Here is a 55635-nt window from a genome sequence, read left to right as displayed (position 1 = left end):
GTACGGCTCGGGCTCGTCGCGCGACTGGGCGGCCAAGGGCACCATGCTGCTGGGCGTGAAGGCGGTCATCGCCGAGTCGTACGAGCGGATCCACCGCTCGAACCTGATCGGCATGGGCGTGCTGCCGCTGCAGTTCCCGGTGGACACCACCGCGGAGTCGCTGGGCCTGACCGGCACCGAGACGTTCTCGTTCAGCGGCGTCACCGCGCTGAACGACGGCGACACCCCGCGCACGGTGAAGGTCACCACCGACACCGGCGTGGAGTTCGACGCCGTGGTCCGCATCGACACCCCGGGTGAGGCGGACTACTACCGGCACGGCGGCATCCTGCAGTACGTGCTGCGCCGGATGATCGCGAGCTGAGCTCGGGTGCAAGGAGGGGCCCCTTGTTGACAGACGTCTGTTGACAAGGGGCCCCTCCTTGCATGCGGTCAGCGGAGGCGGAGGGCGACGGCGCGCGCCTCGGCGTCGGTGAGCGGCAGGAACCACAGGAAGCGCCGCACGATGGCGACCGGGTCCGGACCGTCGGGCTGCCCGCGCAGGTCGCGGATGGCCCGGCGGGTGATCCGGGAGAACTCGGAGATCAGCGTGGCGCGGCGGGCCGCGTCGGTGGGCGTGGCCCGCAGCGTCGGGCACGGCCAGGGCTCGCCGCAGCGGTCGCAGCGCCAGGCCGGACCGCACGCGCGGTGCGCGGGCAGCGGCAGCGCCACCCGGGGGTACGCGGAAGTCGGTGTCGGGTCGGTCATGACTCCACCCTGCCGAGGGTGTCCGTACAATCACACAGCGTTGTGTAATCTCCTTCGGACGCTTCTTTTGCTCCGGGAGGAACGGGCATGAACCATGCCTTCGTCACCGCGTTGGCCGGCTCGGGCCACACCGCCGAGAGTCTGGCGGAACGGCTCGGCCTGCACCCGAAGACGGTGGCTCGCTGGGCGAACCCCGGGCACATTCCGCAGAGCCGGCACCGGGCCACCGTCGCGAACCTGCTCGGCCTGCCGATGGACGCGCTCTGGCCGGACGTGGGCCGCCGCCGTGAGCCGGTGTGGTTCCGCCCGTGGGTGGACATCGAACGCGAGGCGGTCGCGCTACGCGCGTTCCAACTCGCCTGGGTGCCGGGCCTGTTGCAGACCGAGGCGTACGCCCGGGCCACGTTCCTCGGCCAGCCGCTCACCGCCGACGAGGTCACCGATCTGGTCGCCGCGCGGCTGGACCGGCAGGGCATCCTGGACCGCCCGCGCGGGCCACTCTATGTCGTGGTGCTCGACGAGCAGGTGCTGCGCCGCGCCGCCGCCGGCGACCGGGCGCTGATGGCCGCGCAGGTGACCCACCTCGCGGCCTGCGCCGAGCTGCCGAACGTGCAGCTCCATGTGGTGCCCGGGGAGACGCCGACCTATCCCGGCCTGGACGGGCCGTTCATCATCGCCGAGCTGCGCGACGGCGTCCGGGTGGCGCATGTGGACAGTCAGGCGCAGGCGCAGATCCTCGAGCAGCCCTCGGAGATTGCTACCCTGGAGCGTCGGTGGGAACGCATCCGGGGCGAGGCACTGCCCCGCGCGCGGACCCTGGAACTCCTGAGGGAAGTTGCGGCGGCATGGACCTGAGCGGCGCCCGGTGGCGTAAGAGCACCCGCAGCGGCGGCAACGGCGGCGACTGCGTCGAGGTCGCCGGCAATCTGCCCGGCGTGGTCGGCGTCCGCGACTCGAAGGACCCGGCCGGGCCGGTGCTCACCTTCACCCCGACCGCGTGGACCCGGTTCGTGACGCTTACCCGCCGCTGACTACCGCCCCGGTGTCCTCGCACCTCGGGCTAGTGCCGTGACCGCGAACGTTCACGGTGTTGAATGACACGCCGCCGGGCCTGACGGCCGGGCGACGTGATGCCGTTCAGGCTGTGACGGTGGTAGATCCCGTACGCGTGCGGCGGCTCAGTGACCAGGAAGGTCAGCAGCTGCTGCGCATCACCCGTCGAGGCACGGGTTCACCGATTCGATTACGGCGGGCGATGGTCGTGCTCGCCTCGGCCGGCGGCAACACCGGGCCGGCCATCGCCCGGCTGGTCCAGGCCAACGAGGACACGATCCGGCAGGTCAGCACCCTGGCCGCGCTGAATCGCCGGCTCGAACCACCCCAACCACCCTGCGCTGATCCGCCACCTGCACCTTTACCTGCGCTGGGCAACGCCGACGCCCGCCACCCGGGCAGCCTGACCCCAACACCTCAAACGTTCATGGTCACGGCACCAGCCGCGTGAAGTTGCTAGACCGGTGACGTTGGCGTGGTGGAAGGCATCCGCCCTGACGAACGGCTCGGTGTCAGCGGCTTTCACCGATCAGAATTCTTCCGCCACGTCGTCGATTCTGGTAGCTCTCTCGAACCGGTGAAAGGATTAATGAGCATGACCGACGCTAGACGGCTGGGCGCCGACGAGGCCGCGTTCATCGCGGCGGTACGCGCGGAGGATTCCGGGCGGTTCGCGCTCCTGACCGAGCGCCACCGGCGTGAGCTGCAGGTGCACTGCTACCGGATGCTCGCGAACTACGCGGACGCTCAGGACATGACGCAGGAGACGTTTCTGCGAGCATGGAACAAGCGGGAGTCGTTCGAGGGTCGCGCTGCCCTGCGGACCTGGCTGTACCGGATCGCGACGAACGCCTGCCTTGATTTCCTGGAGAAGCGCAACGACCGCACACCCGTACCGTCCGGGCTGCCCGACCCCGGCTCCGAGGTGCTGTACCTGCAGCCGTACCCCGACCGGATGCTCCCCGAGGACCCGCAGGAATCGGTGGTGGCGCGGGAGACGATCGAGCTGGCGTTCATCGTCGCCGTCCAGCACCTGCCGCCGCGGCAGCGGGCGGTGTTCATCTTGCGCGACGTCCTCGGCTGGCCGGCGTCGAAGGCCGCCGACGCTCTCGAGCTGACCGTCGCATCGGTGACAAGCGCACTGCAGCGGGCCCGGGTGACGATGCGCGAGCAGCTGCCCGACCGCCGCCTCGACTGGCGGAGCCCCGCCACGCACGAGCTGTCCGATGACGAGCGCGGCGTGGTCAAGTCGTATATCGACGCCCACCAGCGCAACGACCTCGACGCGCTGATGTCCCTGCTGCGCGACGACCTGCGCTTCGCGATGCCGGCCGAGCCGGGCACCTCGGTCATGACGGCCAAGGACGCGGTGGACGGCTGGGTCTCCAATGGGCTCTTCAAGCCCGGCTACGACGACTGGCGCTGTATCACCACGACGGTCAACCGCATGCCAGCCGCCGCGCTGTACCTCCGCTCCCCCGACGACCCGCAGTACCGGCTGTTTACCGTCGCGGTCCTGCACATCGTCGACGGGAAGATCGCCGAGCTCACCGGATTCGACGCCACCGACAAACCGTGGCTGGGCCTGCCTCCGGCGCTGCCATAAGACAAAGGCCCCATCGTCGACGAGTTCAGCGCACGGGCCGCCGTCACCGTCGAATGAGCACTCCGACCAGCTGAACACCAACGCGAGAACGCGAACACCGCCCCGCCGACGGGGCGGCGTTATGCCCGAACTACGCCGTCACAATCAACGACGCCGCCGTCCCTCATCTCCAGCAAGTCGGTCGACAGCTCACTCGGAACGCAAGGAAGGGCCAGGGGAAGGTTTCCTCATAGCCGAGGGTCACGGTGGCCTCACGAGCCGAGCATCTGGCCCGTACTCATCGCCTCGTCTCGTACCGGGTCAGCACCACGCCGCCGGGAAACGTCCGCGTCTCCACCAGGTTCAGGCTCACCCAGCTGTGCAGGGCCGTGAAGAACGGCGTGCCGCCGCCCACCAGAACCGGGTAAGTGACCAGCACGTACTCGTCGATCAGCCCGGCCCGCATGGCCGCTGCGGCAAGTGTGGCGCCGACGATGTCCATCGGGCCGCCGGTCTCTGCCTTGAGCCGGGTGATCTCGGCGACCGCGTCGCCGGTGACCAGGCGGGTGTTCCAGTCAACCTTGTCGATCGTCGAGGAGAACACCACCTTCGGCATGTCCCGCCAGCGGCGGGCGAACTCGATCACCGCCGGGGTGGCGCCGGGCTGCTGGTCGGCGGTCGGCCAGGGGGAACTCATCGCCTCCCACAGCTTGCGCCCATACAGCGCCAGGCCTGTCGTCCCCACCCGGTCGGACCACCACTGGAACAGCTCGTCGCTCGACGACGAGTCCGGTCCCTCACCCCCACTCCAGCCGAGGTCGTCGCCGGGCGCGGCGATGTAGCCGTCCAGGGTCACGTTCATGGCGAAGATCAGTTTCCGCATCGTGCCAGCCTCCTGTGAGTCGATCTCACACGTACAGACGGGCGCGGCGCGAAAATCTAATCGGTGCGCGATCTGCGTCCGCAGGTAGTCCTCGCGTTTCGGACTGGAGCACCGCAGGCCAACGGCGTGTCAGCCAACACCGTGAACGTTCGTGGTCAGGGCACTAGGCGGATTCGAGGACGAAGAACAGGAAGCACATGAAGGACCCGGAGGGCAGGTTCGGCGGGAGCAGCTCCGTCGGGGTGTCCGGCGACGGCGGCGGCTCGCTGATCGTCACGATGCGGAACCCGGCGGCGGCGAAAGCATCCGTGACGGCGTGCAGCGGTCGGTGCCAGTAGGTCAGCCACACCGTCCGGCCGTCCATGACATAGTCCTCGGAATACCTCGTCACCGCGAAGTAGTCGGCCTCGGGATATGCGATGGCATAGATGGCGGGATGGATGATCGAGAGAATCAGGCGACCACCGGGCTTCAGCACGCGACGCAGCTCGGTGAGCGGACCGGACCAGTCCTCCAGGTAGTGCAGGACCAGGGACGCGACGACGTCGTCGAACTCGGCGTCCGGGAACGGCAGCGGCGCGGCCAGGTCCGCCACGCTCAGGTCGGCGTCCTCCCCCAGCCGCCGGCGGGCCAGGTCGACCATGGCCGGGCTCACATCGAAGCTGGTAACCACGGCCCCCCGGTCGCGCAGCGCCGCCGACAACGGGCCGGAACCACACCCCGCGTCGAGGATTCGGCGGCCCGAGACGTCGCCGGCCAGGCGCAGCATCGCGGGTCGCTCGTAGTAGGCGTTGAAGAGGCCGTTCTCGTTCTCGGCCGCATAGGCGTCCGCGAAGCTGTCGTAGTCGGCGATGGTCACCATCCCCCCTCGTCGATCACCATCTCCCGGATTTCCAAGATGGCCGCGCTCCAGCCGGAGCATCGCCTGCATCATGAACGGCGGCTTGTTCTTCCTGCCCATCGACGCCTCTTCAGTCCGCCGATTCGAGCACGGCCCTGAGCCGGGCCAGGTCGCTCTCGACCAGTGCGGTGTCGCGCTCGAACTCCGCGTCGCTCATGCCGGGGCCCCGACGCAGGCTGAACACCACCTCGGTGCCGTCGCCGTCGGCGATGGCGCGCAGCGGCACGTACACCGTCTCGCCGGACGGCGTGCGCACCTCGTGGTCGAGCACGCCGTAGTCGTTGGCCGGCGCGAACGTCAACCGCGCCCGCCCCTCGGGCGTCTCGACGAACCAGTGGCCGTCCTCGCGCGTCACCGAGCCGCCCAGGCCGGGCGCCCAGCGGGGCAGGTTGGCCGGGTCGGACGCGAACGCGTAGACCGCCGCCACCGGGCGGTCGATGTGCACGCTGAGGTGCCGGGAATTCGTACCCACGCCGCCGATGATGGCATGCCCGTCGTACCGCCGCGTGCCCGCGGAGGTGGCCCGCACCATTCAGCCGCGGGCGCGCCGGCGGCGTGTCCGGGCGATCAGGCCGGCGCCCATGAGCAGGAGCCCGAGCACGATCAGGGCCGTGCCGGCACGGTCGAGGATCGACGCGCTGCCCGGCCAGATCGCGACCATCGCCGCCACGGCGGCGAACACCGCCAGCACGATCAGGCCACTTCTGATCTGCCGACGCCGGGTCCGGGCACCTCCTGGCTCCACGGTGAACACCCCCCTGATCGCGCTGCCGGGGAGGTCGTACCCACCGGCCGCCGAACCTACGCTCGGTCCGAGCCGGTCCACCGGTAGGGTCGGTCGGCGTGGGACTGGACGCGTACGTGTCCTGCCGGTGCTGGCAGGACGGCCTCGCCACGCCGTGCCCGGTCGGCCCGATCGGCCACGACGAGGACGGCCGCCCGACCTTGATCCAGACCGGCGAGTACGACGCGACGGCCGAGAACGCCTTCTACGCCTGGATGTCCGGGGACGCCTGCCCGCACCCGCACATGGAGCTGGTGAGCGAGGGCGTGGCCAACTGGACCGGCGTACGGATGTTCCAGCAGGCGCTGCGCGCGGCCGGCGTGGACCGGTTCCCGACGCTGGCCGCCGCCCTGCCCGACCGCAACGACGGTGGGCTGCCGGCCGCGCGGGCGGCCGACGCGCTGGCCGAGCTGGACGCGTTCGCGGCGAGCCGACTCGCGGACGAGGTCGTGCTGGTCGACGAGGCGACCGGCCGGAGCGTGATGCCGTACGTCGAGGCATACCGTGGCGTGCTAATGCTCGGGCCGGCCTACCGGGCCGGGGTGGACCCGGGCGGCTTCTTCGTGCTCGACACCGGCGCGGAGCCGCCGGCGACGCTGTTCCGGGCCACCCGGTTCACCCAGCGCCCGTTGCCCGGCGGCGACGTGGAGTTCGCCGCCGGCGCCACGCGGGTCCGGGTGGCGATGTCGCCGGTCGGCGAGCGCGGGATGCCCCCGCCCGAGCGGCTCGCGGTGCGCACCCGGGCCCGCGCCGCCGACGACTACGCCTACGTCGTCGAGCCGCTGCGCCGGCTCTGCGCCGCGTCGCTGGCCACCGGCAACCCGGTCAGGTGGTGCTGACCGGGAGCGGTCACCACGGGACCACGCCGGCGTCGTCGAAGAACCCGCCGCTCGGCCCGTCGTCGGGCAGCGTCGCCAGCCGGATCGCGATCGCCGCGCCCTGCTGCGGCGTCCGCACCCCGCGGAAGCCGTTCAGGTCGGTCGCGGTGAAGCCGGGGCAGGCGGCGTTGATCAGGATGTTCGTGTCACCCAGCGCCCGGGCGTACTGGATGGTCACCGCGTTGAGCATCGACTTCGACGGCGCGTACGCCACCGACAGCGGCCCGGTCTGATGCTCGCCGGCGGAGGCGCTCTGCCGGGCGAGGGAGCCGACCCCGCTGGACATGTTGACGATCCGGGGCGACGCCGAGCGGCGCAGCAGCGGCAGCATCGCGTCGGTGACCCGGACGACGCCGACCACGTTGACCTCGACGGCCGCCCGCACGGTCGCCACGTCCGCGTCGCCGGGCTGCTGCGGCATCCCGCCGGTGATGCCGGCATTGTTCACCAGCACGTCGAGGCCGCCGGCCCGCTCCTGGAGCAGGCGGGCGGCGGCGGTCACGCTCGCGTCGTCGGTCACGTCCAGCGGTACGCCGAACGCGTCCACGCCGTCCGCGCGCAGCTTCGCCACGGCCGCCTCCCGGCGCTGTTCGTCCCGGGCGCCGACGCCCACCTGCCAGCCGAGCGCGCCCAGGCCGGCCGCGATCTCGTACCCGATTCCCTTGTTCGCGCCGGTCACCAGCGCGGTCGTACGTTCGCTCATGCGGTCGATCCTGTTCGCGCCGCCACCGGCCGGCCAACACCGTCTCGGTTCCGGCCGATACCCGCCGGGTATCGGCCGGGTAGGGTGCTCGGATGGAGACCCGGGAGCTGCGCTACTTCGTCGCGGTCGCCGAGGAACTGCACTTCGGGCGCGCCGCGCGACGCCTCGGCATCGCCCAGCCGCCGCTGTCCCGGGCGATCCGGCAGCTCGAACGGCGGCTCGGCGCGACGCTGCTGGAACGCGACAGCCGGGCCGTCACGCTGACCCCGGCCGGCGCGGTGCTGCTGCGCGAGGGCCGGGCCGCGCTGGACGCGGTGGCCGCCGCCGACCGCCGCACCCGCCGTGCCGCGTCCGCCGTGGGCGACGACCCGGGCCTGGTGTTGGCCACGAAGGCCGGCGCGTCCAGCGAGTTGCTGCCGAAACTGCTCGACGCGTACGCCGCGGAGCCCGGCGCGGTCGCCGTGGAGGTGCTGCTGTGCGGCATCGGGGAGCAGGAACGGCTGCTGCGCGACGGGCGGGCCGACGTGGCGCTGCTGCACCTGCCGTTCGACTCGACGGCCGGGCTCGACACCGAGGAACTGGTGACCGAGCAGCAGGTCGTGGTGCTGCCGGCCACGCATCCGCTGGCCGCCCGGGCACACCTGCGGACCGCCGACGTCGAGTCGCTGCCCGACCTGCCGCTGCCGCGCTGGCCGCTCCCGGACGGCAGGTATCCGGACGGGCCGGGCCCCGAGGTCCGCGACCACGCCCAACTGCTCCAGCTGATCGCGCTCGGCCGGACGGCGGCGGTGCTGCCCGAGTCGTGCCGGACGCTCCTGCGCCCCGACCTGGCCGCCGTGCCGGTGCCGGACGCGCCGGCGGTGACCACGGTGATCGCGTGGCCGCCGCACAGCCGGTCCCGGGCCCTGGCCGGCCTGGTCCGCACCGCCACCCGCCTCTAGCCACGCCGCGCGTGCCTGCCGACGAGCCTGCCGGACGCACCGCCCCGCCCGGCCACGCCGGCCGGTTTCCGGGCGTGTCCGGGCCAGCAGCAGAAGTGGCTTCGTAGCGGTATACCGCTCAAGAGTCGACATTCCTTCCCGACGGTCACGCACGGTCACCGGCGGGAGGCACACGGACGTGGGCCTAGTCGAGCAGGTCCTTGCGCATCTGCTGCGTGACCACCCGGTAGCCGGCCGTCCGGTAGAGCGTCGCCGCCGTCTCGTTGGCACCGAAGACGTTGAGTTCCAGGGCCCGGGCGCCCCGCTCCCGGGCCGCCCGCTCCCCCGCCGCGAGCAGCGCCCGCCCCAGACCCCGGCCGCGGTGCTCGGCGCCCACCTCGATGTCCTGAAGGAAGGCGCAGTCGGGCAGGCCACGCGGATGGGTCAGGCTGATCCAGAGGCGACCGATCGGCGTCCCGTCGGCCAGCACGCCGACCAGGAGAAGCTCGCCGGGGGTGGCCATGCCGTCCGGCAGTTGGGCGGCGATGGCCTGCCGCGCCCGGTCGAGGCCCTCCTCGGCGGTCCAGTTGCCGGCCGTGACGTGCTCCCGCGCGTACTCGACCGCCAGCTCGTGCTGCCAGCCGTCGAACTCCTCCGGGGACATCGCGCGGAGGGTCAGCTCACTCACCGGCGGCCCGCCTACGCGCCTCGCGCAGCTTCATGGCGTGCTCCAGCAGCGTGATGAGCACTTCCTTGGCGGACTCGCGCTGCCGCGCGTCGCAGAGCACCACCGGCACACCCGGATCCAGGTCGAGCGCCGACTGCACCTCGTCGAGCCGGAACTCCCGGGCACCCTCGAAGCAGTTCACCGCCACCACGAACGGCGTGCCCCGGCCCTCGAAGTAGTCGATCGACGGGAAGCAGTCGGCCAGCCGGCGCGTGTCGGCGAGCACCACCGCGCCGAGCGCGCCGAGCGCCAGCTCGTCCCAGACGAACCAGAACCGGTCCTGCCCGGGTGTGCCGAACAGGTAGAGCACCAGATCGTCGCTGATGGTGATCCGACCGAAGTCCATCGCCACGGTGGTGGTGGACTTCTCCTCCACACCGGACAGGTCGTCGATGCCGATCCCGGTCTCGGTCAGCACCTCTTCCGTGCGCAGCGGCCGGGTCTCGCTGACCGCGCCGACCATGGTGGTCTTGCCCACGCCGAAACCGCCGGCGATCAGGATCTTGATCGCGGTGGGCAGCGGCGCCGCTCCCGCCGGCCGCTCAGAGCGCCCGTAGTCCATTGATTACCGCCTCGAAAACGTGCTCGTCGGGAAGGCCGGCGGGGGTGGCGCGCGGCTCGCGTACCTGCACCAGGCTGCGGGCGGCCAGGTCTCCGAGGAGAACCCGGACGGTGCCCACCGGCAGGTCGAGATGGGCAGCGATCTCGGCCACGGACTGGATCCGCTGGCAGAGGCCGACGATCGCCACGTGCTCCGGGCCGAGCCCGGACTCCGACCCCACCTCGTTCCGCGTCGCGGTCACCAGTGAGATCAGGTCGAACGTGCCGGTCACCGGGCGCGCCCGGCCGCCGGTCACCGCGTAGGGGCGAACCACCGGGCCCGCGTGGTCGTCCACCCACTCCTGCTCCGTGGGCTCCCCCGGGCCGGTCATCGCGCCGCGTTCTCGCCGAAGGGCTGTTCCCGGGTCGGTGACGCGACGAACCGGCCGACCCGGGTGACGAGCATGGCCATCTCGTAGGCGATCAGGCCGACGTCCGCCTCCTCCGACGCCAGCACCGCGAGGCAGGCGTTGCGGCCGGCAGCGGTGACGAAGAGGAACGAGGACTGCATCTCGATGATGGTCTGCTGCACCTGACCACCGCCGAACCGCTTGCCGGCGCCGCGGGCGAGGCTCTGGATGCCCGCCGCCATCGCCGCCAGGTGCTCGCCGTCGTCCCGGCTCAATCCGCGGGACGAGGCCATCAGCAGTCCGTCGGTGGAGAGCGCCACGGCGTGTTCCGCCTGCTTGACCCGGCCGACCAGGTCATCCAGCAGCCACGCAAGATCCGCGCTCGAAGCCGTCTTCTGCGCCACTCGTCGTCCTCTTCTCCCCGGCTGGTGTGCCGTTCTCGTCCCGGAACCGTCCGCGTCGACGTCCGGTCAGGTGGCCTGCTCGTTCTCGTCGGCCGGCCCGCCGCCGGCCCCGTGCGCCCCGCCGAGCAGCCGCGCCGCGTCGGTGCGGCCGCGTCGGGTTCCGCTCTGGTAGGAGCTCATCATCCGGCGCACCTGCTCCGGCGCGCGCGCCGTGTCCTCCGCCCCGTCGTCCGTACCGGACTGCTCGTGCCGCAGCTCCGGGTTCAGACTGGCCTGGCGTACCCGGACCGGCAACCCCGAGTCGGTCAGCGGTACCGCGTCGGCCGCCTCCGGTGCGGCGCGGGTCTCGACCACCGCCAGCTCCGTCGTCGGCCCGGCCACCGCCGGCTGCCGTTTCCGGGTACGCGCCGGAAGCCCGGACGGGGTCAGGCGGGGTTCCGCGGGTTCCGGCTCGGCCTTCGGCGTACCGGAGTCGGCCGGGGTGGCCGCGTCGGCGTCGCCGTCCTCGACCGGCCCGACCGCGACGGTCTCGTCACCGGACCCGGCCGGCGTCTCCGCCGGCTCGACGGTTGGCGACGGTGCCGGCGCGGCGGTCACCTCGCGGGTGCCGTCGAACCCACCGCCGTCCCCGGCGATCAGCTCGCGCGGAATCAGCACCACCGCCGTGGTGCCGCCGTACGCGGACTCCCTGAGCTGCACCCGCACGCCGTGCCGCTCGGTGAGCCGGCTGACCACGAACAGGCCGAGCCGGGCCGCGTCGGCCAGGTTCAGCTCGGACCGGTCGACGATGCGCGCGTTCGCGGCGGCCAGCTCGTCGCCGCTCATGCCGAGGCCCCGATCCTCGATCTCGATGGCGAAGCCGTTGGCGACCAGCTGACCGCGGACCTCGACGGTGGTCTGCGGCGGCGAGAAGGACAGGCCGTTCTCGATCAGCTCGGCCAGCAGGTGGATCACGTCACCGACCGCGCGGCCGGTCAACGACACCGCCCCCAGCGGCCGGACGGTCACCCGGGTGTAGTCCTCGACCTCGGCGACGGCGCCGCGCACCACGTCGACCATCGGCACGCTGCGTCGCCACGCGCGGCCGGGGGTCGAGCCGGAGAGCACGATCAGGTTCTCCGCGTTGCGCCGCATCCGGGTGGCCAGGTGGTCGACGCGGAACAGGTCCTCCAGCTCCTCGGCGTCGTGTTCCCGGCGTTCCATGGCGTCGAGCAGGGTCAGCTGGCGGTGCACCAGCGCCTGAGTGCGCCGGGCCAGGCTGAGGAACACGTCGCGGACGCTGCGGCGCAGCTCGGCCTGCTCGACGGCGGTGCGGACGGCGGTCTCCTGCACCACGTTGAAGGCCTTGCCGACCTGGCCGATTTCGTCGTCGCCGAACTGCAGCGGTGGCGCCTCCCGTCCGACGTCCACCTCCTCGCCTCGACCGAGCCGCTCCACCACGCTGGGCAGTCGCTCGTTGGCCAGCTGAAACGCCGCCTCGCGCAGCCGTTCCAGCTGCCGGACCAGCGCCCGGGCCGTGGTGATCGAGACGATCACGGACGCGACGACGGCGATCAGGCCGAGACCGGCGGCGAGCACCAGCCGGACGATGACACCGACGGCGACCGGGGTGGCCCGGGACACGATGTCCTCACCGCCGGCCAGGATCACCCCGCGCAGGCCGGCCATCGCCCGGTCGGCGGCGGCCCGCCAGGCGTCGGCGGTGACCGGCGGTCGCACGTCCTCGCCCTTGGCCGCGAGCACCCGGTCCTGCAGGGTGCGCAGTTGCCCGAACGCCTCCCCGTCGACCATCTGCTGGTAGCGGGCCCGGTCGGTCGGGGCCAACTCCCGGGCGGTGCGGTCGGCGAGGAACCACTGCGCGCCGACCAGCCGGGCGAACGCGGTCTGCTCGGCGACGGTCAGCCGGTTGGCCGCGACCGCGCCGGTGAGCAGGGCGTCCTGTTGGGACAGCAGCTCACGGGAACGGTTCAGGTCGATCAGCGCGGCGGTGTCCCGGGCGATCTGGTCGTCGTCGAGGCCACCGAGCGCGTCGAAGACGGCGAAGATCCCGTCGACCGCCTCGTCGTACGCGTCCAACGTGCCGGTCCGGTCGATGGCCTTACGGCCGACCTCGTCGCGGACCTGGGTGAGCTGCCCGAGTTCGGTCTTCAGCTCGGCGAGCCGCTGCTCCAGCTCGTCGCTCGCCGGGACCTCGGTGCGCCAGTCCTGCACCGAGGTCCACAGTGTGCTGGCCGCCTCGTCGGTGCGGGTGCGCTGGGCCTGCAACTCCTGCAACTGCGCGGGGTCGGACTCGCCCAGGTAGCGCACCGAGAGCCGGCGCTCCTTCTGCAGCTCCAGCAGCAGTGGGTCGCTCGGCTCGAAGACCCGCGCGTTGAGCGCCTGCACACCGAGCAGGTTGAATCCGTCGCGCACGGTCACCCAGGCCGCGAAGCCCCAGAGCGCGATCAGCGACGCCAGTAGGGCGATGATCTTCGTACGGAGATTCGTACTGCGGGAACCCATCACACCGTCCTGGCCCGGTCTTCGTTCGGCTCGAAATCCGATCGACTCCGGCGCACGCTAGCAGCCGTCGTGAACTCGATTCAAGCGATCCTGATCATGGTGGGTGCCGGGTACGTCGATGCCCGGCCGGCGCGGCCCGAGGCGGCCAGCACCGCCGCGCGCACGATCAGCGTCGGTCGGTACAGGTCCTTGTCGTGCCAGAGCGCCGGGCCGCCGACGCTTCCGTCCAGCTCGGACAGGCGACCGCGACCCCGGGTCAGCGCCGCGGCGATCCGCGCGTCCCCCGCGCGGCCCGCGCCGGCCAGGGCGAGCACCGCGTACGCGGTCTCCTCGGCGGTGCCGTGCCAGCGCCCCCAGGAGCCGTCCGGCCGCTGCGTGTCCAGCAGCCAGCCGACGCCCCGCTCCACGGCGGTCCGGGCCGCGCCGTCGGGCGCGTGGTCGGCCAGGGCGAGCAGCACCGCGAACGTCGCGTAGTAGGCCGAGGCGTGCCAGCGGTCGTCCCACCGCCCGTCCGGCTCCTGCCGCGCGACCAGCCACTCGGTCACCCGACGCCGGGCGGCCGTGACGCCGGGCCGGCTCGGGTGCTCGCCGAGCGCGTCGAGCACGTGCGCGTTGGTGGTCAGCGACGCCCCGTCCTCCCCCGGCCAGGTGCAGAAGTGCCGCCCGGTGTCGTACCCGGCGAGCGGGCCGACGCCGAGCGGCCGGCCCAGCCGGGCCAGCACGTAGAGCACGACCGAGGTGGTGTCGGCGTCGGCCGGCAGCCCGGGCGCGGTGGCCGCGCCGGACGCGCCGACGGCGGCGCGCAGCTCGGTCAGCACCGGCTCGGGCACCCGCACCGGGACGCCGGCCCGGATCAGGACGGCGAGCACCCAGGCCCGTTCGAAGACGGTGATCGGGCTGGCGCAGGGCACCGGGCCGGACCGGGCGACGGCGCGCAGGTAGTCCAGGGCGGCGCCGGGTTCGGGCCGGCCGAGCCAGGCGGCCGTGGCGGCCGGTGAGGCGCCCACCGCCCCGCTCGCCGAGGGCGACACGCCCGCCGCCCGGCAGGCCAGCTCGCCGGTCACCTCAAGCGCGTGCGCCAGCTTCTCCGGGACCGGCCGGCCGGCGGCCAGCATTCCGCGTACCCGGGTGAGCCGGGCCGGGTCGAGACCGGCCGGCAGCGGCAGGCGGGGCCGGTCCGCCCACCCGGCCAGCCCGGGCGGCGGACCCGCCGGCCCGGTGAGACGCCGGTCGACGGCGGCGAGCAGCGCCGGCACGATCAGGTCGGTGGCCGGGAGGTCGGGCGGGGTGTCGCCGCGCAGCGCGCCGGCCAGGAACGCCAGCCCTCGGTGCGCGGCGGCGGCCGACGACGACGCGGCCGTCCCGTCCCGGTGCAGCGCGGCCAGCAGGGCCTCGACGGCGCTCAACGTCGGCACCAGCGCGTAGCCGTCGGGGCCGCCCCAGCCGCCGTCCGGGCGCTGCCGGTCGAGCAGCCAGGCCAGGCGCGCGTCGTGGCCGGGGAGCCACGGCGCCGACGCGACCAACCGGCCGGTCTCGTAGACCGACGGCGAGGTCTGCCCGGCCGGGTCCCGGGCGAGCGCGTCGACCAGCTCGCGCGCGGGTCCGGTACGGGTCGCGGGCTGGGCGGTGAGGCTCACCGCACACCCCAGAAATCGGTGTGCCGGTAGAAGCCGGTGGTGTAGCCGAGTTGCCGGGACAGGAAGTCGGCCTCCCGGGGCACCTCGCCGGCCAGGTCCGTCAGCAGGACGCGGCAGTGGTCGACCTGCTCGGCGAACCGCCGCTCGATCTCCGCCGGGTCGTCCACCAGCAGCAACGCGTTGAGGTCGCCCGACTCCACGTCGCGGCGGTGGGTGCCCAGGTCGTTGACCAGCCGCAGGGCCCGCTGCACCTCGTCGCCGACCGCCACCAGCCGGTCCAGCGTGCCGGCGTCGGTCACCGATCCGGTGTGGATCCAGTGGGCCACGTTGACCACGGTGGCGGCGAGGTTGTCCGCGTTGGCCAGGTATTCGGCGAGCGTCGGGCGCCCGGTGCCCCGCCACGTCCACTCGCGGGCCATCGCGTCCAGCGTGCGTTCCATCGTGGCGCGCCAACGCCCGCGCAACGCGTGGTAGCCGGGCGCGGCCGCCACGTCGTCGCGCAGCTCGACGAGGAACCGGCCCAGCGGGTCGTCGGCGCCGGCGCCGTCGAGCACGTCCAGGCAGGTGCCGGCGATCCGGTCGACCTCGGCCCGGCTGGTCGCCTGGTGGTCGACCAGCCAGTCGACCGCGAAGCCCCACAGCACCGCCCGGTCGGTGACCGCCAGCTCCGCCGCCGTGTGCCAGGGGGCGCTGAACGCCATGGCCGAGGCGATGCTGCTGAACAGCGTCGCGTCGAACGGCTCGCCGGGGAACAGCTCCGGATGAGCCGCGGCGGCCTTCCGCAGGGCGCGCTGACCGTGTGCGGCGAGCGCGCAGATCCGGCCCTGTTCCGCCGCGGCGGCGATCGGGTCCGACACCGGTCCGCCGGTCACGCCGACTCCGCCCGGCCGGCGGCGAGCAGCGTCAGTTCGACCCGTTCGCGCGGCCGCAGCGCCGCGGCCAGGCGCAGCCCGGGTACGTCGGTGCGGCGCAGCCGGAAGCGGTAGCGGCCGAGCATCGTGGCGAGGATCAGCTGGGCCTCCAGGTAGAACAGGTACATGCCGAGGCACTGGTGCGGGCCGCCGCCGAACGGGAAGTGGGCGTACCGGTGGCGGGTCCGGATCCGCTCGGGCCGGAAGCGCTCCGGGTCGAACTCGTCCGGGCGGTCCCAGAACTGCCGCATCCGCTGGGTGATCAGCGGGCTGACCGCCATGGTGGCCCCGGCCTCGATCGGCACCCCGTCGATGACGTCCTCGGCGACCGCGCGGCGCGGGATGATCCAGCCGATCGGGTAGAGCCGCAGCAGCTCGTCGAGCACCATCCGGGTGTAGGTGAGCCGGCCCAGGTGCTCACGGCGTACCGGCCCGCCGCCCACCACCTCGTCGATCTCGGCCTGGAGCCGCTCGGCCACCTCGGGGTGCTGGTGCAGGTGGGGCCAGGCCCAGGTGAGCACGTTGATGGTGGTCTCGGTGGTGGCGGCGAACATGGCCACCGTGTCGTTGCGCACCTGCCGCTCGTCGAGCTGCCGGCCGTCGTCGGTGCGGGCCCGCCAGAGCGTGGAGATGATGTCGTCGCCCCGGTCGGCGTCGTCGCGGGTCTGCCGGACGATCGGCACCAGCACGTCGTCGACCACGCGCACCGCGCGGCGGAACGTGCGGTCGCCCGGCATGGGCAGCGACAGCGGCGCGAACGGCACCACGATCCGGGGGATGACCGCGGTGGCGATGCGGTCCTGGGCGTCGATCACGCGCATCGCGTCCGGCACCGAGATCCGGTCGGCGAAGAGCACCTTCATGATCGCCCGGCTGACGATGCGGGCCTGCTCGACGCCGATGTCGACCGGCCGGCCGGCGCGGCACGGCTCGTCCAGCTCGTCGACGGCGTCGGAGATGGCGTCGGCCATGCCGTCGATGAGCGCCTCGACCCGCTTGGCGGTGAACATCGGCTGGAGCATCCGGCGGCTGGCCGACCAGATCTGGCCCTCGCCGAGGATGCCCTCGCCGAACAGCCGCTTGACCGGGCGCCAGAACAACCCGTCGCCGGCCCGCTCGTAGTTGTCCGCCCGGTCGCGCAGCACGTGCTGCACGTGCCGGGGATGGGTGACCAGGTACGGGCGGAACGAGCCGAGGTTCAGCCGGACGAGGTCGCCGCCGGTGCGGTTGCCGATGTCGATCAGCGCGCGGGCCGGGTCCCGCAGGACGGCGGGCAGGATATGTCGCAACGGCACGGTGCGCGGCCGCCCGGTAGGTCGGGACGGACCGGACGAATCAACCACCTGAACGCTCCCTCGGGTTGACTGAGGGTCGTTACCCCGTCTCGACCCGTGAACGTTGCTCGCGAGCATGCCATCTTGAGCGGCGAATCAAAAGGCAGCCCGGAGGATATTTCACTTAACAACAATCTCTTTGTCGAGAATGGAGCCCGTGGGATATGCGTCACGCCGCAAGCTTTCCGGCGCAAGGCGGGGCCCCTTCTTAACGCTTCCGGCATAGGCGGGGCCCCCTGTCAACACGTGCCTCGCGGGCGCGGGAACGCGGGCGCGAGGGCGTCCGCTGTGCCAAGCTTCGGGCATGGACGACAAGACCATCCTGAGCCGGATCTCGGAACTCGTCGACGAGGAGCACCGGCTGCGCGCCGGCGCGCAGGAGCACGAGGCCGGCACCGACGACGAGGCGCGCGAGCGGCTGCGGCACCTGGAGGAGTCCCTGGACCAGTGCTGGGACCTGCTCCGCCGCCGGCGGGCGGCGCGGCAGGCGCACGGCGACCCGGACGCGCAGGGCGAGCGCCCGCTGCCGGAGGTCGAGCGCTACCTCCAGTGACCCGGCGGCCGGGCGCGCGGCCCGGACCCGCCTCCCGGCCGGCCCGGCACGACGCCGCCCCGCGCCCCGGGTGGGATCGGCCCGCCCGGAACGCGGAACACGGTCAGCGGATCCCCGCCTCCCGCAACAGCGTCTCGGTCAGCGCCAGCGGATCGGTGGCGGAGGCCGGCAGCCCTCGGGCGGTGAACCAGGCGGCCACCACCCGCACGTCGCGGGCCAGGAACTCGCCCCCCTGCGGGTTGGCCACCACGTCCACCACCTGCGGCAGGTCGATCATGACCAGCCGGCCGGCGTGCACGAGGAGGTTGTACGGGGACAGGTCGCCGTGGGCGTACCCGGCCCGGGCCAGCACCACCAGCGCATCGACCATCTGCTCCCACAGGTCGCGCAGCTCGGCGTCGGTGGGCCGGACCTGGGCCAGCCGGGGCGCGGCCTCTCCCGCCTCGGCGTCGCCCACGAACTCGAGCATCAGCTCGGTGCCGAGCAGCTGCACCGGGTAGGGCACGGCGATCCGCCCGGAGGCGGCGCCGATCTCCCAGAGCCGGGACAGCGCGGCGAACTCGGCCGCCGCCCACTGCCCGGCGATCATCTGCCGGCCGAACGCGGTGCGGCCGGTCATCGCCCGCATCTCCCGCGAGCGGCGGACCCGGCGGCCCTCCAGGTAACCGGCGTCGCGGTGGAAGAGCCGGTGCTGGGCGTCCCGGTAACGCTTGGCCGCCAGCAGGCAGCCCCGGTCGGTGTCCGGCACGGCGCGGCGGACCAGGTGGACGTCCGCCTCCTTGCCGGTCTTGAGCACCCCCAACTCGGTGTCCCGGGCGGCCAGCTCGGTGACCAGCCAGACCGGGTGCGGCTCGGGGCCGTGGACGGCCTGGTCCCAGGAGGACCAGTGGTCCTCCGTGTCGGGTTCCGCGTCCGGGTCGGCGAGGGTCGGCTGGGGCCGACCCCGCTTCAGGAAGTGGGATTCGTCGTCGTCGAAGCGGCTCTTGCCGCGGCCACGGCGCTGCGGCGCCGGGAGGTCGTGATCGCGCACGGGTGGATCTGTCCTTCGATCGAGGCTGGTGGAGGCAGGCGGAACGACCCTGCAAAGACGGCCATGACCGACCTCCTCTCCTCGACCGGGCGACACCCGGCTGCGCCCTCGCGCGACACCATGTTCGTGGGCCGCGCCGGGCAGGTCAAACGATTTTCCGCTCAGCCCGCCAGCACGGCGGCCACGGCCGGAATCACCCCGTCCTCGACCCGGGTCGGCGCGAACCGGGGGTCCGACCAGCGGCGTCCGCGGTGCAGCCAGACGCTGGGCAGGCCCACCGCGGTCGCGCCGCCGATGTCCGCCTCCGGGCTGTCGCCGACCACCCACGCGCCGCGCAGCGGCATCCGGGCCCGCTGGGCGGCGAGCGCGAAGATCCGCGGGTTGGGCTTGCTGACCCCGGCCTCCTCGGAGATCACCCAGTCGGCGACGTACCGGTCCAGGCCGGTTTTGCGGATCTTGGTGTCCTGCTGGCGCGCCGCGCCGTTGGTGACCACGACCGGCACCCAGCCGGCGTCGGCGGCGATCCGCAGGGCGCACGCCACCAGCGGGTCGAGCCGCATGTGCTCCACCACGCCGTCGCGCAGCTCGTCGACCAGGTCGATCGAGGGGATGCGCAGGCCGTAGCGATCACGGATGGCGTCGGCCACGTCCCAGCGGTCGGTCAACCCGTCGGCGTCGACGGAGACCAGCCAGTCGAGGTCGACGGTGGGCGCGCCGACGCTGGCCAGGAAGCGTGCTCCCCAGGCGCGGAACGACCCGTCGCGGTCCAGGAGGGTGTTGTCCAGATCGAGCAGGAGCAACGGCACCTGAGCACCCTACGGGAACGGCCGAGGCACCGGCAGGGCCGAGGGGCCCCCGTCGCGCTCAGGCGACGAACGTGGCGCGGGCGGCGCCGGCGTCCGGCAGCCGGTCGAGCAGCATGGTGTGCGCCGCGCGGGTGTCCGCCAGGACGCTCGGGTCCAGCGACGCCACCAGCACGTCCTCGCCGGTGTCCGCGCCCCGGGCCAGCGGCCGGCCCTCCGGGTCGTAGACCGCCGCGCCACCGTTGAACCGCCAGGGATCCGCCCCGCCGACCGCGTTGGCGAACACCACGAACATGGTGTTGTCCAGCGCCCGGGCGGCGTAGTAGAGGTCGCGGCGGTGCGCCGAGCCGGCCAGGTAGCCGCTGGGGCAGAGGTAGCCGTGCGCGCCGTCGGCCGCCGCGGCCCGGCCGTGCTCGGGGAAGCAGCCGTCGTAACAGATGCCCAGGCCGAACCGCCACTGGTCGACCACAAGCGTGGCGCCCCGCCGGCCGGCGACGAACAGCTCGCGCTCGCCGCCCCAGAGCTGCTGCTTGTCGTACGCGGCGGTGACCGTGCCGCCCGGGTCCACGACCAGCGACGAGATGGTGCGCCGCCGGTCGGGGTGCCGGACTGCGGCACCGATCACCACGGCGGCTCCGGCGTCCCGGGCGGCGACGCGCAGCGGGTCCAGCCTCGGGTCGTCGACCCGTCCGTCGGGGTCGGCGACGACGTCCGTGCCGGCCGGGTCGGCGCCCAGCGTCGGCGGGTGGTACGCCGGCAGGAACAGCTCGGGCAGCACCGCCACGCGGGCGCCGGCGGCGCGGCCGACCAGGCGGGCGGCGGCGTGCGCGTTGCCGGCGACGTCGCCGGGCACCGGTCGGGCCTGCACGGCGGCGACGGTCAGCGGGGCGGTGGGAAGGGACACGACCGGGATCGTAGCGAACAGTTCTCGCAAGCCGTACGTACGGTTTGCGTCGACCCCTTCTCACCTGCGACGATCGTGACGTGCCCAGAGTAAGTCAGGACCAGCTCGACGCGCGCCGGCAGGAGATCCTCACCGCGGCGCGGGCGTGTTTCGCCCGGCACGGCTACGAGGGCGCCACCGTGCGACGGCTGGAGGAGGCCACCGGCCTCTCCCGGGGCGCGATCTTCCACCACTTCCGCGACAAGGACTCGCTCTTCCTCGCCGTGGCCGAGGACGACGCCGCCGCCATGGTGGAGACGGTCGCCCGCAACGGCCTCGTCCAGGTGATGCAGGACCTGCTGGCCCGCGCGGTCTCCCCGGACACCACCGGCTGGCTCGGCAGCCAGCTCGAGGTCTCCCGCCGGCTGCGCACCGACCCGGCGTTCGCCAAGCGCTGGTCCGAGCGCTCCGCGGCCATCGCCGAGGCCACCCGGGAGCGCCTGCTCCGCCAGCGCGAGGCCGGCGTGCTCCGCGACGACGTGCCGATCGACGTGCTCGCGCAGTTCCTCGAACTGGCCTACGACGGGCTGGTGCTGCACCTGGCGATGGGCCGGCCCGCCGGCGACCTGATCCGGGTGCTCGACCTGGTCGAGGAGGCCGTCCGCCGGCACTGAGTCTCGGTCCGGTAACTGCCCCCGCCGAGGAGATCAACGCTGGCGCACCTGCTCCACAATGGGCCGCGACCCCCTCGCGACAGGAGCAGCCCATGACCGTCCTCGCGGCCGACACCTGGGGCGTACCCGGCCCCGTCTTCCTGCGCTGGTACCTCGTCGCGGCCGTCGTTCTGGTCGTCGGCGTGGCGGGGTACCGGTTCCGCGCGCTGACCGGCACCGCCGTGACCGATCACGGCGCGCTCGGGCCGCAGCAGGTCGCGTACCTCAACGGGGGCGACCAACTCGCGGTCTGGACCTCGCTCGGCGGGCTACGCCGGGCCGGCGCGGTCGGCGCGCACCCGGACCGGCGGCTGGCCCCCGGCGGGCCGCTGCCGGCCGGCGTCACCCCGCTGGACCAGGCGATCCACCACGCGGCGAGCCGCGGCCTGCGGTCCCGCGAACTGGGCCGGGACGAATGGGTCCGGCGCGCTCTCGACAGTCTGCGTGACGATCTGGTGCGTCGGGGCCTGGCCCTGGACCAGGAGCGGCGCCGGGCGTTGCGGCGCGGGTCGAAGCTGATCTTCGCCCTGCTCGCGCTCGGCGTCGTGCGTGCCTTCGTCGGGCTGACCAACGGCCGCCCGGCCGGCTGGCTGCTGCTCACCCTGTTCCCGCTCTTCGGAGCGTTCCTGCTGCTCAACCGCGTGCCCTGGCGCACCCGGGCGGCCACCGCCGCGCTGCGCGACCTGCGCCGCCGGCACGCCTGGCTGCGCCCCTCCGCCGCACCGGCGTACGCCACCTACGGCCCGTCGGACGCGGCCCTGGGCGTGGCGCTGTTCGGCACCGCCACGCTCTGGACCATGGACCCGGGCTTCGCCGAGCAGGCCGAGATCCAGCGCCAGGCGATGGGCACCGCCGGCAGCTCCGGCACCTCGTGCGGCGGCGGCAGCTCCTGCTCCGGGGGCAGTTCCTCCTGCGGCGGCGGCAGCTCCTGCGGCGGTGGCGGCGGATGCGGAGGCGGCGGCGGGTGCGGCGGATGAGCGGCCCGTCCGGCGTCGGCATCGGCTGGCGTCCCGAGATCGCCGGCTTCGTGGCCGGGTTGCCGGGGCTGCGCTTCGTCGAGGTCGTCGCGGAGGGGGTGACCCCGGGCGGGCCGCTGCCCGACGGCCTGACCGAGCTGCGCGAACGCGGCGTCACCGTGGTACCCCACGGGGTGCGGCTCTCGCTCGGCGGCGCGGAACCGGTCGACCCGCACCGGGTGGCGCACCTGGCCGGGGTGGCCGCGGCGCTGGCGGCGCCGCTGGTCAGCGAGCACATCGCGTTCGTGCGGGCCGGCGGGCTGGAGGCCGGTCACCTGCTGCCGCTGCCACGCAGCCGGGAGGCGGTGGCCGCGGTGGTGGCAAACGTCCGGCGGGCACAGGCGGAGCTGCCGGTGCCGCTGGCGCTGGAGCCGATCGCGGCGCTCTTCGACTGGCCCGACGACGAACTGGACGAGGCCGACTTCCTCACCGAGATCCTCGACGCCACCGGGGCGCTGCTGCTGCTCGACGTCGCCAACGTGCACGCCAACGCCCGCAACCGGGGCGGCGACGCCGCCGCGCTGCTGGACCGGCTGCCGCTGGAGCGGATCGCCTACGTCCACGTGGCCGGTGGCGCCGAGGCCGGCGGCTTCTACCACGACACGCACACCGACCCGGTGCCTGCCGCGGTGCTCGACCTGGTCCGCCAGCTCTGCGACCGGCGTCGTCCGCCGGCGCTGCTGCTGGAGCGCGACGGCCACTACCCGCCCGCCGCCGAGCTGCGCGGCGAGTTGGACGCACTGGCCGCCGCCTCCGGTCACCCGGTGGTCACGTGAGCGGCGACCTGGCGGCCCGGCAGGCCGAACTGGTCGCGGCGCTGGTGGCCGGCGGGCCGCTGCCGTCCGGCTTCGCCCCGGCGCCGGTCGACGCGGCCCGCCGGGCGCTGCTGCGCAAGCGGGCCGGCGACGTGGCCCGGCACTGGCCGCTGCTCGCCGCCGGCCTGGGCGCCGACTGGCCGGCGGTGTTCACCGGCTGGGCGGACGGACGCCCCACCAGCGGTTCCCTGCGCGACGGCTGGGACCTGGCCCGCGAGCTGCGCGACCGGGGCGCGCTGCCGCCGCTGGGCGCGGAGGAGCTGGCCGTGCGCGAGGCCGCGAGCCGCTACGACGGCCGCGCCGCGCCCCGGCCCCGCCGCCTGCCGGCGCTCGCCCGCACCGGCGGCGCCGTCGCGATCCAGCTCGCCGGCCGGGTACGCCTGCTGCGGCCCGCCCCGCGCTGACAGGCGCCGTCCGGTACGGCAGGATCGGACGCATGGATCTCGGACTCGCCGACCGGGTGTACGTGCTGACCGGCGCCTCCGGCGGCCTCGGTTTCGCCACCGCCCAGCAGCTCGTCGCCGACGGCGCCCGGGTGGTGGTCGCCGCCCGGGCCCCGGAACGGGTGGCCGCCGCCGTCGAGGCGCTCGGCGACCCGGAGCGGGCCATCGGGCTGACCGCCGACCTCGCCGATCCCGGCACCCCGGCCCGCCTCGTCGCGGCGGCGCGTGAGCACTTCGGCCGCCTCGACGGCGCGCTGATCTCGGTCGGCGGCCCACCCCGGGGCACCGCCGCCGAGATCACCGACGAGCAGTGGCGGGAGTCGTTCGAGACGGTCTTCCTGGGCAGCGTCCGGGTCGCCCGGACGGTGGCCGGCGCGCTCACCGACGGCGGCGCGATCGGCCTGGTGCTGTCCACCTCGGCGCGCGCGCCGCTGACCGGCCTCGGCATCTCCAACGGCCTGCGCCCCGGCCTGGCCGGCGTGGCGAAGGACCTGGCCGACGAGTACGGCCCGCGCGGCGTACGGGTGCTGAGCCTGCTGCCCGGGCGGATCATGACCGACCGCAACCGGGACCTGCTGGCCGCCACCGGCGACGCCGACCGGGCCCGCGCCGAGGCGGAGGCGGCCATCCCGCTGGGCCGCATCGGCGACCCGGCCGAGTTCGGCCGGGTGGCCGCGTTCCTGCTCTCCCCCGCCGCGAGCTACGTCACCGGGATCACCGTTCCGGTCGACGGCGGCGCGCTGCGTGGGCTGTGACGGCGGCCGATGACCTCGCAGCCTTGCGACGGCGCGCCGAGGCGCTCGCGGCCCGTGACGGCACGCCGATGAACGACCGACGCCGTCCCGCCGGCGGGCGGCCCGAACCCGCGACCGGTCCCGGCGCGCCCGCCCGCCGCCACCCGCGACCCAGCCGGGAGCAGCTCGCCGCCGCGGCCGACCGGCTGCTGCCCGACGTGATCGCGCCCGGGCTGGACGTGCTCTTCGTCGGCATCAACCCGGGCCTGTGGTCGGCGGCCACCGGCTGGCACTTCGCCCGCCCGGGCAACCGGTTCTGGCCGGCGCTGCACCGCGGCGGGTTCACCCCGCGACTGCTGCACCCCAGCGAGCAGGACGAGCTGCCCGCGCTCGGGCTGGGCATCACCAACATGGTGGCCCGGGCCAGCGCCCGCGCCGACGAGCTGACCGCCGGGGAACTGGTCGACGGCGCCCGCGAACTGACCGCGAAGGTCGAGCGCCACCGGCCGCGCTGGGTGGCGGTGGTCGGGGTGACCGCCTACCGGATCGGGTTCGCCCGGCCGAAGGCCGGCTTCGGGCCGCAGCCGGAGCCGCTCGGGCCGGCGCGGCTCTGGGTGCTGCCCAACCCGAGCGGGCTGAACGCACACTTCACCCCGGAGACGCTCGGCGCCGCCTTCGGCGAGCTGCGGACGGCAGTCGTCGCCGGCTAGCGGATCGTCGGGCCGCTGTGTCAGGGTCAATCTCCGAGCCGGGTCGTCAGTTGGCGGCGGCCGGCGGCATGGCCTCCTGGGCGACGTAGGTGCCCATCGGCACCGTGGTCACCACCGTCTCCGGCTGCTCCGGCTCGACGTAGGGCGCCGCGGAGTCGGCGACCGCGAACTGGGTCCGGTAGAGCTCGGCGTAGAGACCGCCGACCGCCACCAGCTCGTCGTGCCGGCCGCGCTCGACGATCCGCCCCTCGTCGAGGACCAGGATCTGGTCGGCGTCGCGCACGGTGGAGAGCCGGTGCGCGATCACCAGCGCGGTACGCCCGGTCAGCGCCACCGACAGCGCCCGCTGCACCGCCGCCTCGCTCTCCGAGTCGAGGTGCGCGGTGGCCTCGTCGAGGATCACGATCGACGGGGCCTTGAGCAGCAGCCGGGCGATGGCGATGCGTTGCTTCTCACCGCCGGAGAAGCGGTAGCCCCGCTCCCCGACCGTGGTGTCGAGCCCGTCGGGCAGGGCCCGGACCAGGTCGGCGACCTGTGCGCCGGCCAGCGCGGCCCAGATCTCGTCGTCGGTGGCGTCGGGCTTGGCGTAGCGGAGGTTCTCCCGGATCGTCTCGTGGAACAGGTGCGAATCCTGGGTGACCACGCCGATCTCGTCGCGCAGCGAGGCGAGCGTCGCGTCGCGCACGTCGACGCCGCCGACCAGCACCTGGCCGTCGCTGACGTCGTAGATCCGGGAGATCAGCATGGACAGCGTCGACTTGCCGGCGCCGGACGGACCGACAAGCGCCACCATCTGTCCCGGTTCGACGGCGAACGAGACGCCCTTGAGCACCGGCTCGTTGACCGTCCGGTCGAGCGTGGCGACCTCCTCCAGCGAGGCCAGCGACACCTCGGCGGCGCTCGGGTAGCGGAAGCGCACGTCGCGGAACTCGACCCGGCCGTTGCCCCGGGGCACCGGCACGGCGTCGGGCTTCTCCTCGATGCCGGGACGCAGGTCGAGCACCTCGAAGACCCGGTCGAAGGAGACGAGCGCGCTCATCACGTCGACCCGGACGTTGGAGAGCGCGGTGAGGGGACCGTAGAGGCGGGTGAGCAGCAGCGCCAGCTTGACCACGGTGCCCGCGCTGACCGCGCCGGCGACGGCGAGCCAGCCGCCCAACCCGTAGGTGAGCGCCTGGGCGAGGGAGGCGACCAGCAGCATCGCCACGAAGAAGGTGCGGGAGTACATCGCGGACTGGATGCCGATGTCGCGGACCCGCTCGGCCCGGCCGGCGAACCGTGTGGCCTCCACCTCGGGCGCGCCGAAGAGCTTGACCAGCAACGCGCCCGAGACGTTGAACCGCTCGGTCATGGTGGCGTTCATCTTCGCGTCGAGGTTGTAGGACTCGCGGGTGATCTCGGCCAGCCGCCGGCCGACCCGGCGGGCCGGGATGATGAAGATCGGCAGCAGCACCAGCGCCAGCACGGTGATCTGCCAGGACAGCACCAGCATCGCCCCGGCGGTGAGCACGAGCTGGATGACGTTGCTGACCACCCCGGACAGCGTCGAGGTGAACGCGCGCTGGGCGCCGAGCACGTCGTTGTTGAGCCGGCTGACCAGCGCGCCGGTCTGGGTGCGGGTGAAGAACTGCAGCGGCATCCGCTGGACGTGGTCGTAGACCCGGGTGCGCAGGTCGAGGATGATGCCCTCGCCGATGCGGGCCGAATACCACCGCTGGGCCAGCGAGAAGAGCGCGTCGGCCACGGCCAGCACGGCGATGATCACCGCGAGCCGGACCACGGTCTGACGGGCGTCGGACTTCCCGCCGGCGATCGCGTCGATCACGTCACCGGCGAGCAGCGGGGTGGCGACGCCGATCACCGCGGCCACGATCACGGTGATCAGGAAGACGACGATGTCACGCCGGTAGGGCTGGGCGAACGCGACGATCCGCCGGGCGGTGCCGCGCTTGAGCCGGTGCGCGGAGACCTCGTCGCGGTTGCGCAGCGACCGGAGCATGCTCCAGCCGCCCATGCCGCCGCCGGCCATGTGGTTGGACATCGTCACCTCCGGATCGTCGGGCAGCATGAACCGTCGAGGTCAATTCTCCCGACGCCTGTGACAACCTCGCGAGTAACCCGGATCTTCCCGAACGGTCCTTACTATTCGCCCCGGCCGGCGAGGTCCCGGATCCGCCTCGTCTGCGCCTCCCGCTCGGCCCGCTGCTGCTCGGCGTGCGAGCGTCCGGACGCGCCGGCGAGCAACGCCTTGATCTCCACGATCGCGTCCCGGTTGTTGGCCAGCAGCCCGGCGGAGAGGTCGCGCACCGAGGCGTCCAGCTCGTCGTTCGGCACCACCAGGGTGGCCAGGCCGATCCGGTCCGCCTCGGCGGCGTCCATCCGGCGGCCGGTGGCGCAGATCTCCAGGGCCCGGGAGTAGCCGACCAGCTCGACCAGGCGACGGGTGCCGGCCAGGTCGGGAACCAGACCGAGGGTCACCTCGGCCATCGAGAGCTTGGCGTCGGCGGCGAGCACGCGCAGGTCACAGGCGAGGGCGAGCTGGAGACCGGCGCCGATCGCGTGGCCCTGCACCGCGGCGATCGAGATGACGTCCGGCCGGTGCAGCCAGGTGAAGCCGCCCTGGTATTCGGCGATCCGGTCGGCGCACTCGCGCTCCGGGAGGGTGGCCAGCTCGGCGAAGGAGCCCGGCCCGGAGGCGCCGGCGACCGCCAGGTCCAGCCCGGCGGAGAAGGACCGGCCCTCGCCGCGCACCACCACGACCCGGACGTCACCGGGCAGGTCCCGGGAGAAGTCGCCCATGGCGCGCCACATGGCCGGGGTCTGGGCGTTGAGCACGTCGGGCCGGCACAACGTCACCGTCGCGACCGGCCCGTCGCAGTCGAGTCGAACTCCGGCCGTCTCGGCGGTCACCTGACCACCCGGAGCGCGACGCTGATGGACGACGCTGGGGGGCGGGTCACGCCTTCTTGCGGCGCCGGGCGCCGCCGCGCTGCCGCAACTGCACCCCGGACTCGGTGAGCACCCGGTGGATGAATCCGTAGGAACGGCCGGTCGAGGCCGCCAGCGCACGGATGCTCTCACCCCCGGTGTACCGCTTTACCAGGTCTTTGGCGAGCGTCTGACGCTCGGCCCCGACGATCCGGCGACCCTTCTCAGTGCTGGTGGCTGTGCCGGTGGCTGCCATGCTGATTCCTCACGTCCCAGACTGTGCGGTTCGGATACGGTCCCACCTATTAGACCGCCTCGGACGATCATGCGCCAGATATCAACTATTCGCCAACCGACACGCTACGCATTGTCAGCTTCCCGATAGAGTGATCCTTCCGACCGCCAGATCCGTACCGGCAGCTCCGATGACGGGGTCGTATGGTGCGCCGGTGACCGACCTGATCGCCGCCGCGGCCGGCGCCGCCGGCGTGTTCGCCGCCACCAACCTCGACGACATCGTCGTGCTCACCGTGCTGTTCGTGGCGGCCCGGCGCAGCGGCCGGCCACGGCCCTGGCAGATCGTCGCCGGCCAGTACGCGGGCATCGGCGCGCTGGTCGCCGTCGCGGTGGTGGCCGCCGCCGGCCTGCTGGTGGTGCCCGACCCGTGGCCCGGCCTGCTCGGGCTGCTGCCGATCGCGCTCGGCATCCGGGCGCTGCCGGGCCGGGGCGCCGACGACGACGAACCGCCGGCGGTGGTCGGCACCCTGCTCGGCGTCGCCGGGGTCACGGTGGCCAACGGCGCCGACAACATCGCCGTCTACGTGCCGGTCTTCCGTGCCCTCGGCCCGGCCACCGGCCTGGCGTACCTGCTGGTCTTCGCCGCCCTGATCGCGGTCTGGTGCGGCGTCGCCGCCGCGCTCGGCGGGCATCCGCGGGTGGTGGCGCTGGTCGGCCGAGTCGGCCACTGGCTGGTGCCGGCGATCTTCATCGCCATCGGCGCGACCATCGTGCTCACCTCCGGCGTCCTCCCCCGGCTCGCCGAACTCCTGCGCTGACAGTCACGCCAGCTCGACCAGCTCCAGCAGGTCGTCCGACCACGCGTCCTCGTCGCCGTCGGGCAGCAGGATCGCGCGGTCCGGCTTGAGCGCGGTGACCGCGCCCGGGTCGTGGGTGACCAGCACGATCGCGCCCGGATAGCGGGCGATGGCGTCGAGCACCTGCTCCCGGCTGACCGGGTCGAGGTTGTTCGTCGGCTCGTCCAGCAGCAGCACGTTGGCGCCCGAACAGACCAGGGTGGCAAGCGCCAACCGGGTCTTCTCGCCGCCGGAGAGCACGCCGGCCGGCTTGTCCACGTCGTCGCCGGAGAACAGGAACGCGCCGAGGATCTTGCGCAGGTCGGTGTCGGTCTGGTCCGAGGCGGCGCTGCGCATGTGCTCCAGGATGGTCCGGTCCACGTCCAGCGTCTCGTGCTCCTGGGCGTAGTAGCCGAGCCGCAGGCCGTGCCCGGGGCGCACCTCGCCGGTGTCCGGCTCCAGCAGGCCGCCGAGCATCCGCAGCAGGGTGGTCTTGCCGGCACCGTTGAGGCCGAGGATGGCCACCCGGGAGCCGCGGTCCACCGCGACGTTCACGTCGGTGAAGATCTCCAACGACCCGTACGACTTGGACAGGCCGGCGGCGGTCAGCGGCGTCTTGCCGCACGGCGCCGGGTTGGGGAAGCGCACCTTGGCCACCCGGTCGGACACCCGGACCTCGTCGAGGCCCGAGAGCAGCCGCTCGGCGCGCCGGGCCATGTTCTGCGCGGCGACGGTCTTGGTGGCCTTGGCCCGCATCTTGTCCGCCTGGGCCATCAGCGCGCCGGCCTTCTTCTCGGCGTTGGCCCGCTCCCGGCGGCGGCGGCGCTCGTCGGTCTCCCGCGCCTCCAGGTACGCCTTCCAGCCGAGGTTGTAGGTGTCGACCACGGACCGGGTGGCGTCCAGGAACCAGACCTTGTTGACCACGGCCTCCAGCAGCGACGCGTCGTGGGAGATCACGATCAGGCCGCCCTTGTGGTTGCCGAGGAAGCCGCGCAGCCAGGTGATCGAGTCGGCGTCGAGGTGGTTGGTGGGCTCGTCCAGCAGCAGGATGCCGCCGCCGTTCTCGCCCGCGTCGCGGAACAGGATCCGGGCCAGCTCGATGCGCCGGCGCTGACCGCCGGAGAGCGTGCCGATGGTCTGCGCCAGGGCGCGGTCGGGCAGGCCGAGGTTGGCGCAGATGCGGGCCGCCTCGGCCTCCGCCGCGTAGCCGCCGAGCGAGGCGAACTGGTCCTCCAGCGCGCCGTAGCGGCGGACCAGCCGCTCGTCGTCGGCGCCCTCGGCGAGCTTGTTCTCCAGCTCCGTCATCTGGGCCATCAGCACGTCCAGGCCGCGCGCGGAGAGGACCCGGTCCCGCCCGGTGACCTCCAGATCGCCGGTACGCGGGTCCTGCGGCAGGTAGCCGATGGCGCTGCGCCTGTCGATCTGCCCGCCGTACGGCTGGCCCTCCCCGGCGAGCACCTTCAGGGTGGTGGTCTTGCCGGCGCCGTTGCGCCCGACCAGGCCGATCCGGTCTCCCGGCTGCACCCGCAGGGTGGTGTCGGACAGCAGGATCCGGGAACCGGCGCGCAGTTCCAGGCCGGTGGCAGTGATCATTTCGGAGTACTCGCTCTCGGGGTCCGGAAGGGCTGACTCAGGGCACGCGAAAGCGCCGGCGGGTCGTCATCTCCCGTCGGCGCGGGGCCGTTCAGCCTTCGCAGCGCAGCACGGGACAAGTGTACCGGGCGCGTCGCGCCGCCCCCGTCGGATTACCAGACAAGATCATCGGGTACCGAATGCGCCGTCCGGACCCGGTCCGGTACCGCAACCACCACACACGGACAGATCGGTGATCGGGGTCAACATGGAGCTGAACGAGAACGCGCGGGTCGACACCAGCCAGGTGGACGACCGTCGAGGGTCCGGCGGAGGAGGAGGCGGGATGGGCATCCCGATCCCGGGCGGCGGCGGTGGTCGGGGCGGGCTCGTGAGCATCATCATCGCCGTGCTCGTCGCCCTGGTGGGCGGCGGATTCGGGCTCAACGCGGCCACCAACGGCGGCGGCGGGTCCGAGCAGGGCGACAACACCTCGCTGGAGCAGAAGTGCTCCGCGCAGGACGCGCTGAAGCAACTCGACTGCCGCAACACCCTCTACGTCAACTCGATCCAGGCATACTGGCGCACCGCCATGCCGGAGGTCTTCGGCGAGCAGTACCAGCCGTCCAAGACGGTGTTCTTCAGCCAGAACGTCAACACCGGCTGCGGCGCGGCCGACTCCGGGGTCGGCCCGTTCTACTGCCCGGCCGACGACCTGGTCTACATCGACCTCACGTTCTACCGCCTGCTCGCCGACCAACTCGGCGCCGAGGGCGAGTTCGCCCAGCCGTACGTGCTGGCCCACGAGTACGGCCACCACGTGCAGGACCTGCTCGGCACCGAGGCGGAGATGCGCCGCCAGCAGCAGCGCGACCCGCAGGACGCCAACGCGCTCTCGGTCAAGCTGGAGTTGCAGGCCGACTGCTACGCCGGCGCCTGGGCCAAGAACGCCACCGGCACCGCCGACGACAAGGGCCAGAAGATCTTCAAGAGCATCACCGACCAGGACATCCAGCAGGCCATCGACACCGCCGAGAAGATCGGCGACGACGCCATCCAGCAGCGGTCCGGCCGGCCGGTGAACCCGGACGAGTTCACCCACGGCACCTCCGAGCAGCGCAAGCAGTGGTTCACCAAGGGCTTCTCCACCGGCGACCCGAAGGCCTGCGACACCTTCGGTTCCGGCAAGTAGACCTGCGCGGCTCCACCCCGGACCGCCGGCCCGCACCGCTGAGACGTCCAGCGGCGCGGGCCGGCGGTCCGACGTCGTTCCGGGATCAGCCCGGCAGGGTCACCTGGGCCGGGGTGGGCCGCTGGACGGTGGTGCCGTCGCCCAGCTGTCCACCGCTGTTGTCGCCCCAGCACCACAGGCCGCCGTCGGTCCGGATCCCGCAGCCGTGGTCGGCGACGGCGAGGCCGCCGGTCCAGGTGGTGGCGTCACCGACGCGGGTCGGCGCGGACCGGTGGGTGGTGGTGCCGTCGCCCACCTGCCCGGAGGCGTTCTTGCCCCAGCACCACAGGCTGCCGTCGGTGCGTGACGCGCACGACGCGTCACCGCTCGCGTCGACCCTGCTCCAGGTGGTGGCCGTGCCGACCTGGATCGGCGTGGTCCGGAAGCTGCCGCTCACGCCGAGCTGCCCGTAGCCGTTCTCCCCCCAGCACCACAGCGCGCCGGACCGGATTCCGCAGGTGTGCGCGTACCCGGCCGTGACGCCGGACCAGTTGGTCGCGGTGCCGACCTGCGCCGGCGTCGTCTGCGAGCCGAGGGTGCCGAGACCGAGCTGCCCGTCCGAGCTGAGACCCCAGCACCACAGCGTCCCGTCGGTGCGCCCGGCGCAGGTGTGTGCGAAGCCGGTCGAGACGCTCGCCCAGTTGCTCGCCGTGCCGACCCGCAACGGGGTGGTCGCGACGTACGGGTCGTCGCCGACGCCGAGCTGCGCGGTCCGGTTGAAGCCCCAGCACCAGAGCGTGCCGTCGGTGCGCACGGCACAGGTGTGCGCGGGCCCGGCGCTGACCCTGGCCCAGGTGGTGGCGGTGCCGACCTGCACCGGTGCGCTCCGGCCCGTGGTGGTCCCGTCGCCGAGCTGGCCCCGGAAGTTCGAGCCCCAGCACCACAGCGTGCCGTCGGTCCGGACCGCGCAGGTGTGCCCCGTGCCGCCGTCGACGGCGGTCCAGGTGGCGGCGCCGACCCGCGCCGGGGTGCTCCGGTTCGTGGTGGTGCCGTCACCGAGCTGCCCGCCGTAGTTCGAGCCCCAGCACCACAGTCCCCCGTCGGCGCTGATCGCGCAGGTGTGCGCGCCGCCCGTGGTGACGCTGGTGACCGCCGGGGCGGCCAGCGCGGCGCGCTCGGCGGTGCCGGCGGCCGCCGCCGGGCCCGCCGTCAGCGCGGCGGTGAGCATGACGCCGCCGGTACACATCGCCGCCGCGGCGGCGAGGAGCCTTGTCGTACGGCGGCGCCACCGGGTCCGCAGCCGGCCGTCCTGATATCCGCTCATGTAGTTCCCTCTCCCAACGATGTCGGTGCCTGACTGGCGGAGGCGACGCTGCCCTGGCGGGTCGCCCGGAGACCCGCCACGTCACGACACCGACCCTATGCATCGGTTGTGTTCGATGCATCGTCGGTGACCTCGATTGACCGCACTTGATGCGATCTTTCCCGTTCAGCGGACCAGGATGTGGACCGCCCGGGCGGCGGCGACGGCCGCGACCAGGACGGCGTGCCGGGGTTCCGGCACGTCGAGCAGGCGCTCCGCGCGCAGTGCCGCGAGCGGCGCCAGCCGCCGGTCGGCCAGCACCGTGTCCACCGCCCGCCGGTCGCCCCCGCAGATCAGCGCCGCGAGCGAGCCGGCCGCCGGCAACAGCAGGCGTACGGCGAGATCCGCGGCGTCGCCCAGGGCCGCCTTCGCCTGGTTGTCGCGCCGCCGGGCGAACCGCTGCTGGGACCAGCCGCCCGCGGCGGTGCGCCCCTGCACGTACCGGGTGTCCACCTTGGAGGTCACCAGCTCGGTGCCGTCGGCGACACCGACCGCCACCGCGCCCTTGCGGGCCAGCAGCAGGCCGAGCCGGCGGGGAGCGGCGGCGACACCGGCGAACGCGGGCAGGTCCGGCGCGGGGCGCGCGCCGGGCGGCGTGTGCAACTCGGCGGTGGCCCCGTCCGGGGCGGTGAGCAGCAGACCGTACCCCAGGGCGGTGGTGGTGGGCGGGCCGTGCCGGTCGGCGAAGCCCTCGACCCAGCGGGTGACGCGGGCCGGGTCGACCTCCACCCACCGGCCGCCCCCGGCTGCGGGTCGGCTGCTCATGGCACGACGGTACGCGGTTCAGCCGGACAGCAGGGTGGCGGCCGCGAGACCGGCGATCAGCGCGCTTGACACCAGGCCGGTGACCAGCCGCCCTCGCGGACCGGCCAGCACCCGGCCGACCACCGAACCGCCGCCGGCCACCAGCAGTTGCCAACTCGCCGAGGCCGCGAACGCGCCGGCCACGAACGACGCGGCGGTGGCCGGATCCGGGTCGGCGGCGTCCCGGCGACCGAGCACCAACGCGGCGAAGTAGAGCACCGTCGCGGGGTTGAGCAGGGTCAGCCCGAGCAACGCGGCGTAGGCCCGGGCCGGGGTGTGCAGGCCGCGACCGGCCGGCGCCTCGGCGACCTGCCGGGCCCGCCGGCCGGACCAGGCGCGCCACAGGCCGTGCGCGGCGATGCCGAGCAGGACCAGCGCCGCGACCACCCGCAGCGGCCCGGAAACCGGGGCGAGGACGCGGGCCAGCCCGGCGCCGCCCAGCGCGGCGACCGTGGCATAGAGCCCGTCGGCGGTGGCCACGGCGAGCGCGGCCGCCGCGCCGACCCGGAACCCGTTACGCGCGCTGAGACCCAGGATGAGGATGGCGATCGCGCCGACCGGGATTGCGACGCCGTACCCGGCGACCAGGCCGGCGAGGAACGCGCCGGTCACGACGGCAGGCGACGGGTCGGGGCGGACCGCGGCACGGCGGGCTGTCGACGCGCGGCCGTGGCCGCACGGACAGGAGCCTGCTTCGGGTACGCCTCGATCACCCGCCCATCCTGCCCCCCACCCCACACCCCCGCCACCCCATTCCCCCGCCCGGCCCGCCCCGCCCCACCCGCCCTCGAGCCGCTGATTCACGGAAAGAGTGCCCATCCGCGAGCCGGAGGCCACTTTTTCCCGTGAATCAGCGCGCATCCGGGGCGGAAGGTGAGGGACGCGTCGGGCGCGGCGCCCCCGGAGGGGTGCCGCGCCCGAGTGGGTGGAACTGTCAGACGTTGAAGCCGAGCGAGCGGAGCTGGTCGCGCCCCTCGTCGGTGATCTTGTCGGGGCCCCACGGCGGCAGCCAGACCCAGTTGATCCGGATGTCGTTCACCAGGCCGCCGCCCGGGCCGGTGGTCAGCGCCTGCCGGGTCTGGTCCTCGATCACGTCGGTCAGCGGGCAGGCCGCCGAGGTCAGCGTCATGTCCAGCGTGGCGACGTTCTCGTCGTCCACGTGGACCCCGTACACCAGACCCAGGTCGACCACGTTGATGCCCAGTTCGGGGTCGACGACGTCCTTCATCGCCTCCTCGATGTCGCCGACGGCGGCCTTGCCGCCGGCCGGCGTGGCCGGGCTGTCGGTCGCCACCGCGCCGGTCTCCGGCGTCGTGGTGGTCTCGTCCTCGCTCATGCCGCCCCCTCGCTCGCTCATGCCTTGCCGGCCTGACATGCCCTCACGGCCCTCGCTCCGCTCGGTGCGTTCGTTCATGCCTTCACCTCGGGGCCCACGCCCACCCCGGCGCGTGCCGCGGCGTCCTTGAACGCCATCCACGACAACAGCGCGCACTTGACCCGGGCCGGGTAGCGCGCGACACCCGCGAACGCCACCCCGTCTCCGAGTACGTCCTCGTCCGGCGTGACCTGGCCACGCCCGGACATCAACTCGACGAACGCCTCATGCACCACCGCGGCGTCACCCGCGGCCCGGCCGCGCAGCAGCTCGTGCAGGATGCTCGCCGACGCCTGGCTGATCGAGCAGCCCATCCCGTCGTACGAGATGTCGGTGAACACCGTGCCGTCGGTCGCCACCCGCACGGTGATCTCGTCGCCGCAGGTCGGGTTGACGTGGTGCGCCTCGCCGACCCGGGCCGCCGGGTCCGTCGCGTCCCGCAGGCCACGGCCGTGCGGGTGCTTGTAGTGGTCCAGGATGATCTCCTGATAAAGAGACTCAAGCTGCATCAGGCTGAACTCCTGTCGGTTCGCGGGCTCCTGCGGCGCCGCTCACTCGAACACCTTCCGCACCTGCGCCAGGCCCGCCACCAGGGCGTCGATCTCGGCCGTGGTGGTGTAGAGGTAGAACGACGCCCGCGTCATGGCCGGCACCCCGAAGCGGGCGCACACCGGCTTGGCGCAGTGATGCCCCACCCGCACCTGCACGCCGAGCGAGTCGAGCACCTGCCCGACGTCGTGCGGGTGCACGTCGCCGAGGGCGAACGAGATCGTCCCGCCCCGGCCCACCGGCACGGACGGACCGAAGATCCGCAGGCCCGGCACGGTGGCGAGGGCGTCCAGCGCGTACGCCGTCAGCTCCTTCTCGTGCCACTGGATCGCCCGCATCCCGACGCCGGTGAGGTAGTCCACCGCCGCGCCGAGCGCGACCGCCTCGGCGATCGGCGGCGTGCCCGCCTCGAACCGGGCCGGCGGCGCGGCGAACGTGGTACGCGCCATCGTCACCGTCTCGATCATCGAGCCGCCGCCCATCACCGGCGGCATCGCCGCGAGCAGCTCGCCCCGGCCCCAGAGCACGCCGATGCCGGTCGGACCGCACATCTTGTGCCCGGTGAAGACGATGAAGTCCGCGTCCAGGTCGACCACGTCGATCGGCTGGTGCGGCACCGACTGGGAGCAGTCGAGCAGCAGCAGCGCCCCGACCTGGCGGACCCGCTCGGTGATCCGCGCGGTGGCGTTGACCGTGCCGAGGATGTTCGACGTGTGCACCAGCGAGACGATCTTCGTGCGCTCGGTGACCAGATCGTCCAGGCCCGACTCGTCCAGCCGGCCGCCGTCGGTGACCGGGAACCAGCGCAGCGTCGCGCCGGTGCGCTCCGCGAGCAGCTGCCACGGGACGATGTTCGAGTGGTGCTCCATCTCGGAGATCACGATCTCGTCGCCGGGGCCGAGGCGGAACCGGGCGTCGGCGTCCGCGCGCGGCGAGGCGTTGGAGAACGCGTACGCCACCAGGTTGATCGCCTCGGTGGAGTTCTTGGTGAACACCACCTCGTCCACGCTCGACGCGTTGACGAACGCGGCGATCTTCGCCCGCGCGCCCTCGTACGCCTCGGTCGCCTCGGTGCCCAGCGTGTGCACCGAGCGCGACACGTTGGCGTTGTGCTCCGCGTAGTGCTCGGTGAGCACGTCGAGCACCTGGCGCGGCTTGTGCGAGGTGTTGGCGCTGTCCAGGTAGACCAGCGGGTGACCGTTGACCTCCCGGTCCAGGATCGGGAAGTCGGCCCGCACCTGCGCCACGTCGAAACGCGGCACGTCGTCATACTGCGGCATGCCCACCGGGATCGCGATCAAGGAGGTCATGTCAGGTCAGGCCCGCGCCGCGCCGGCCCCGGCGGCGTACCGCTCGTAGCCCTCTTCCTCGAGCTTGTCGGCCAGCTCACGGCCGCCCTGCTCGACGATCCGGCCGGCGACGAAGACGTGCACGAAGTCCGGCTTGATGTAGCGCAGGATCCGGGTGTAGTGGGTGATCAGCAGCATCCCGGTGTCGCCGTTGTCACGGACCCGGTTCACGCCCTCGCTGACCACGCGCAGCGCGTCCACGTCGAGGCCGGAGTCGGTCTCGTCGAGGATGGCGATCTTCGGCTTGAGCAGCTCCAGCTGCACGATCTCGTGCCGCTTCTTCTCGCCGCCGGAGAAGCCCTCGTTGACGTTGCGCTGGGCGAACGCCGGGTCCATCTGGAGCTTCTCCATGGCCCCGCGCAGCTCGCCGGCCCAGGTGCGCAGCTTCGGCGCCTCGCCGTCGATGGCGGTCTTGGCGGTACGCAGGAAGTTGGCCACCGACACGCCGGGGACCTCGACCGGGTACTGCATGGCCAGGAAGAGGCCGGCGCGGGCCCGCTCGTCGACGGACATGGCGAGCACGTCCTCGCCGTCGAGGGTCACCTCGCCGCCGGTGATCTCGTACTTGGGGTGGCCGGCGACCGAGTAGGCCAGCGTCGACTTGCCGGAGCCGTTCGGGCCCATGATCGCGTGCGTCTCACCGGAGCGCACGGTCAGGTCGACCCCGTGCAGGATCGGCTTGAGCTCACCCTCGGGCAGCTTGACCGACACCTTCAGGTCGCGGATCTCCAGGGTGCTCATTATCGCGTCACTCCATTGCTCGGCGTCATGCTGACGTAGATCTCGCCGTCGCGGACCTCGACGGGGTAGACGGGTACGGGTTCGGTCGCGGGCAGCCCGGTCGGCTCACCGGTACGCAGGTCGAAACGGGATCCGTGCAGCCAACATTCCAGCGTGCAGCCCTCGACCTCGCCCTCGGAGAGCGCCACGGCGGCGTGCGAGCACTCGTCGCGGACGGCGTAGAACACGTCGTCCTCGCCGTGCACGATCGCCACCTGCACGCCGTCCACGTCGGCGCTGATCGCCGCGCCCTTCGGCACGTCCTCGGTCGAACAGATCCTGATCATCAGGCGCCCGCCTTGGTGAGGCGCGCCTCGATCGCGTCGCCGAGCCGCTCGCGCAGGTCCTCGACCGGGATCTTGTTGATCAGCTCGGCGAAGAAGCCCCGCACCACCAGGCGGCGGGCCTCGCCCTCCGGGATGCCCCGGGCCATCAGGTAGAACAGCTGCTCGTCGTCGAACCGGCCGGTGGCGCTGGCGTGCCCGGCGCCGGCGATCTCGCCGGTCTCGATCTCCAGGTTGGGCACCGAGTCGGCCCGGGCGCCATCGCTGAGCAGCAGATTCCGGTTGATCTCGTAGGTGTCGGTGCCGGTCGCCTCGGCCCGGATCAGCACGTCGCCGACCCAGACGGTGTGCGCCTCGTCGCCCTGGAGCGCGCCACGGTAGCCGACGTAGGAGCGGCAGTCCGGCACGGTGTGGTCGACCAGCTGCCGGTGCTCCAGGTGCTGGCCGGAGTCGGCGAAGTAGAGGCCGTACAACTCGGCCTCGCCGCCGCGCTGGGTGTATTCCACCGTGGTGTTCTGCCGGACCAGGTCGCCGCCGAGGCTCACCTGCACGTGGACGATCTTGGCGTCCCGGCCCAGCTTCACCTTCAGGTGCTGCGCCTGGACCGCGTCGTCGGCCCAGTCGGCGACCGTGACCAGGGTCAGCTTCGCGCCGTCCGCCACCGCCACCTCGACGTTGTCGGCGAGCGTGGCGGAGCCGACGTGCTCCAGCACCACGGTCACCTCGGCGAACCGGCCCACCTCGACGAACGTGTGACCGAACGCCAGCGCCCCGGCGTCCTCGCCGACCGCGCGCAGGCGCACCGGCGCGTCCACCACGGCGTCGCGGGCGACCTGCACCAGCAGCGCGCCGTCGGCGCCGCCGTAGGCCAGCGCGCTGACCCGGTCGAACGGGGTGAGCACGCTGCCCACCCGGGGGTCGTCGCGGCCGATCCGGTCGACGGTGACGCCCTCGGGCAGGTCGCCGTACTCGTGCCGGACCGTGCCGCGCGGCGCCCCGGAGCCGTCACCCGTCAGGCCACGGAGGCGCTTGAGCGGGGTGAAGCGCCACTCCTCCTCCAGCCCGGTCAGGGCCGGGAAGTCGGCGACGTCGTACGAGCGGAGCGCCTGCGACTTGGTCGTGGGCGGCGCGGAAGCCTGGGTAGTCATCTCTTCCTTGGTCTGTTCAGCGACGCGGTGTCATTAGTCGGAGGGTCGGACGGGGTCCGCGCGGCCCGGCCAGACTGGTCCGGGCCGCGCGGTCACGGTCAGCCGACCGCGCCCTCCATCTGCAGCTCGATCAGGCGGTTGAGCTCCAGCGCGTACTCCATCGGGAGCTCCTTGGCGATCGGCTCGATGAAGCCGCGCACGATCATCGCCATCGCCTCGTCCTCGCTCAGGCCCCGGCTCATCAGGTAGAAGAGCTGGTCGTCACTGATCTTGGAGACGGTCGCCTCGTGCCCCATCGACACGTCGTCCTCGCGGATGTCGACGTACGGGTAGGTGTCGGAGCGGGAGATGGTGTCCACCAGCAGCGCGTCGCACTTGACCGTGCTGCGGCTGCTGTGCGAACCCTCCAGCACCTGCACCAGACCGCGGTAGGAGGTGCGGCCGCCGCCCCGGGCGATCGACTTCGACACGATGGTCGAGGAGGTGTGCGGCGCGGCGTGCACCATCTTGGCGCCGGCGTCCTGGTGCTGGCCCTCGCCGGCCATGGCCACCGAGAGCACCTCACCCTTGGCGTGCTCGCCGGTCATGTAGACCGCCGGGTACTTCATGGTGACCTTGGAGCCGATGTTGCCGTCGACCCACTCCATGGTCGCGCCCTCGTGGCACACGGCGCGCTTGGTGACCAGGTTGTAGACGTTGTTCGACCAGTTCTGGATGGTCGTGTAACGGCAGCGCGCGTTCTTCTTGACGATGATCTCCACGACCGCGCTGTGCAGCGAGTCGGAGGAGTAGAGCGGCGCGGTGCAGCCCTCGACGTAGTGCACGTACGCGCCCTCGTCGACGATGATCAGCGTCCGCTCGAACTGGCCCATGTTCTCCGTGTTGATCCGGAAGTAGGCCTGCAGCGGGATCTCCACGTGCACGCCCTTCGGCACGTAGATGAACGAGCCACCGGACCAGACCGAGGTGTTCAACGCGGCGAACTTGTTGTCGCCGACCGGGATGACCGTGCCGAAGTATTCCTTGAAGACGTCCTCGTGCTCGCGCAGCGCGGTGTCGGTGTCGAGGAAGAGGACGCCCTGCTCCTCGAGGTCCTCACGGATCTTGTGGTAGACGACCTCGGACTCGTACTGCGCGGCGACGCCGGCGACCAGCCGCTGCTTCTCCGCCTCCGGAATGCCCAGCCGGTCGTAGGTGTTCTTGATGTCCTCGGGCAGGTCCTCCCAGCTGGTGGCCTGCTTCTCGGTGGACCGGACGAAGTACTTGATGTTGTCGAAGTCGATCCCGGTGAGGTCGGCGCCCCAGGCCGGCATCGGCTTGCGACCGAACAGTCGCAGGCCCTTCAGCCGCAGGTCGAGCATCCAGGCCGGCTCGTTCTTCTTGGCCGAGATGTCCCGCACCACCGCCTCGTTCAGACCACGCTGGGCGGTCGCCCCGGCGACGTCGGGGTCGGCCCAGCCGTACTCGTAACGACCGAGGGCAGCGAGCTGCTCCTCCTGGGTCAAGGGCTGGACGATCTGCTCGGTCATCTATCTGTCCTCACAGTGGTGACGGTGGAACCGGACTGGGCGGGAATGTGCGTGGTGCACACGCCGTCGCCGTGCGCGATGGTGGCCAGGCGCTGCACGTGGGTGCCGACCAGGCGGGAGATCACCGCGGTCTCGGCCTCGCACAGCTGGGGAAACTCGGCGGCCACGTGCGCCACCGGGCAGTGGTGCTGGCAGAGCTGGCCGCCGGAGGCGATCGTGGACGCGTTGGCAGCGTAACCCTCGGCGGTGAGCGCCCCGGCGAGCGCCTCGGCCCGCGCGAGCGGGGCGTCGCCGGCGTCCTCCATGGCGGCCCGGCAGCGGTTCTCCAGCGCGGCGACCTGATCGGCCGCGAACTCCGCGACCGCCTCGGCGCCACCCGTGCGGGCGATCCACCGCAGCGCCGCGGTGGCCATGTTGTCGTAGTGGTGGGTGCCACAGCGCAGCCGGGCCGCCTCGGTCAGCACGAAGACCTTCGCCGGCCGGCCCCGCCCGCGGCTGCCCCGCACGGCCTGCTCGCGGGCGAGCACGTCCCCGTCGGCGAGCATCGCGTCGAGGTGCCGGCGGATCGCGGCCGGGCTGAGGCCGAGCGCCGAGCCGAGCTGCGCGGCGGTGGTCGCGCCGCGCTCCAGCAGCAGCTGGGTGACCCGGTCGCGGGTCGACAGGTCGGCAGGAACCGTCGCGCCGGCGACCGTATTACTGGTCACCGACCCTTCGGACAGCGCTGCCGCGTTTTTCACAACGCCAACGTTACGTAATTCACGCGAGGCCCGCAAACCCGGGGTCCGGTGATCCCGACCACCGGGTCGGCGGAGTCACCCGATCGGGATCCACTACGGTGCGTAGGATTCGCTCCGTGAAGCGTTCCGTCCGGTTCCCGGTCTCCCCCACGCTGCTGCGCCGCCTCGCGTTCACCTCGATCGTCGCGAACGTGGCGATCGTGGTCACCGGCGGGGCCGTCCGGCTCACCGCCTCCGGCCTCGGCTGCCCCACCTGGCCCCGGTGCACCGACGAGTCCTACACCACCACGTCCGAGATGGGCGTGCACGGGGTGATCGAGTTCGGCAACCGGCTGCTCACCTTCGCGGTGGGCATCATCGCGCTCGCCGTGGTGCTGGCCGTGCTGGCCCGACGCCCCCGCCGCCGGGGCCTGCTGCCGCTGGCCGTCGGCGTGCTGCTCGGCATCCCGGCGCAGGCGGTCATCGGCGGGATCACCGTGCTCACCAACCTCAACCCGTGGGTGGTCGGGCTGCACTTCCTCGCCTCCATGGTGGTGATCGCGGTCGCGTACGCGCTCTGGCGGCGCACCGGCGAGCCGGACGGGCCGGTGACCCCGACCGTGCCGGCGCCGCTGCGTACCCTCGCCCGGATCACCGGCGTGGTCAGCGCGGCCGTCCTGGTGGTCGGCACCTGGGTGACCGGCAGCGGCCCGCACGCCGGCGACCAGGGCGCGGCCCGCAACGGCCTGGACCCGGAGGCGATCTCCCAGGTGCACGCGGACGGCGTCTTCCTGCTGATCGGCCTCTCGGTGGCGCTGTTCTTCGCGTTCCGCGCGGTCGGCGCGGCACGCGCCGCCCGGGCCGCCGGCGTGCTGCTCGCGGTCGAACTGGGCCAGGGCCTGATCGGCTTCGTCCAGTACTTCACCCACCTGCCCGCGGTACTGGTCGCCGCGCACATGCTCGGGTCCTGCCTGGTGCTGCTGGCCACGCTGGGCGTGCTCCGGGCCACCCGGGAGCGCCTCCCGGCCGCCCCGCCGGCCCCGGCCGCGCCCGCCGCCGAGCCGGTGGGCGCCGCCGCCTGAGCCGGGCGTTACCGCGCGGCGGGAGCGGGAATGCGGGCCGGGCCACGGACCGTACGCCCGAGGGGAGCTCCCGGTGTCGCGCAAGGGCCTTGCCACGACCACCCCGCAGCGGCTCACCCCGGTGGCCGGCGCGCCGCTGTGGTGCGACGCCCGCGAGCACGGCCTCACCGGCGACGGGGTGACCAACGACCAGCCGGCCCTGGCCGCGCTGGTGGACCGCCTCGGCGCGGGCTACGACGCCGACGGCCGGGCCCGGGTGATCCACTGCCCGCCGGGCCTCTACTCGATCCGTGACGCCGGCACGGTCTGGCGCAGCGGCGTCTCGCTGATCGGCGCCGGTTCGGCGGCGACCCGCTTCCTGCTCAGCAACGAGGGCAACCGCGCCGCCCCGGTGCCGCTGGCCTACTGGACCACGGTGCAGCACGGCGCGGACCGGGACCGGCACATCGCCGACTGCACGTTCGCCGACTTCGAGATCGACGGCTCCGGCGTCGGCCAGGCCGAGTACGACTACCTGGCCAAGGGACTGGGCCTGCAGTACGTCGTGCGGGGCGTGTTCCGCAACCTCTACATCCACCACACCGGCGCCACCGGCCTGGGCTGCGACTTCCTCCAGGACAGCCTGATCGAGGGCGTGGTCGCGGTGGGCTGCGGCCGGCTGGACAACGGCCAGCAGATGGGCGGCGCCGGGATCGGGGTGGGCATCGGCGGCTGGGGCGACGTGGAGCGCCTCACCATCGCCAACTGCACCACCGTCGGCAACGGCACCAACGGGATCTTCCTGGAGCTGCAGAAGGACTACTGGACCCCGCCGCGCGGCATCCGCATCATCGGCTGCCACAGCCAGGCCAACCGGTTCGGCATCTCGGACTGGGGCGCGGACGGGCTGATCGTCTCCGGCTGCACCATGACCAACAACCTGGAGGCCGGCTTCGACGTGTCGGCCAACGGCACCGCCGGGATCGCCGGGCGCGGCGGGCTGCTCACCGGCTGCGTGATCGACTGCAACATCGGCGACGGGATCAGCATGGGCAACACCCCCGGCCCGTACGCGGTGCAGGGCAACCGGATCAGCCGCAACGGCGGGTACGGCTACCACGAGCACGACCTCGGCCACGGGCACCGGGGCGCGGCCGCGGACGTGGTGATCCAGGACAACGACATCCGGGAGAACGCGCTGGACGGCATCCGGATCGACCGGCCGATGCTGGACGCGTCGGTCGTGGGCAACCGGATCCGCGACAACGGGTGCCGGTCCGCGCCGGCCCACCGGGGCTCGGGCGACGTGGTGCGCTACGGCCCGCGCGAGGTCACCGACGGCGCGGCGGACTGGCCGGCCGGCGGGCACCGGGGCAAGGTCGTCCGGGTCGGCACCCGCAGCGCGGTGGTCGCCGACAACACCGGCACCCGGCTGTCCCTGGCCGAGGTACGCCCCGACGCCGCCACCGCGTGGAACGAGGCCGTCCCGGCGCCCGGCGACGCGTACGAGCTGCCGGCGGGGACGCCGGCCGGCGCCGGGATCACCATCGCCGCGCCGTTCGACTCGGCCACCGTGCGGGGCAACCGGATCTGGCACCGGGACGCCGACACGCAGGCGTACGGGCTGTGGATCACCGAGGCGGGGAGTTGCGTCTCGTGCGCGGTCGAGGACAACGACCTCGCCGGGTCGACGGCCGCGATGCGGCTGGACACCCCGCCGATCGGCGGTCGCTGGGAACGCAACCACACCGACCGGGACTGACCCGGCCCCCCTCAGCCGGCCTCGGCGGCGAACGCCAGCACGATCATGCTCCCGCTGCCGGCCGGGTGGGCGATGACCGGCGCCCGGCGGCGCCGGGAGCGGCCAGGTGGGCGAGGACCGCCTCGGCGAGCCGGTCCGGCGCGCCGTCGGCGTGCCCGACGAACAGACTCGGCTCGGTCAGCTCCAACTCGACCAGCACGGGCGAGGCGTCCGGGCCGGGGATCAGGTCGACCCGGGCGTAGAGCAGCCGGTCGGTGCCGCCCGGGACGACGGCCAGCACCTTCTCGGCGACGGCCCGCTGCTCGTCGGTGGCGGCGCGGGCGTCGATCCGCTCCTCCCTGTAGAGCGCGGCCTCGCCCCGGTCCGGGCCGGTCAGCATCGGTCCCTTGCGGATCGCGTGGCTGAACGCCAGGCCGTCGGGGCCGGCCAGGTAGAGCAGGGCGGTCTCGCCGTCGGTGTCCACCGCGTCGAGGTACGGCTGGACCATCGTCACCCGCCCCGCGTCACCGAGTTGCCGCACGTGCGCCGATGCCAGCTCCCGGTGTTCCGGGTCGGCCAGGTCGTAGCGCCCGGTGTCCTGGCTGCCGGCGCTGACCGCCGGCTTGAGCACGTGTTCGCCGGCGTCCGACGGCGCCCAGCGCTCCCCCGGCGCGATCCAGACCGTCGGCACGGTGGGCACCCCGGCGGCGGACAACTCGGCCAGGTAGCGCTTGTCGGTGTTCCAGGCCACCACGTCGGCCGGGTTGACCAGCGCGGGCACGGTGCGCGCCCAGGCCACGAACTCGTCCCGGCGCAGCGCGTAGTCCCAGGGTGAGCGGAGCACCACCAGGTCGTAGCCGGACCAGTCCACGGTCGGGTCGTCCCAGATCGCGATCTCGGTGGTGACGCCACGGGCCGCGAGCGGGTCGAGCACGAGGCGGTCGTCCGGGTCGAGGTCGGGCAGGGCGGCGCAGGTGACGAGAGCGACCCGGGGTTTCCCCCGGGTCGACTGGTGGTGGTTTGTCATGCGGTTATATGTGTCAACGGGCCATCGTGCGCCGGGCCATCGACCGCCACAGGTCGTTGCTCGGACGCATCTGGTCCATCAGCTCACGCTCCCAGGCGTTCTCGACGTCGACCCCGGCCGTGGCGCAGGCCTGCCGCGCGACGACGGTGTCGTCGGCGAACTGGTCGGCCCACGCCCCGTCGGAACCCACGAGGACGATCCGTGCGCCGCGCTTGCCGACGTACTCGATGACCGCCTTCGCGCCGCCGTGCCCGGCGGCGAACGACTTGATGCCCGCGACCAGGCCGTTGGGGCCCTGCTCGCCGCTCTTGTCAGCCGTCAGCGTCGTATCGGAACCATCTGCCATGACGCGAAGCCTAAGCAGACTTCCACCCGGATGTGCGAGAACGATGAACTGAATGTGATGCCAATTACCCATCGGTTTAAGGAGGACCACAGGCAATTCGTCAGCATTTGTCGCTTATAAGCGGGCGAAACGGGCGGCTCGGATAGTCACGCTCTGTCCGGGTTGATCCCCTGCGGTGGACCCGAAAAAAACTTCTGATGAACCGCCTCACGTGCGGAAACATCCAGCCGAGTCAAAGCCCTCCCGCCAGGATCGACCCGCCGATACGCCGCGGCGTGCCGGGGTCGCGCGTGGACCGCCGGGTGGCATGTGCCCGGCTGACCAACCCCACCTCGCCGACATGGGCGTGGTGCAGACCGCTCCGATGGCCCCAGCTCGCCGAACTGGCGAGCGGTGGCCGCGCCGGTGGCCCGGATCAGACCGGGTCAGATCAGCGCGTCGAGGGCGATCGCGGCGAACAGGATGGTGAGGTAGGTGGTGGACCAGTGGAACAGCCGCATCGGCTTGACCGCCTCGCCGCGCGTTGCGCGCCGGCACAGCTTGTGCGCCTCCACCACGAAGATCCCACCGACGACCAGCGCGGTCACCCCGTAGATCGGGCTCATCCCGAGCGGCCACACCGCCAGCGACGACAGCAGCGTCAGCCAGGAGAAGCCGATGATCTCCGCGTTGACCCGCCGGACCGAGGCCACCACCGGCAGCATCGGGATGCCGGCCCGGGCGTAGTCGTCCTTGTACTTGATGGCCAGCGCGTAGAAGTGCGGCATCTGCCAGAAGAAGACCACCGCGAACAGGGCCCAGGCCGCCGGCGCGAGCGAGCCGGTGACCGCGGCCCAGCCGATCAACACCGGCGCGGCGCCGCAGGCGCCGCCCCAGAACGTGTTGGCGGCCGTGGTCCGCTTCAGCCAGAGCGTGTAGACCAGGTCGTAGTAGGCGATCGCGGCCAACGTCAGGCCCGCCGCCAGCCAGTTGGTGGTCGCCGCCATCAGCGCCACCGACACCGCCGCCAGCACCAGCCCGAAGACCAGGGCACTGCGCGGCGACACGGTGTGCGCCGGCAGCGGGCGGCGCTTGGTGCGCCGCATCACCTGGTCGATGTCCCGGTCGATGTAGCAGTTGAGCACGCTGGCCGCGCCGGCCGCGAGCGAGCCGCCGACCAGCACCACGGCCACCAGCCACAGCGACGGCATGCCGCCGTCCGCGAGCATCATCGCCGGCACGGTGGTGACCAGCAGCAACTCGACGATCCGCGGCTTGGTGAGCGTCACGTACGCGGCCACCACGGCCCGGACGTCCCGCCGGCCGGTCGTCGGCGCCTCCGCCACCGTGTCCACCGGCGCCGTCCCGGCAGGGTCGCTGACCGGACGCTCGGTGATCATGCTCACGGATTGCCACCTTCCGGCTTCGGCAGGGGAGGTCGTCGGCTCGGACCCGAGCCGGGTCCACACACCGCCCCACACACTACGCGTCGTCGTTTTGGCTGCCCCGCAGACCCGGCAACGGTGCGGGCCGTCACACCGCGGGTTGAACGCCCGGTCGGGTCGGACACGTAGAAGTCAGCATGCCGAGATCCCCGGGCGGACGTTTAGTGACGCTCGATAGGGTCATCAGTGAGGGTTCCGCCCATCTGCCGAGGAGCACATCAACGTGGCTGCGAAACGACCCGAGCTTCCCGCTCTCAACTGGTCCGACCTCGACCGCAGGGCCGTCGACACGGTCCGCGTGCTGGCCATGGACGCCGTGGAGAAATCCGGCAACGGCCACCCGGGCACGGCGATGAGCCTCGCCCCGGCGGCATACCTGCTCTTCAACCGGGTCATGCGACACAACCCGACCGACCCGAACTGGCCCGGCCGGGACCGGTTCGTGCTGTCCGCCGGGCACTCCAGCCTGACCCTCTACATCCAGCTCTTCCTCTCCGGCTACCCGCTGGCCCTGGACGACCTCAAGGCGCTGCGCCAGTGGGGCTCGCTCACCCCGGGCCACCCGGAGCACCGCCACACCCCGGGCGTGGAGACCACCACCGGCCCGCTCGGCCAAGGGCTCGGCAACGCGGTCGGGATGGCGATGGCGGCCCGCCGCGAGCGGGGCCTGTTCGACCCCGAGCCCGACCGCGCCGACTCGCCGTTCCGCCACGACATCTGGTGCATCGCCTCCGACGGCGACATCGAGGAGGGCATCACCCACGAGGTGAGCGCGCTCGCCGGCCACCAGCAGCTCGGCAACCTCTGCGTGATCTACGACGACAACGAGATCTCGATCGAGGACGACACCCGGATCGCCAAGAGCGAGGACGTGGCGGCCCGCTACGAGGCGTACGGGTGGCACGTGCAGACCGTCGACTGGCGCACCGGCGACGCCGACCAGGGCGACTACCACGAGGACGTGGAGGCGCTCTACCAGGCGCTGCTGGCCGCCAGGGCGGAGACCGACCGGCCGTCGTTCATCGCGCTGCGCACCATCATCGGCTGGCCCGCGCCGAACAAGCAGAACACCGGCAAGATCCACGGCTCGGCGCTCGGCGCCGACGAGGTCAAGGCCACCAAGGAGATCCTCGGCTTCGACCCGCAGCAGACCTTCCAGGTCGACGAGGAGGTGCTCGAGCACGCCCGCCAGGTGATCGGGCGCGGCACCGAGGCGCAGTCCGAGTGGAACACCCGGTTCGAGTCGTGGGCGAAGGCCAACCCGGAGCGCAGGGCGCTGTGGGAGCGGATGGCCACCCGTACCCTGCCGACCGGCTGGACCGACGCGCTGCCCACCTTCCCGGCGGACGCCAAGGGCGTCGCCACCCGGGCCGCCTCCGGCAAGGTCCTGGAGGCGCTCGCCCCGGTGCTGCCGGAGCTGTGGGGTGGCTCGGCCGACCTGGCCGAGAGCAACAACACCACCATGAAGGGCGAGCCGTCCTTCGTCCCGGCCGGGCACGCCACCAAGGACTTCCCGGGCGACGAGTACGGCCGCACGCTGCACTTCGGCATCCGCGAGCACGGCATGGGGTCGATCCTCAACGGCATCGCCCTGCACGGCGGCACCCGCCCATACGGCGGCACGTTCCTGGTGTTCAGCGACTACATGCGCCCGTCGGTGCGGCTCGCCGCGCTGATGAAGCTGCCGGTGACCTACGTCTGGACGCACGACTCGATCGGTCTCGGCGAGGACGGCCCGACCCACCAGCCGATCGAGCACCTGAGCGCGCTGCGGGCCATCCCCGGCCTGGACGTGGTGCGCCCGGCCGACGCCAACGAGACCGCATGGGCGTGGCGGCAGGCGCTGGAGCACACCGACCGGCCGACCGCGCTGGCACTCAGCCGGCAGGCGCTGCCGACGATCGACCGCACCGAGTTCGGCCCGGCCGAGGGCACCGCCAAGGGCGGGTACGTGCTGGCCGAGGCGTCCAACGGCAAGCCCCAGGTGATCATCGTCGGCACCGGCTCCGAGGTGCAGCTCTGCCTCACCGCCCGGGAGCGGCTGGAGGCCGACGGCACCCCCACCCGGGTGGTGTCCATGCCGTGCCAGGAATGGTTCTTCGCGCAGGACGAGGCGTATCGGGAGTCGGTGCTGCCGCGCGGGGTAAAGGCACGGGTGAGCGTGGAGGCGGGCATCGCGATGTCGTGGCGGGCGATCGTCGGCGACAGCGGCGAGTGCGTGAGCATCGAGCACTACGGCGCGAGCGCGCCCTACACCGTGCTCTTCGAGCAGTTCGGGTTCACCCCCGACCGGATCGTGGCCGCCGCGCACGCGGCGCTGACCCGGGTGGGCGACATCACCGGTTTCACGACCGGCAACTGAGGGGAGCGTGGACGGCATGACGGACAGGCTGAGCGAACTCCAGAACGCCGGGGTGGCGATCTGGCTGGACGATCTTTCCCGGGTACGACTGACCTCCGGCGGGCTGGACAAGCTGCGCCGGGAGAGCCACGTGGCCGGCGTGACCACCAACCCGACGATCTTCGCCAAGGCGTTGAGCGACGCCGACGAATACGACTGGCAGCTGCGTGACCTCGCCACCCGCGACGTGGACGTCGAGGAGGCGGTCCGCATGCTCACCACGTACGACGTGCGGTGGGCCTGCGACGTGATGCGCCCCTCGTACGACGCCAGCGACGGGGTGGACGGCCGGGTCTCGATCGAGGTGGACCCGCGCTCGGCGCACGACGCGGACAAGACCGTCGCCGAGGCGAAGGCGCTGTGGTGGCTGGTCGACCGGCCGAACCTCTTCATCAAGATCCCGGCGACCGAGGAGGGCCTGCCGGCGATCACGAAGACGCTGGCCGAGGGGATCAGCGTGAACGTCACGCTGATCTTCGGCCTGGACCGCTACTCGCAGGTGATGGACGCGTTCCTCGCCGGCCTGGAACAGGCGCAGGCCAACGGGCACGACCTGGCCAAGATCGGCTCGGTCGCCTCGTTCTTCGTCTCCCGGGTCGACAGCGAGGTGGACAAGCGGCTGGAGAAGATCGGCTCCGACCAGGCCAAGGCGCTGCGCGGCAAGGCCGCGGTCGCCAACGCCCGGCTGGCCTACGAGCGCTACGGCGAGGTGTTCTCCTCCGAGCGGTGGCAGAAGCTGGCCGACGCGGGCGCCCACCCGCAGCGGCCGCTGTGGGCCTCCACCTCGACGAAGAACCCGGACTACCGGGACGTCATCTACGTCGAGGAGCTGATCGCCCCCGGCACGGTCAACACCATGCCGGAGCCGGTCGTCCACGCCTACGCCGAGCACGGTGAGACGCAGGCCGACACGATCACCGGCGCCTACGACGACGCGCGCAAGGCCTTCGCCGACCTGGAGTCGGTCGGCGTGGACCTGGCCGACGTGATCGCCACCCTGGAGCGCGAAGGCGTGGAGAAGTTCGAGGCGAGCTGGCTGGAGCTGCTGGAGGGAATCAAGAAGTCCCTCGCCCAGGCGGCCAAGGGCGCCGACAGCCCGCACCGGGCCGCCGAGGGCAACGCGCAGAACGCCCAGCAGGCCGGCGGAAACGCGTGACCTACGGCGTGCGACGCGTCCCGGGGCGCTGCCCCGGGACGCGTCCCGCCGTACCGTGGAACCGGTGAGGTGAGTCACTTGAGTGACCTGCTGGCGGGGCCGGCCGACGCCGCCGCCGGACTGGCCGTGCACGGCGCGGACACGGTGGACCGGTCCTCGCGCGGCGCCCTGGTCGCCCGCGACGTGCCCGCGCGGTTGGCGGCCAAGGACCCGACCCTCTGGGGGCCGGGGGCCGAGGCGACGGCGGGCGGCCGGCTGGGCTGGGTCGACACCCACTGCCGCAGCCGGGACCTGCTCCCCCAGCTCGCCGAGCTGACCGCCGAGCTGGGCGACCTGGACCACGTGGTGCTCGCCGGCGCCGGTGACGTCACGCTCGCCGCCGAAGTGATCGCCGGATGCCTGGGCCGGCCGCTGACCGTGCTCGACACGGCCGATCCCGGCCCGGTCCGGGCCGCCCTGGCCGACCGTCCGGCGCGTACCGTGCTGGTGCTCGCGGGAGAGTCCGGCCTCGACCCGACCACCGACGCCCACCTGCGCGCCTACCGGCGAGCCTGGCACGACGCCGGGCCGGAGGCGGACCGGCACGTCGTGGTGGTCACCCCGCCCGGCTCGGAGCTGGCGGCGCTCGCCGACGAGCTGGGCGCCGTGATGATCCCGGCCGACCCGGAGGTGGCCGGGCCCTGGTCCGCGCTCACCGCGTTCGGTCTGGTCCCGGCGGCGCTCGCCGGCGCACCGGTCACCGAGCTGTTGGACGAGGCCGCGGCCCTCGCCGGCGCGCTCGACCGGGACCGGGAAAATCCGGCTCTCGCGCTCGGCGCGGCCCTGGGCGCGGCGGCGGCCGGCGGGCGATCCACCGTCGCGCTGGCGCCTGACGGCACCGGCCTCGACGGGCTGCGGCACTGGGCCGGTGCGCTGCTCGCCGCGGCCACCGGCGGGCGGGTGCTGCCGATCGCGGCGGAGGCCCCCGACGCGCCCGGCGCCACCGGCCCGGACGTGCTGACGGTCGGGATCGGCGGCGCGCTCGGCCCGGGCGTGGCGCCCGGCGTGGCCGCCGACGTGGCGGTCAACGGGCCGCTCGGCGCGCAGTTCCTCACCTGGGCGTACGCCGCCGCGACCGCCGCCGCGGCGCTGCGGGTCGACCCGTTCGCGGAGCCGACGGCCATCACGGCGGACGCGCCGGCGGACGCGCCGCCCTCGTCGGCCGACGGCGCGATCGAGGTGTACGCCCCGACGGGTGCCCCTACCGACCTGGCCGGCGCGCTGCGCTGGCTCGTCGACGGGCTGGGCCCCGACGAGCACCTCTCCGTGACCGCCCACCTGGACCGGTTCGCCGACGCGGCGGTGGCCGGGCTGCGCCCGCTGCTGGCGCGCGCCGCCGGGCGGCCGGTGACCTTCGGTTGGGGACCCCGCCACCCGAGCCACACCGACGAGCGCGCCCGGCACCTCCAGATCACCGGTGCGGTCGCCGATGATCTGTCGGTGCCCGGCCGCCCGTACACCTTCGCGGAACTACAGGCGGCCCAGGCCGCCGGCGACCGGCGGACCCTGGCCGACCGGGAGCGACCGGTGCTGCGACTGCACCTGACCGAGCGGGCGGCGGGCGCCGCCCAACTGCTGGATACGGCCGGACGGACACGTACGTGACGATCAATGACCTGGAATCAGTGGACCGAGATGCAGGAGGAGGTGGCCCGGTGAACCCGCTGCGCGACCCGCAGGACCGGCGGCTGCCGCGGATCCCCGAGCCGTGCGCCTTGGTGATCTTCGGGGTCACCGGGGACCTGGCCCGCAAGAAGTTGCTGCCGGCGGTCTACGACCTGGCCAACCGAGGGCTCCTGCCGCCCGGTTTCGTGGTCCTCGGCTTCGCCCGGCGGGACTGGGGCGACGGCGACTTCGAGTCGCTGGCGCACGACGCGGCCAAGAAGCACGCCCGCACCCCGTGGCGGGAGGAGGTCTGGGCCCGGCTGGTCGGCAACGTCAAGTTCGTCGGCGGCTCGTTCGACGACGACGCCGCCTTCGACCAGCTCGCCACCACGCTTGACGAGCTGCGCGACTCGCACGGCATCGCCGGCAACGCCGCGTTCTACTTCTCCATCCCCCCGGCGGCCTTCCCGGTGGTGCTCAAGCAGCTCGCCCGCACCGGCATGGCGGACAACGAGAAGTCCGGCGGTTGGCGGCGGGTGGTGGTGGAGAAGCCGTTCGGCAACGACCTGCCCTCGGCCAAGGCGCTCAACGACCTGGTCGACGACGTCTTCACCCGCCAGGACGTCTTCCGGATCGACCACTACCTGGGCAAGGAGACGGTCCAGAACATCCTGGCCCTGCGCTTCGCCAACAACCTGTTCGAGCCGCTGTGGAACTCCAAGTACGTCGACTCGGTGCAGATCACCATGGCCGAGGACGTCGGCATCGGCACCCGGGCCGCGTTCTACGACTCGGTCGGCACCGCCCGTGACGTGCTCCAGAACCACCTGCTCCAGTTGCTCGCCCTGGTCGCGATGGAGGAGCCGACCAGCTTCGACGCCGACGAGATCCGCGCCGAGAAGCTGAAGGTGCTCAAGGCGATCGCCGTGCCGCGGGACGTCTCCCGGGACACCGTGCGCGGCCAGTACCTGCCCGGCTGGGTGGGTGGCGAGCGCGCCAAGGGCTACCTGGAGGAGGAGGACGTCCCGACGGACTCCACCACGGAGACGTACGTGGCGGTGAAGCTGGCCATCCAGAACCGGCGCTGGGCCGGCGTGCCGTTCTACATCCGGGCCGGCAAGCGGCTGCCCCGGCGGGTCACCGAGGTGGCCATCATGTTCAAGAAGGCCCCGCACCTGCCGTTCGACCCGGCCGACATGGAGTCCCTCGGCGCCAACCAGCTCGTCATCCGGGTACAGCCGGACGAGGGCGTGGTGCTGAAGTTCGGTTCCAAGGTCCCGGGCACCACCATGGAGGTCCGCGACATCGCGATGGACTTCCAGTACGGCGAGGCGTTCACCGAGTCCAGCCCCGAGGCGTACGAGCGGCTGGTGCTGGACGTGCTCATCGGCGACCGGACGCTGTTCCCGGACGCCGCCGAGGTGGAGCAGAGCTGGCAGGTGGTGGACCCGCTGGAGCACGCCTGGGAGGGCACCAAGCCGGAGCCGTACCGGGCCGGCGAGTGGGGCCCCCGGGCCGCCGACAAGATGCTGGCCGCTGAGGGCAGAGCTTGGCGAAGAGCGTGAGCGAGCAGAGCGAGCGAACCAGGAGGCTCCATTGATCGGGCTGTGGGACACCACCGGCAACGAGGTGGTCAAGGCGCTGGCCGCCGAGCGGCGCAGCGCGGGCGGGGTGGCCAGCGGCATGGCGCTCACCCTGATCGTCGTGGTGGACGAGAAGCGGGTCCGGGAGGCGGAGGCGGCGGCCACCATCGCCGCCGCCGCGCACCCGTGCCGGCTGCTCGTGGTGGTCCGCTCCGACGTCGAGCGGGACCGCAACCGGCTGGACGCGGAGATCGTCGTGGGCGGCCGGCTCGGTCCGTGCGAGGCGGTGGTCACCCGGATGTACGGCCGGCTCGCGCTGCACGCCGAGTCCGTGGTGATGCCGCTGCTGGTGCCGGACGTGCCGGTGGTGACCTGGTGGCACGGTGAGCCGCCGAACGAGATCGCCACCGACTTCCTCGGCGTGGTCGCCGACCGGCGGATCACCGACTCGGCGCAGGCCGCCGACCCGATCGCCGCGCTGCGACAGCGGGCCGGCGACTACGCGCCGGGCGACACCGACCTGGCCTGGACCCGGATCACCCCGTGGCGCACGCTTGTGGCCGGGGCGTTCGACACCACCCAGGCCCGGGTCACCGAGGCGACGGTGGTGGCGCCGCGCACCGACCCGACGGCGGCGCTGATGCGCGGCTGGCTGAGCGCCCGGCTCGACATCGAGCCGACCTGGGAGCAGACCGACGAGTTCCCGCGGATGCGCGAGGTGCAGCTCCGCTGCGCCAACGGCGACGAGCTGACGCTGACCCGGGACGACAGCGTCGCCGTCTTCCGGCGTACCGGGCAGGAGGACCGGACGCTGCCGCTGGTCCGCCGGCCGCTCGGCGACGAGCTGGCCGAGGAGCTGCGCCGCCTCGACGCCGATCAGGTGTACGCCGAGGCGCTCGGCGCGACGGCCGGGCTGACCGGCCTGGACCAGCGTGCCCCCCAGCGGGTACACGTGTGGAAGGACCCGGCGACCGCCCAGCGGGCCGAGGCCGGCGTGACCGCGCACGCGGGCGCGACGGCCAACGAGTGACCACCCGGACGGGCGGTCGACACGCAACGATGACCGCCGCGAGGTGGTCGGAACGAGGGCACAACGGATGACTGAGGCGAGTGTCGCCGTACACGCCGACCCCGACCTGCTGGCGCAGGCGGTGGCGGCCCGGCTGGTGGTGAAGCTGCTCGACGCGCAGGCCGAGCGCGGTCAGGCGTCGGTGGTGCTGACCGGCGGCCGGATCGCCGCGGCGGTCTACCGGGCGATCGGCCAGTTGCCCGCCCGGGACGCCGTGGACTGGTCCCGGGTCGACGTCTGGTGGGGTGACGAGCGGTTCCTGCCCTCCGGCGACCCGGAGCGCAACGAGACCCAGGCCCGGGCGGCGCTGCTGGACGTGGTGCCGCTGGACCCGGCCCGGGTGCATCCGATGCCGGCATCGGACGGTCCGGCCGGCGACGACCCGGAGGCAGCCGCCGCCGGGTACGCGCGGGAGCTGGCCACCGCCGCCCGACCGGGCACCGCGGCCCTGCCCCACTTCGACGTGCTGATGCTCGGCGTCGGCGAGGACGGGCACGTGGCGTCGGTGTTCCCGGAGCACCCGGTGCACCACGACAACCGGCCGGTCAGCGCCGTGCGGGGCAGCCCGAAGCCGCCGCCGGTGCGCACCACGCTGACCTTGCCGGCGATCAACACGGCCGAGGAGGTGTGGCTGGTCGCCGCCGGGGCGGACAAGGCCCGGGCGGTGGGCATGGCGCTGGCCGGGGCCGGGCCGCTGCAACTGCCGGCGGCCGGGGTGCGGGGCGTCTCCCGTACCCTCTGGCTGCTGGACCGCGCCGCCGCGGCCAACGTGCCGCCCCGCGCCCGCAGCCTCCGCTGACGCCCACCCCACGCCCCACTGCCCGCTGTTTTCACGGGAGTAGTTCCATCCTGAGTTGGCTGGTCAGGGGGTGTTGACGGGCGGGGTGGGGTAGGTGTGGGGGCAGGTCAGCGCTCGGGTGATC

Annotated in this window: 59 protein-coding genes (1 of these 59 only partly in view); 24 read left to right on the top strand and 35 right to left on the bottom strand. The window is 73.1% G+C overall.

Features of this window, described 5'->3' with window-relative positions; translation table 11 throughout:
- Window positions 1-364, top strand: partial view of an aconitate hydratase gene (locus ACGFI2_RS17625; protein ID WP_393517786.1) — the end only. It extends 2492 nt beyond the left edge of the window; 364 of the gene's 2856 nt are visible here — the last part of the coding sequence; its start codon lies off the left edge, out of view; its stop codon occupies window positions 362-364.
- 68 nt (window positions 365-432) lie between these two features.
- Here ACGFI2_RS17625 and ACGFI2_RS17620 read toward each other — a convergent pair whose 3' ends face one another.
- Window positions 433-747: a hypothetical protein gene (locus ACGFI2_RS17620; protein ID WP_393517783.1), complete on the bottom strand. Its 315-nt coding sequence runs from the start codon at window positions 745-747 to the stop codon at window positions 433-435.
- Window positions 748-834: 87 nt separating this feature from the next.
- On the opposite strand from ACGFI2_RS17620, the gene ACGFI2_RS17615 reads away from it, so the two are divergent.
- Genes ACGFI2_RS17615 through ACGFI2_RS17600 form a run of 4 tightly spaced genes read left to right on the top strand, consistent with a single transcriptional unit; the run spans window position 835 to window position 3406 of the window.
- The gene (locus ACGFI2_RS17615; protein WP_393517780.1) at window positions 835-1602 is read left to right on the top strand and encodes a DUF5753 domain-containing protein; all 768 of its coding nucleotides are present in this window, start codon (window positions 835-837) and stop codon (window positions 1600-1602) included.
- Window positions 1593-1778 (top strand): DUF397 domain-containing protein, encoded by a 186-nt coding sequence (locus ACGFI2_RS17610; protein WP_393517777.1) that lies wholly within the window; start codon window positions 1593-1595, stop codon window positions 1776-1778. Before ACGFI2_RS17615 ends, ACGFI2_RS17610 begins: the two co-directional genes overlap by 10 nt.
- Window positions 1779-1834: 56 nt before the next feature.
- The gene (locus ACGFI2_RS17605) at window positions 1835-2251 is read left to right on the top strand and encodes a hypothetical protein (RefSeq protein ID WP_393517774.1); all 417 of its coding nucleotides are present in this window, start codon (window positions 1835-1837) and stop codon (window positions 2249-2251) included.
- 27 nt (window positions 2252-2278) lie between these two features.
- Window positions 2279-3406 carry an RNA polymerase subunit sigma-70 gene (locus ACGFI2_RS17600; RefSeq protein ID WP_393517771.1) on the top strand — a complete coding sequence of 376 codons (1128 nt, stop codon included), beginning with the start codon at window positions 2279-2281 and terminating at the stop codon, window positions 3404-3406.
- Between the two features lie 277 nt (window positions 3407-3683).
- Here the strand turns inward: ACGFI2_RS17600 and ACGFI2_RS17595 are convergent, their stop codons facing one another.
- From ACGFI2_RS17595 to ACGFI2_RS17580, 4 genes are all read right to left on the bottom strand, one after another.
- On the bottom strand, window positions 3684-4268 hold the full coding sequence (locus ACGFI2_RS17595; RefSeq protein WP_393517768.1) for a dihydrofolate reductase family protein: 585 nt from the start codon (window positions 4266-4268) through the stop codon (window positions 3684-3686).
- A 163-nt stretch (window positions 4269-4431) separates the two neighbouring features.
- Complete coding sequence (locus ACGFI2_RS17590; RefSeq protein ID WP_393517765.1) at window positions 4432-5229, bottom strand: class I SAM-dependent methyltransferase; 798 nt, start codon at window positions 5227-5229, stop codon at window positions 4432-4434.
- A gap of 10 nt (window positions 5230-5239) precedes the next feature.
- Window positions 5240-5641, bottom strand: a complete 402-nt coding sequence (locus ACGFI2_RS17585; RefSeq protein ID WP_393517762.1) for an SRPBCC family protein — start codon at window positions 5639-5641, stop codon at window positions 5240-5242.
- A gap of 60 nt (window positions 5642-5701) precedes the next feature.
- On the bottom strand, window positions 5702-5914 hold the full coding sequence (locus ACGFI2_RS17580) for an LPXTG cell wall anchor domain-containing protein (protein WP_393517759.1): 213 nt from the start codon (window positions 5912-5914) through the stop codon (window positions 5702-5704).
- A gap of 98 nt (window positions 5915-6012) precedes the next feature.
- On the opposite strand from ACGFI2_RS17580, the gene ACGFI2_RS17575 reads away from it, so the two are divergent.
- Window positions 6013-6792, top strand: coding sequence for a hypothetical protein (locus tag ACGFI2_RS17575; protein WP_393517756.1), 780 nt, complete (start codon window positions 6013-6015; stop codon window positions 6790-6792).
- 10 nt (window positions 6793-6802) lie between these two features.
- On the opposite strand, the gene ACGFI2_RS17570 is transcribed toward ACGFI2_RS17575, so the two are convergent.
- Window positions 6803-7534, bottom strand: coding sequence for an SDR family NAD(P)-dependent oxidoreductase (locus ACGFI2_RS17570; protein WP_393517753.1), 732 nt, complete (start codon window positions 7532-7534; stop codon window positions 6803-6805).
- Window positions 7535-7626: 92 nt separating this feature from the next.
- Between ACGFI2_RS17570 and ACGFI2_RS17565 the strand changes: the two genes are divergently transcribed.
- On the top strand, window positions 7627-8475 hold the full coding sequence (locus ACGFI2_RS17565) for a LysR family transcriptional regulator (RefSeq protein WP_393517750.1): 849 nt from the start codon (window positions 7627-7629) through the stop codon (window positions 8473-8475).
- Between the two features lie 184 nt (window positions 8476-8659).
- On the opposite strand, the gene ACGFI2_RS17560 is transcribed toward ACGFI2_RS17565, so the two are convergent.
- The 8 genes from ACGFI2_RS17560 to ACGFI2_RS17525 all read right to left on the bottom strand — a co-directional run bounded on the left by ACGFI2_RS17560 (window position 8660) and on the right by ACGFI2_RS17525 (window position 16880).
- Window positions 8660-9142, bottom strand: coding sequence for a GNAT family N-acetyltransferase (locus ACGFI2_RS17560; protein ID WP_393517747.1), 483 nt, complete (start codon window positions 9140-9142; stop codon window positions 8660-8662).
- On the bottom strand, window positions 9135-9743 hold the full coding sequence (locus tag ACGFI2_RS17555; protein ID WP_393517744.1) for an ATP/GTP-binding protein: 609 nt from the start codon (window positions 9741-9743) through the stop codon (window positions 9135-9137). Before ACGFI2_RS17555 ends, ACGFI2_RS17560 begins: the two co-directional genes overlap by 8 nt.
- A complete protein-coding gene (locus ACGFI2_RS17550; RefSeq protein ID WP_181569354.1) occupies window positions 9724-10113 on the bottom strand; it encodes a DUF742 domain-containing protein in 390 nt (129 codons plus the stop codon). Before ACGFI2_RS17550 ends, ACGFI2_RS17555 begins: the two co-directional genes overlap by 20 nt.
- Complete coding sequence (locus ACGFI2_RS17545) at window positions 10110-10535, bottom strand: roadblock/LC7 domain-containing protein (RefSeq protein ID WP_393517741.1); 426 nt, start codon at window positions 10533-10535, stop codon at window positions 10110-10112. Before ACGFI2_RS17545 ends, ACGFI2_RS17550 begins: the two co-directional genes overlap by 4 nt.
- A 66-nt stretch (window positions 10536-10601) precedes the next feature.
- On the bottom strand, window positions 10602-13037 hold the full coding sequence (locus tag ACGFI2_RS17540) for a nitrate- and nitrite sensing domain-containing protein (protein WP_393517738.1): 2436 nt from the start codon (window positions 13035-13037) through the stop codon (window positions 10602-10604).
- Between the two features lie 80 nt (window positions 13038-13117).
- Complete coding sequence (locus tag ACGFI2_RS17535; RefSeq protein ID WP_393517735.1) at window positions 13118-14674, bottom strand: prenyltransferase/squalene oxidase repeat-containing protein; 1557 nt, start codon at window positions 14672-14674, stop codon at window positions 13118-13120.
- Window positions 14671-15546: a terpene synthase family protein gene (locus ACGFI2_RS17530; RefSeq protein ID WP_393517732.1), complete on the bottom strand. Its 876-nt coding sequence runs from the start codon at window positions 15544-15546 to the stop codon at window positions 14671-14673. Before ACGFI2_RS17530 ends, ACGFI2_RS17535 begins: the two co-directional genes overlap by 4 nt.
- Window positions 15543-16880, bottom strand: coding sequence for a cytochrome P450 (locus tag ACGFI2_RS17525; protein WP_393518172.1), 1338 nt, complete (start codon window positions 16878-16880; stop codon window positions 15543-15545). The genes ACGFI2_RS17530 and ACGFI2_RS17525 overlap by 4 nt, the downstream gene beginning before the upstream one ends.
- Window positions 16881-17223: 343 nt before the next feature.
- Between ACGFI2_RS17525 and ACGFI2_RS17520 the strand changes: the two genes are divergently transcribed.
- Window positions 17224-17472 carry a DUF2630 family protein gene (locus tag ACGFI2_RS17520; protein WP_393517729.1) on the top strand — a complete coding sequence of 83 codons (249 nt, stop codon included), beginning with the start codon at window positions 17224-17226 and terminating at the stop codon, window positions 17470-17472.
- A 103-nt stretch (window positions 17473-17575) separates the two neighbouring features.
- Here ACGFI2_RS17520 and ACGFI2_RS17515 read toward each other — a convergent pair whose 3' ends face one another.
- The 3 genes from ACGFI2_RS17515 to ACGFI2_RS17505 all read right to left on the bottom strand — a co-directional run bounded on the left by ACGFI2_RS17515 (window position 17576) and on the right by ACGFI2_RS17505 (window position 20209).
- Window positions 17576-18502, bottom strand: coding sequence for a serine protein kinase RIO (locus tag ACGFI2_RS17515; RefSeq protein WP_393517726.1), 927 nt, complete (start codon window positions 18500-18502; stop codon window positions 17576-17578).
- A gap of 161 nt (window positions 18503-18663) precedes the next feature.
- Window positions 18664-19308, bottom strand: coding sequence for an HAD family hydrolase (locus ACGFI2_RS17510; protein ID WP_393517723.1), 645 nt, complete (start codon window positions 19306-19308; stop codon window positions 18664-18666).
- 58 nt (window positions 19309-19366) lie between these two features.
- Window positions 19367-20209, bottom strand: coding sequence for a carbon-nitrogen hydrolase family protein (locus ACGFI2_RS17505; protein WP_393517720.1), 843 nt, complete (start codon window positions 20207-20209; stop codon window positions 19367-19369).
- Between the two features lie 80 nt (window positions 20210-20289).
- On the opposite strand from ACGFI2_RS17505, the gene ACGFI2_RS17500 reads away from it, so the two are divergent.
- From ACGFI2_RS17500 to mug, 6 genes are all read left to right on the top strand, one after another.
- A complete protein-coding gene (locus ACGFI2_RS17500; protein WP_393517717.1) occupies window positions 20290-20862 on the top strand; it encodes a TetR/AcrR family transcriptional regulator in 573 nt (190 codons plus the stop codon).
- A gap of 92 nt (window positions 20863-20954) precedes the next feature.
- The gene (locus ACGFI2_RS17495) at window positions 20955-21878 is read left to right on the top strand and encodes a TIGR04222 domain-containing membrane protein (protein WP_393517714.1); all 924 of its coding nucleotides are present in this window, start codon (window positions 20955-20957) and stop codon (window positions 21876-21878) included.
- Window positions 21875-22693, top strand: coding sequence for a DUF692 domain-containing protein (locus tag ACGFI2_RS17490; RefSeq protein ID WP_393517711.1), 819 nt, complete (start codon window positions 21875-21877; stop codon window positions 22691-22693). Before ACGFI2_RS17495 ends, ACGFI2_RS17490 begins: the two co-directional genes overlap by 4 nt.
- Complete coding sequence (locus ACGFI2_RS17485; protein WP_393517708.1) at window positions 22690-23136, top strand: hypothetical protein; 447 nt, start codon at window positions 22690-22692, stop codon at window positions 23134-23136. The genes ACGFI2_RS17490 and ACGFI2_RS17485 overlap by 4 nt, the downstream gene beginning before the upstream one ends.
- A gap of 32 nt (window positions 23137-23168) precedes the next feature.
- Window positions 23169-23930 carry an SDR family oxidoreductase gene (locus tag ACGFI2_RS17480; protein ID WP_393517705.1) on the top strand — a complete coding sequence of 254 codons (762 nt, stop codon included), beginning with the start codon at window positions 23169-23171 and terminating at the stop codon, window positions 23928-23930.
- A 68-nt stretch (window positions 23931-23998) separates the two neighbouring features.
- Window positions 23999-24619: a G/U mismatch-specific DNA glycosylase gene (gene mug, locus ACGFI2_RS17475; RefSeq protein ID WP_393518169.1), complete on the top strand. Its 621-nt coding sequence runs from the start codon at window positions 23999-24001 to the stop codon at window positions 24617-24619.
- Between the two features lie 46 nt (window positions 24620-24665).
- Here mug and ACGFI2_RS17470 read toward each other — a convergent pair whose 3' ends face one another.
- The 3 genes from ACGFI2_RS17470 to ACGFI2_RS17460 form a co-directional block, all read right to left on the bottom strand.
- Complete coding sequence (locus ACGFI2_RS17470) at window positions 24666-26648, bottom strand: ABC transporter ATP-binding protein (RefSeq protein WP_393518166.1); 1983 nt, start codon at window positions 26646-26648, stop codon at window positions 24666-24668.
- 113 nt (window positions 26649-26761) lie between these two features.
- A complete protein-coding gene (locus ACGFI2_RS17465; protein WP_393517702.1) occupies window positions 26762-27529 on the bottom strand; it encodes an enoyl-CoA hydratase/isomerase family protein in 768 nt (255 codons plus the stop codon).
- A gap of 46 nt (window positions 27530-27575) precedes the next feature.
- Window positions 27576-27803, bottom strand: a complete 228-nt coding sequence (locus tag ACGFI2_RS17460; RefSeq protein ID WP_007072022.1) for a helix-turn-helix domain-containing protein — start codon at window positions 27801-27803, stop codon at window positions 27576-27578.
- A 193-nt stretch (window positions 27804-27996) separates the two neighbouring features.
- On the opposite strand from ACGFI2_RS17460, the gene ACGFI2_RS17455 reads away from it, so the two are divergent.
- Window positions 27997-28602 (top strand): cadmium resistance transporter, encoded by a 606-nt coding sequence (locus tag ACGFI2_RS17455; RefSeq protein WP_393517699.1) that lies wholly within the window; start codon window positions 27997-27999, stop codon window positions 28600-28602.
- A 3-nt stretch (window positions 28603-28605) separates the two neighbouring features.
- Here the strand turns inward: ACGFI2_RS17455 and ACGFI2_RS17450 are convergent, their stop codons facing one another.
- Window positions 28606-30213 carry an ABC-F family ATP-binding cassette domain-containing protein gene (locus tag ACGFI2_RS17450; protein WP_393517696.1) on the bottom strand — a complete coding sequence of 536 codons (1608 nt, stop codon included), beginning with the start codon at window positions 30211-30213 and terminating at the stop codon, window positions 28606-28608.
- A gap of 247 nt (window positions 30214-30460) precedes the next feature.
- Between ACGFI2_RS17450 and ACGFI2_RS17445 the strand changes: the two genes are divergently transcribed.
- A complete protein-coding gene (locus tag ACGFI2_RS17445; protein ID WP_393518163.1) occupies window positions 30461-31384 on the top strand; it encodes a neutral zinc metallopeptidase in 924 nt (307 codons plus the stop codon).
- An 85-nt stretch (window positions 31385-31469) separates the two neighbouring features.
- Here the strand turns inward: ACGFI2_RS17445 and ACGFI2_RS17440 are convergent, their stop codons facing one another.
- The 11 genes from ACGFI2_RS17440 to ACGFI2_RS17390 all read right to left on the bottom strand — a co-directional run bounded on the left by ACGFI2_RS17440 (window position 31470) and on the right by ACGFI2_RS17390 (window position 41281).
- On the bottom strand, window positions 31470-32687 hold the full coding sequence (locus ACGFI2_RS17440) for an RCC1 domain-containing protein (RefSeq protein WP_393517693.1): 1218 nt from the start codon (window positions 32685-32687) through the stop codon (window positions 31470-31472).
- A 165-nt stretch (window positions 32688-32852) separates the two neighbouring features.
- On the bottom strand, window positions 32853-33491 hold the full coding sequence (locus tag ACGFI2_RS17435) for an acVLRF1 family peptidyl-tRNA hydrolase (RefSeq protein ID WP_393517690.1): 639 nt from the start codon (window positions 33489-33491) through the stop codon (window positions 32853-32855).
- An 18-nt stretch (window positions 33492-33509) separates the two neighbouring features.
- On the bottom strand, window positions 33510-34142 hold the full coding sequence (locus ACGFI2_RS17430; RefSeq protein ID WP_393517687.1) for a LysE family transporter: 633 nt from the start codon (window positions 34140-34142) through the stop codon (window positions 33510-33512).
- Window positions 34143-34464: 322 nt separating this feature from the next.
- A complete protein-coding gene (locus ACGFI2_RS17425; RefSeq protein WP_393517684.1) occupies window positions 34465-34866 on the bottom strand; it encodes a metal-sulfur cluster assembly factor in 402 nt (133 codons plus the stop codon).
- A 74-nt stretch (window positions 34867-34940) separates the two neighbouring features.
- Window positions 34941-35414: a Fe-S cluster assembly sulfur transfer protein SufU gene (sufU, locus tag ACGFI2_RS17420; protein WP_393517681.1), complete on the bottom strand. Its 474-nt coding sequence runs from the start codon at window positions 35412-35414 to the stop codon at window positions 34941-34943.
- Window positions 35415-35456: 42 nt separating this feature from the next.
- A complete protein-coding gene (locus tag ACGFI2_RS17415; protein WP_393517678.1) occupies window positions 35457-36764 on the bottom strand; it encodes a cysteine desulfurase in 1308 nt (435 codons plus the stop codon).
- A 6-nt stretch (window positions 36765-36770) separates the two neighbouring features.
- Window positions 36771-37544: a Fe-S cluster assembly ATPase SufC gene (gene sufC / locus ACGFI2_RS17410; protein ID WP_393517675.1), complete on the bottom strand. Its 774-nt coding sequence runs from the start codon at window positions 37542-37544 to the stop codon at window positions 36771-36773.
- Window positions 37544-37870, bottom strand: coding sequence for a non-heme iron oxygenase ferredoxin subunit (locus ACGFI2_RS17405; protein WP_278104653.1), 327 nt, complete (start codon window positions 37868-37870; stop codon window positions 37544-37546). The genes sufC and ACGFI2_RS17405 overlap by 1 nt, the downstream gene beginning before the upstream one ends.
- Window positions 37870-39015 carry a Fe-S cluster assembly protein SufD gene (gene sufD, locus ACGFI2_RS17400; RefSeq protein WP_393517671.1) on the bottom strand — a complete coding sequence of 382 codons (1146 nt, stop codon included), beginning with the start codon at window positions 39013-39015 and terminating at the stop codon, window positions 37870-37872. Before sufD ends, ACGFI2_RS17405 begins: the two co-directional genes overlap by 1 nt.
- Window positions 39016-39113: 98 nt before the next feature.
- On the bottom strand, window positions 39114-40544 hold the full coding sequence (gene sufB / locus ACGFI2_RS17395) for a Fe-S cluster assembly protein SufB (RefSeq protein WP_363629756.1): 1431 nt from the start codon (window positions 40542-40544) through the stop codon (window positions 39114-39116).
- Window positions 40541-41281: a helix-turn-helix transcriptional regulator gene (locus tag ACGFI2_RS17390; RefSeq protein WP_393517667.1), complete on the bottom strand. Its 741-nt coding sequence runs from the start codon at window positions 41279-41281 to the stop codon at window positions 40541-40543. Before ACGFI2_RS17390 ends, sufB begins: the two co-directional genes overlap by 4 nt.
- A 98-nt stretch (window positions 41282-41379) precedes the next feature.
- On the opposite strand from ACGFI2_RS17390, the gene ACGFI2_RS17385 reads away from it, so the two are divergent.
- The gene (locus tag ACGFI2_RS17385) at window positions 41380-42342 is read left to right on the top strand and encodes a heme A synthase (RefSeq protein WP_393517664.1); all 963 of its coding nucleotides are present in this window, start codon (window positions 41380-41382) and stop codon (window positions 42340-42342) included.
- A gap of 73 nt (window positions 42343-42415) precedes the next feature.
- Window positions 42416-44083 (top strand): right-handed parallel beta-helix repeat-containing protein, encoded by a 1668-nt coding sequence (locus ACGFI2_RS17380; protein WP_393517661.1) that lies wholly within the window; start codon window positions 42416-42418, stop codon window positions 44081-44083.
- Between the two features lie 43 nt (window positions 44084-44126).
- On the opposite strand, the gene ACGFI2_RS17375 is transcribed toward ACGFI2_RS17380, so the two are convergent.
- From ACGFI2_RS17375 to ACGFI2_RS17365, 3 genes are all read right to left on the bottom strand, one after another.
- Window positions 44127-45089 carry a RimK family alpha-L-glutamate ligase gene (locus tag ACGFI2_RS17375; RefSeq protein ID WP_393517658.1) on the bottom strand — a complete coding sequence of 321 codons (963 nt, stop codon included), beginning with the start codon at window positions 45087-45089 and terminating at the stop codon, window positions 44127-44129.
- Between the two features lie 13 nt (window positions 45090-45102).
- Window positions 45103-45435 (bottom strand): hypothetical protein, encoded by a 333-nt coding sequence (locus ACGFI2_RS17370; RefSeq protein WP_393517655.1) that lies wholly within the window; start codon window positions 45433-45435, stop codon window positions 45103-45105.
- A 425-nt stretch (window positions 45436-45860) separates the two neighbouring features.
- A complete protein-coding gene (locus ACGFI2_RS17365) occupies window positions 45861-46820 on the bottom strand; it encodes a heme o synthase (protein WP_393517652.1) in 960 nt (319 codons plus the stop codon).
- A gap of 262 nt (window positions 46821-47082) precedes the next feature.
- Here ACGFI2_RS17365 and tkt point away from each other — a divergent pair, with 262 nt between their 5' ends.
- The 6 genes from tkt to pgl all read left to right on the top strand — a co-directional run bounded on the left by tkt (window position 47083) and on the right by pgl (window position 55511).
- The gene (gene tkt / locus ACGFI2_RS17360) at window positions 47083-49221 is read left to right on the top strand and encodes a transketolase (protein WP_393517649.1); all 2139 of its coding nucleotides are present in this window, start codon (window positions 47083-47085) and stop codon (window positions 49219-49221) included.
- A gap of 16 nt (window positions 49222-49237) precedes the next feature.
- Window positions 49238-50416, top strand: coding sequence for a transaldolase (tal, locus tag ACGFI2_RS17355; protein ID WP_393517646.1), 1179 nt, complete (start codon window positions 49238-49240; stop codon window positions 50414-50416).
- A 78-nt stretch (window positions 50417-50494) separates the two neighbouring features.
- Window positions 50495-52060 (top strand): glucose-6-phosphate isomerase, encoded by a 1566-nt coding sequence (locus tag ACGFI2_RS17350; protein ID WP_393517643.1) that lies wholly within the window; start codon window positions 50495-50497, stop codon window positions 52058-52060.
- A gap of 50 nt (window positions 52061-52110) precedes the next feature.
- Window positions 52111-53625 (top strand): glucose-6-phosphate dehydrogenase, encoded by a 1515-nt coding sequence (gene zwf / locus ACGFI2_RS17345; RefSeq protein WP_393517640.1) that lies wholly within the window; start codon window positions 52111-52113, stop codon window positions 53623-53625.
- Between the two features lie 31 nt (window positions 53626-53656).
- The gene (locus tag ACGFI2_RS17340; RefSeq protein WP_393517637.1) at window positions 53657-54673 is read left to right on the top strand and encodes a glucose-6-phosphate dehydrogenase assembly protein OpcA; all 1017 of its coding nucleotides are present in this window, start codon (window positions 53657-53659) and stop codon (window positions 54671-54673) included.
- Window positions 54674-54740: 67 nt separating this feature from the next.
- A complete protein-coding gene (gene pgl, locus ACGFI2_RS17335) occupies window positions 54741-55511 on the top strand; it encodes a 6-phosphogluconolactonase (protein ID WP_393517634.1) in 771 nt (256 codons plus the stop codon).
- The last annotated feature ends 124 nt before the right edge of the window (window positions 55512-55635 follow it).

This window comes from Micromonospora sp. NPDC049282, from assembly GCF_043197045.1.
Classification (GTDB): domain Bacteria; phylum Actinomycetota; class Actinomycetes; order Mycobacteriales; family Micromonosporaceae; genus Micromonospora.
The sequence above is the reverse complement of the archived record's forward strand: the minus strand, read 5'-3'. Positions and strand labels throughout refer to the sequence as shown.

What these genes read in the sequence shown, in the direction of transcription:
- ACGFI2_RS17590 (WP_393517765.1), bottom strand. Translation starts at nt 5,229, where the DNA reads ATGGGCAGGAAGAACAAGCCGCCGTTCATGATGCAGGCGATGCTCCGG.
- ACGFI2_RS17370 (WP_393517655.1), bottom strand. Translation starts at nt 45,435, where the DNA reads ATGGCAGATGGTTCCGATACGACGCTGACGGCTGACAAGAGCGGCGAG.
- ACGFI2_RS17610 (WP_393517777.1), top strand. Translation starts at nt 1,593, where the DNA reads ATGGACCTGAGCGGCGCCCGGTGGCGTAAGAGCACCCGCAGCGGCGGC.
- ACGFI2_RS17540 (WP_393517738.1), bottom strand. Translation starts at nt 13,037, where the DNA reads ATGGGTTCCCGCAGTACGAATCTCCGTACGAAGATCATCGCCCTACTG.
- sufU (WP_393517681.1), bottom strand. Translation starts at nt 35,414, where the DNA reads ATGCAGCTTGAGTCTCTTTATCAGGAGATCATCCTGGACCACTACAAG.
- ACGFI2_RS17595 (WP_393517768.1), bottom strand. Translation starts at nt 4,268, where the DNA reads ATGCGGAAACTGATCTTCGCCATGAACGTGACCCTGGACGGCTACATC.
- tal (WP_393517646.1), top strand. Translation starts at nt 49,238, where the DNA reads ATGACGGACAGGCTGAGCGAACTCCAGAACGCCGGGGTGGCGATCTGG.
- ACGFI2_RS17550 (WP_181569354.1), bottom strand. Translation starts at nt 10,113, where the DNA reads ATGACCGGCCCGGGGGAGCCCACGGAGCAGGAGTGGGTGGACGACCAC.
- ACGFI2_RS17425 (WP_393517684.1), bottom strand. Translation starts at nt 34,866, where the DNA reads ATGAGCGAGGACGAGACCACCACGACGCCGGAGACCGGCGCGGTGGCG.
- ACGFI2_RS17415 (WP_393517678.1), bottom strand. Translation starts at nt 36,764, where the DNA reads ATGACCTCCTTGATCGCGATCCCGGTGGGCATGCCGCAGTATGACGAC.
- ACGFI2_RS17565 (WP_393517750.1), top strand. Translation starts at nt 7,627, where the DNA reads ATGGAGACCCGGGAGCTGCGCTACTTCGTCGCGGTCGCCGAGGAACTG.
- ACGFI2_RS17450 (WP_393517696.1), bottom strand. Translation starts at nt 30,213, where the DNA reads ATGATCACTGCCACCGGCCTGGAACTGCGCGCCGGTTCCCGGATCCTG.
- ACGFI2_RS17520 (WP_393517729.1), top strand. Translation starts at nt 17,224, where the DNA reads ATGGACGACAAGACCATCCTGAGCCGGATCTCGGAACTCGTCGACGAG.
- ACGFI2_RS17570 (WP_393517753.1), bottom strand. Translation starts at nt 7,534, where the DNA reads ATGAGCGAACGTACGACCGCGCTGGTGACCGGCGCGAACAAGGGAATC.
- ACGFI2_RS17620 (WP_393517783.1), bottom strand. Translation starts at nt 747, where the DNA reads ATGACCGACCCGACACCGACTTCCGCGTACCCCCGGGTGGCGCTGCCG.
- pgl (WP_393517634.1), top strand. Translation starts at nt 54,741, where the DNA reads ATGACTGAGGCGAGTGTCGCCGTACACGCCGACCCCGACCTGCTGGCG.
- ACGFI2_RS17375 (WP_393517658.1), bottom strand. Translation starts at nt 45,089, where the DNA reads ATGACAAACCACCACCAGTCGACCCGGGGGAAACCCCGGGTCGCTCTC.
- ACGFI2_RS17555 (WP_393517744.1), bottom strand. Translation starts at nt 9,743, where the DNA reads ATGGACTACGGGCGCTCTGAGCGGCCGGCGGGAGCGGCGCCGCTGCCC.
- ACGFI2_RS17495 (WP_393517714.1), top strand. Translation starts at nt 20,955, where the DNA reads ATGACCGTCCTCGCGGCCGACACCTGGGGCGTACCCGGCCCCGTCTTC.
- ACGFI2_RS17435 (WP_393517690.1), bottom strand. Translation starts at nt 33,491, where the DNA reads ATGAGCAGCCGACCCGCAGCCGGGGGCGGCCGGTGGGTGGAGGTCGAC.
- mug (WP_393518169.1), top strand. Translation starts at nt 23,999, where the DNA reads ATGAACGACCGACGCCGTCCCGCCGGCGGGCGGCCCGAACCCGCGACC.
- sufB (WP_363629756.1), bottom strand. Translation starts at nt 40,544, where the DNA reads ATGACCGAGCAGATCGTCCAGCCCTTGACCCAGGAGGAGCAGCTCGCT.
- sufC (WP_393517675.1), bottom strand. Translation starts at nt 37,544, where the DNA reads ATGAGCACCCTGGAGATCCGCGACCTGAAGGTGTCGGTCAAGCTGCCC.
- ACGFI2_RS17615 (WP_393517780.1), top strand. Translation starts at nt 835, where the DNA reads ATGAACCATGCCTTCGTCACCGCGTTGGCCGGCTCGGGCCACACCGCC.
- ACGFI2_RS17440 (WP_393517693.1), bottom strand. Translation starts at nt 32,687, where the DNA reads ATGAGCGGATATCAGGACGGCCGGCTGCGGACCCGGTGGCGCCGCCGT.
- ACGFI2_RS17480 (WP_393517705.1), top strand. Translation starts at nt 23,169, where the DNA reads ATGGATCTCGGACTCGCCGACCGGGTGTACGTGCTGACCGGCGCCTCC.
- ACGFI2_RS17490 (WP_393517711.1), top strand. Translation starts at nt 21,875, where the DNA reads ATGAGCGGCCCGTCCGGCGTCGGCATCGGCTGGCGTCCCGAGATCGCC.
- sufD (WP_393517671.1), bottom strand. Translation starts at nt 39,015, where the DNA reads ATGACTACCCAGGCTTCCGCGCCGCCCACGACCAAGTCGCAGGCGCTC.
- ACGFI2_RS17470 (WP_393518166.1), bottom strand. Translation starts at nt 26,648, where the DNA reads ATGGCCGGCGGCGGCATGGGCGGCTGGAGCATGCTCCGGTCGCTGCGC.
- ACGFI2_RS17460 (WP_007072022.1), bottom strand. Translation starts at nt 27,803, where the DNA reads ATGGCAGCCACCGGCACAGCCACCAGCACTGAGAAGGGTCGCCGGATC.
- ACGFI2_RS17445 (WP_393518163.1), top strand. Translation starts at nt 30,461, where the DNA reads ATGGAGCTGAACGAGAACGCGCGGGTCGACACCAGCCAGGTGGACGAC.
- ACGFI2_RS17405 (WP_278104653.1), bottom strand. Translation starts at nt 37,870, where the DNA reads ATGATCAGGATCTGTTCGACCGAGGACGTGCCGAAGGGCGCGGCGATC.